The organism is Hydrogenophaga palleronii NBRC 102513 (genome assembly GCF_001571225.1).
GTDB lineage: Bacteria > Pseudomonadota > Gammaproteobacteria > Burkholderiales > Burkholderiaceae_C > Hydrogenophaga > Hydrogenophaga palleronii.
In genome coordinates this window covers 1-44030 of record NZ_BCTJ01000031.1, presented here as the reverse complement: position 1 = coordinate 44030, position 44030 = coordinate 1, and the positions used below count along the sequence as shown (strand labels likewise).

Annotated in this window: 38 protein-coding genes and 1 tRNA gene; 11 read left to right on the top strand and 28 right to left on the bottom strand. The window is 66.6% G+C overall.

Going from position 1 to position 44030, the window contains the following annotated elements; genetic code table 11:
* Positions 1–244 precede the first annotated feature (244 nt).
* The 19 genes from tolA to HPA01S_RS17855 all read right to left on the bottom strand — a co-directional run bounded on the left by tolA (position 245) and on the right by HPA01S_RS17855 (position 18619).
* Entirely contained in the window at positions 245–1144 is a 900-nt protein-coding gene (tolA, locus tag HPA01S_RS17945) for a cell envelope integrity protein TolA (protein ID WP_066272142.1), read from the bottom strand.
* Between the two features lie 21 nt (positions 1145–1165).
* Positions 1166–1609, bottom strand: a complete 444-nt coding sequence (locus HPA01S_RS17940; protein WP_066272141.1) for a biopolymer transporter ExbD — start codon at positions 1607–1609, stop codon at positions 1166–1168.
* Positions 1610–1611: 2 nt separating this feature from the next.
* Positions 1612–2310 (bottom strand): protein TolQ, encoded by a 699-nt coding sequence (gene tolQ / locus HPA01S_RS17935; protein ID WP_066272140.1) that lies wholly within the window; start codon positions 2308–2310, stop codon positions 1612–1614.
* 54 nt (positions 2311–2364) lie between these two features.
* A complete protein-coding gene (gene ybgC / locus HPA01S_RS17930) occupies positions 2365–2805 on the bottom strand; it encodes a tol-pal system-associated acyl-CoA thioesterase (RefSeq protein ID WP_174525306.1) in 441 nt (146 codons plus the stop codon).
* Entirely contained in the window at positions 2802–4022 is a 1221-nt protein-coding gene (locus tag HPA01S_RS17925) for a pyridoxal phosphate-dependent aminotransferase (RefSeq protein WP_066272139.1), read from the bottom strand. Before HPA01S_RS17925 ends, ybgC begins: the two co-directional genes overlap by 4 nt.
* On the bottom strand, positions 4019–4540 hold the full coding sequence (nusB, locus tag HPA01S_RS17920; RefSeq protein WP_066272138.1) for a transcription antitermination factor NusB: 522 nt from the start codon (positions 4538–4540) through the stop codon (positions 4019–4021). Before nusB ends, HPA01S_RS17925 begins: the two co-directional genes overlap by 4 nt.
* Positions 4541–4547: 7 nt before the next feature.
* On the bottom strand, positions 4548–5012 hold the full coding sequence (gene ribH, locus HPA01S_RS17915; RefSeq protein WP_066272137.1) for a 6,7-dimethyl-8-ribityllumazine synthase: 465 nt from the start codon (positions 5010–5012) through the stop codon (positions 4548–4550).
* 47 nt (positions 5013–5059) lie between these two features.
* Entirely contained in the window at positions 5060–6190 is a 1131-nt protein-coding gene (gene ribBA, locus HPA01S_RS17910) for a bifunctional 3,4-dihydroxy-2-butanone-4-phosphate synthase/GTP cyclohydrolase II (RefSeq protein WP_066272136.1), read from the bottom strand.
* Positions 6187–6834 (bottom strand): riboflavin synthase, encoded by a 648-nt coding sequence (locus HPA01S_RS17905; protein ID WP_066272135.1) that lies wholly within the window; start codon positions 6832–6834, stop codon positions 6187–6189. Before HPA01S_RS17905 ends, ribBA begins: the two co-directional genes overlap by 4 nt.
* 90 nt (positions 6835–6924) lie before the next feature.
* Positions 6925–8070 (bottom strand): bifunctional diaminohydroxyphosphoribosylaminopyrimidine deaminase/5-amino-6-(5-phosphoribosylamino)uracil reductase RibD, encoded by a 1146-nt coding sequence (ribD, locus tag HPA01S_RS17900; protein WP_066272134.1) that lies wholly within the window; start codon positions 8068–8070, stop codon positions 6925–6927.
* Between the two features lie 56 nt (positions 8071–8126).
* On the bottom strand, positions 8127–8588 hold the full coding sequence (locus tag HPA01S_RS17895; protein ID WP_066272133.1) for a type IV pilin protein: 462 nt from the start codon (positions 8586–8588) through the stop codon (positions 8127–8129).
* Between the two features lie 34 nt (positions 8589–8622).
* Positions 8623–12747 carry a pilus assembly protein gene (locus HPA01S_RS22805; protein ID WP_084360796.1) on the bottom strand — a complete coding sequence of 1375 codons (4125 nt, stop codon included), beginning with the start codon at positions 12745–12747 and terminating at the stop codon, positions 8623–8625.
* Between the two features lie 36 nt (positions 12748–12783).
* Positions 12784–13422 (bottom strand): pilus assembly PilX family protein, encoded by a 639-nt coding sequence (locus HPA01S_RS17885; protein WP_157085084.1) that lies wholly within the window; start codon positions 13420–13422, stop codon positions 12784–12786.
* A gap of 1 nt (position 13423) precedes the next feature.
* Complete coding sequence (locus HPA01S_RS23475; protein WP_066272130.1) at positions 13424–14440, bottom strand: PilW family protein; 1017 nt, start codon at positions 14438–14440, stop codon at positions 13424–13426.
* Complete coding sequence (gene pilV / locus HPA01S_RS17875) at positions 14437–15039, bottom strand: type IV pilus modification protein PilV (RefSeq protein WP_084360795.1); 603 nt, start codon at positions 15037–15039, stop codon at positions 14437–14439. Before pilV ends, HPA01S_RS23475 begins: the two co-directional genes overlap by 4 nt.
* A 2-nt stretch (positions 15040–15041) precedes the next feature.
* Complete coding sequence (locus HPA01S_RS17870; protein ID WP_157085085.1) at positions 15042–15593, bottom strand: GspH/FimT family pseudopilin; 552 nt, start codon at positions 15591–15593, stop codon at positions 15042–15044.
* 162 nt (positions 15594–15755) lie between these two features.
* The gene (gene nrdR / locus HPA01S_RS17865) at positions 15756–16205 is read right to left on the bottom strand and encodes a transcriptional regulator NrdR (RefSeq protein ID WP_066272127.1); all 450 of its coding nucleotides are present in this window, start codon (positions 16203–16205) and stop codon (positions 15756–15758) included.
* A gap of 22 nt (positions 16206–16227) precedes the next feature.
* The gene (gene glyA / locus HPA01S_RS17860) at positions 16228–17472 is read right to left on the bottom strand and encodes a serine hydroxymethyltransferase (RefSeq protein ID WP_066272126.1); all 1245 of its coding nucleotides are present in this window, start codon (positions 17470–17472) and stop codon (positions 16228–16230) included.
* A 250-nt stretch (positions 17473–17722) separates the two neighbouring features.
* Positions 17723–18619: a lytic transglycosylase domain-containing protein gene (locus tag HPA01S_RS17855; RefSeq protein ID WP_084360794.1), complete on the bottom strand. Its 897-nt coding sequence runs from the start codon at positions 18617–18619 to the stop codon at positions 17723–17725.
* Between the two features lie 752 nt (positions 18620–19371).
* Between HPA01S_RS17855 and HPA01S_RS17850 the strand changes: the two genes are divergently transcribed.
* Positions 19372–23016 carry a DUF748 domain-containing protein gene (locus HPA01S_RS17850; protein WP_306307133.1) on the top strand — a complete coding sequence of 1215 codons (3645 nt, stop codon included), beginning with the start codon at positions 19372–19374 and terminating at the stop codon, positions 23014–23016.
* A gap of 112 nt (positions 23017–23128) precedes the next feature.
* Positions 23129–25861, top strand: a complete 2733-nt coding sequence (locus tag HPA01S_RS17845; protein WP_066272124.1) for a DUF349 domain-containing protein — start codon at positions 23129–23131, stop codon at positions 25859–25861.
* Between the two features lie 55 nt (positions 25862–25916).
* Here HPA01S_RS17845 and HPA01S_RS17840 read toward each other — a convergent pair whose 3' ends face one another.
* The 6 genes from HPA01S_RS17840 to HPA01S_RS17815 all read right to left on the bottom strand — a co-directional run bounded on the left by HPA01S_RS17840 (position 25917) and on the right by HPA01S_RS17815 (position 31488).
* On the bottom strand, positions 25917–26792 hold the full coding sequence (locus HPA01S_RS17840; protein WP_174525305.1) for a M90 family metallopeptidase: 876 nt from the start codon (positions 26790–26792) through the stop codon (positions 25917–25919).
* A 23-nt stretch (positions 26793–26815) separates the two neighbouring features.
* A complete protein-coding gene (locus HPA01S_RS17835; RefSeq protein WP_066272145.1) occupies positions 26816–27649 on the bottom strand; it encodes a UDP-2,3-diacylglucosamine diphosphatase in 834 nt (277 codons plus the stop codon).
* Between the two features lie 32 nt (positions 27650–27681).
* Positions 27682–28188 carry a peptidylprolyl isomerase gene (locus tag HPA01S_RS17830; RefSeq protein ID WP_066272123.1) on the bottom strand — a complete coding sequence of 169 codons (507 nt, stop codon included), beginning with the start codon at positions 28186–28188 and terminating at the stop codon, positions 27682–27684.
* Positions 28189–28190: 2 nt separating this feature from the next.
* On the bottom strand, positions 28191–28901 hold the full coding sequence (locus HPA01S_RS17825) for a peptidylprolyl isomerase (protein WP_066272122.1): 711 nt from the start codon (positions 28899–28901) through the stop codon (positions 28191–28193).
* A complete protein-coding gene (locus tag HPA01S_RS17820) occupies positions 28901–30301 on the bottom strand; it encodes a L,D-transpeptidase family protein (protein ID WP_245638696.1) in 1401 nt (466 codons plus the stop codon). The genes HPA01S_RS17825 and HPA01S_RS17820 overlap by 1 nt, the downstream gene beginning before the upstream one ends.
* A 107-nt stretch (positions 30302–30408) precedes the next feature.
* Positions 30409–31488 (bottom strand): nuclear transport factor 2 family protein, encoded by a 1080-nt coding sequence (locus HPA01S_RS17815; RefSeq protein ID WP_157085083.1) that lies wholly within the window; start codon positions 31486–31488, stop codon positions 30409–30411.
* Between the two features lie 247 nt (positions 31489–31735).
* Between HPA01S_RS17815 and cysS the strand changes: the two genes are divergently transcribed.
* The 8 genes from cysS to HPA01S_RS17775 all read left to right on the top strand — a co-directional run bounded on the left by cysS (position 31736) and on the right by HPA01S_RS17775 (position 40150).
* Complete coding sequence (gene cysS, locus HPA01S_RS17810) at positions 31736–33118, top strand: cysteine--tRNA ligase (protein ID WP_066272121.1); 1383 nt, start codon at positions 31736–31738, stop codon at positions 33116–33118.
* Positions 33118–33765, top strand: a complete 648-nt coding sequence (locus tag HPA01S_RS17805; RefSeq protein ID WP_066272120.1) for a DNA-3-methyladenine glycosylase family protein — start codon at positions 33118–33120, stop codon at positions 33763–33765. Before cysS ends, HPA01S_RS17805 begins: the two co-directional genes overlap by 1 nt.
* A 52-nt stretch (positions 33766–33817) precedes the next feature.
* A complete protein-coding gene (locus HPA01S_RS17800; protein ID WP_066272119.1) occupies positions 33818–34804 on the top strand; it encodes an acetyl-CoA carboxylase carboxyltransferase subunit alpha in 987 nt (328 codons plus the stop codon).
* A 1-nt stretch (position 34805) separates the two neighbouring features.
* Complete coding sequence (gene tilS, locus HPA01S_RS17795; RefSeq protein WP_066272118.1) at positions 34806–35792, top strand: tRNA lysidine(34) synthetase TilS; 987 nt, start codon at positions 34806–34808, stop codon at positions 35790–35792.
* A 90-nt stretch (positions 35793–35882) separates the two neighbouring features.
* Positions 35883–37163, top strand: coding sequence for an aspartate kinase (locus tag HPA01S_RS17790; RefSeq protein WP_066272117.1), 1281 nt, complete (start codon positions 35883–35885; stop codon positions 37161–37163).
* 52 nt (positions 37164–37215) lie between these two features.
* Positions 37216–37308, top strand: a tRNA-Ser gene (locus HPA01S_RS17785).
* A 123-nt stretch (positions 37309–37431) separates the two neighbouring features.
* A complete protein-coding gene (locus HPA01S_RS17780; protein ID WP_084360792.1) occupies positions 37432–39183 on the top strand; it encodes a tetratricopeptide repeat protein in 1752 nt (583 codons plus the stop codon).
* A 52-nt stretch (positions 39184–39235) separates the two neighbouring features.
* Positions 39236–40150 (top strand): DMT family transporter, encoded by a 915-nt coding sequence (locus HPA01S_RS17775; protein ID WP_066272115.1) that lies wholly within the window; start codon positions 39236–39238, stop codon positions 40148–40150.
* A 156-nt stretch (positions 40151–40306) separates the two neighbouring features.
* Here HPA01S_RS17775 and HPA01S_RS17770 read toward each other — a convergent pair whose 3' ends face one another.
* From HPA01S_RS17770 to HPA01S_RS17760, 3 genes are read right to left on the bottom strand one after another with little or no spacing between them, the layout of a single operon-like run.
* Positions 40307–40768 carry an RNA-binding S4 domain-containing protein gene (locus HPA01S_RS17770; RefSeq protein WP_066272114.1) on the bottom strand — a complete coding sequence of 154 codons (462 nt, stop codon included), beginning with the start codon at positions 40766–40768 and terminating at the stop codon, positions 40307–40309.
* Positions 40765–42234 carry a sensor histidine kinase gene (locus tag HPA01S_RS17765; RefSeq protein WP_066272113.1) on the bottom strand — a complete coding sequence of 490 codons (1470 nt, stop codon included), beginning with the start codon at positions 42232–42234 and terminating at the stop codon, positions 40765–40767. The genes HPA01S_RS17770 and HPA01S_RS17765 overlap by 4 nt, the downstream gene beginning before the upstream one ends.
* A gap of 11 nt (positions 42235–42245) precedes the next feature.
* Positions 42246–42929 (bottom strand): response regulator transcription factor, encoded by a 684-nt coding sequence (locus tag HPA01S_RS17760; protein ID WP_066272112.1) that lies wholly within the window; start codon positions 42927–42929, stop codon positions 42246–42248.
* A 126-nt stretch (positions 42930–43055) separates the two neighbouring features.
* Here HPA01S_RS17760 and HPA01S_RS17755 point away from each other — a divergent pair, with 126 nt between their 5' ends.
* Complete coding sequence (locus tag HPA01S_RS17755; RefSeq protein WP_066272111.1) at positions 43056–44015, top strand: tripartite tricarboxylate transporter substrate binding protein; 960 nt, start codon at positions 43056–43058, stop codon at positions 44013–44015.
* Positions 44016–44030 lie beyond the last annotated feature (15 nt).

Below are 44030 nucleotides of genomic sequence, written 5' to 3'. Positions count from 1 at the left end.
GCCTGTGGCGCTGGGAGGGGGGACGACAGCTTGGGCCGGCAGAGCCGTCCCTTGCTGTCCCTGCACAAAGGCACGCGATGCGGCGCGTGTCTTGTGTCCTTACCCGGAGCGCGTGCCGAAGCCCAGAGATGCCGTGGAACCGGCTTGGCCGGGCCGCAGGCAATCGTCCCCCTTCCAAGCGCCGCAGGCGCGCCAGAGAGGGAGGGGGGAAGCCGCGTCAGCGGCGCATGGGGGTGATCGAGACCTAATCCAGCGGCCGCAGGCCGATCACCAGCGGCGAAGGGATGGTGCCGTTGGTGTCTTTCGGCAGGGTGGCGGTGCGGTCGATGGCGCGCAGCACGGCTTCGTCCCAATCGGGGTTGCCGCTGCTCTTGACCAGGCGGCGTGAGATGATCGTGCCATCGGGCGAGGTGCGCACTTCCACCTCGGCACGTGGGTTGCCCGGGGCCACGTCGGTGAACACCACATTGGGTTTGATGCGCGCGGCCACCTTGCCGGCATAGCCTGGCGTCGGTCCACTGGACTGCTGGGCCGTGCCGGTGCTCTGCGGGCCGCCGCTGGCGCCGGCCTGGCCCATCATGCGTTTCATCTGGTCTTCGCGGATCTGCGCCAGCCGTTTTTCTTCGGCCGCGTCCTTGCGCTGCTGCTCGCGCTTTTCCTCCGCCAGCTTCTGCTGGCGCGCTTTATCGGCGGCGGCTTTTTCTGCTGCGGCCTTCTTCTCGGCTGCGGCCTTTTCGGCGGCCTTGGTGGCTGCGAGTTTTTTGGCTTCTTCCTCGCGTTCCTTCTTTTCCGCCTCGGCCTTCTTCTTGGCCTGGGCGGTGGCGATCTCGGCCTGCGTCGGCCCGGGTGGGGGCGGTGCGGGCGTGGGCGCTGGGGCCGGCTTCGGTGCGGGTGCCGGGGCCGGTGTGGGGGCAGGCGCCGGTGGTGGAGGCGGGGGCTGCACGGCACGTGGCGCGGCCTGCTGCGGCAGGCGCGACCAGAGTTCGGCTTCCACGGTCACCGGTTCACCGTCGCTCTTCCACTGCACGCCCATGGTGAGCGCGATCACCAGCAGGCCGTGCGCGAACAAGGCCAGGCCCAGGGGCCCGAGCCAGCGCCCGTTGCGCGGTGGGGCGAGGTCGAGGTGGTCGGCGGTGGACTGCATGGTGAGAGGAGAGGCAGCGTGTCAGCGTGAGGTTTGCACGGACAGGCCGACGCGCGCAATGCCGTTGCGCTGCAAGGTGTCCATCACACGAACAACGGCCTCGTACTTCACGTTCTTGTCGGCGCTGATGACCACCGGCACGCCGCCTTCGGGCTGGCTGCCGCGGCTGGCCTGCAACTGCTGCACGCGCGCCACCAGCTGGCCCATGGCGACCGGTTGCGGCTCGGCGCTGGACGAGCCTTCGCGCAGCGAGAGCTGCTCGTCCTTGTCGATCACCACGGCAACGAAGCGGTCGGGTTGGCGGCCGGCCTGGCCGACGCTGGGCAGCGCGATCTGGCTCGGCGTGATGAGGGGCGCGGTGACCATGAAGATGATCAGCAGCACCAGCATCACGTCGATGAAGGGCACCATGTTGATCTCGTTGATGGTGCGGCGGCCGCGGCCGCGTGAGGAGACGGCGGGCATGTTCAGTGTCCCGATGCGGTCTGCGTCTGCACACCGAGGTTGCGCTGCAGGATGTTGGAGAACTCTTCCATGAAGGTCTCCATGGCATTGGCCACGCGGTCGATGTCGTGCGAGAAGCGGTTGTAGAACACCACCGCCGGGATGGCTGCAAACAGGCCGATGGCGGTGGCTACCAGCGCCTCGGCAATGCCGGGCGCCACCGTGGCGAGCGTCACCTGGGCCAGCGCGGCCAGGCCGGTGAAGGCGTGCATGATGCCCCAGACGGTGCCGAACAGGCCCACATAAGGCGAGACCGAACCGACCGAGCCGAGGAACGAGAGGTTGGTTTCCAGGACGTCGAACTCGCGCTGGAAGCTCGCGCGCATGGCGCGGCGTGCGCCGTCGAGCAGGGCGCCGCTGTCGCTGATGCGGCGCTCGCGCAGCTTCTGGTACTCGCGCATGCCGCTGGCGAAGATGCGTTCCATCGGGCCGCCGTGTTTGGCGCTCTGGGCGGCGGCGGCGTAGAGGTCGTTGAGGTTGGTGCCGGACCAGAACTCGCGCTCGAATTCTTCGTTGAGGGCACGCACGCGCTTCAGGGCAAACACCTTGCGGAAGATGGCGGCCCAGCTGATCACCGAGACCACGAGCAGCAGCACCACCACGGCCTGGACCACCCAGCTCGCGTTGAGCATCAATTGAACGATGGAGAGATCATGGGTCATGGCGGTTCGGAGGCCTCTGGACGGGAAAAAGTTTCGAAGGGCCAGCCCGCAGGCTCAGCCGGGCAGCGTGAGCGCGGTCAGGATGGCGGGTGGAATGCGCTGCGGTCGCAGGCTGGCGGCATCCACCCAGCCGATGCGGATGGTGCCACTGCACAGCAGGGCGGGAGCTTGGTCTGGCTGCCCGGTCTGCAGGAGCGCGCTCTGCTCGATTGTCAGGGACGCCCGGCCCGCTTCCAGCACACGCGCTGTAACCAGAAGCAAATCATCCAGGCGCGCCGGGCGCTGGTAGTGCAGCTGGGTGGCGGTGACGACGAACATGCCGCCGACCTCGTCGCGCAGGCGTTGCTGCTCGATGCCCAGGGCACGCAGCCATTCGGTGCGCGCGCGCTCGAAGAACTTGAGGTAGTTGGCGTAGAAGACGATGCCACCGGCATCGGTGTCTTCCCAGTACACGCGCACCGGCCAGTTGAAGGCGGTTTGCAGGCTCTCGCTCACAGCGCCTGCTCCAGCCGGGCCACGGCCTCTTGCAATTGGGCCATTGAGTTGGCGGTGGAGAAACGCAGGTATCGGCCGGGGTCGGCCAGGCCGAAGTCGCGCCCCGGCGTGGTGGCGAGCTGGCAGCGCTGCATCAGTTCAAACGCCAGCGACCAGCTGCCGCCCTGGTCGGGCCGGCTGGTCTGGGGTGGAATGCCCCAGCGTTCGCACAGGTTGCTGACGTCGGCCCAGGCGTAGAAGGCGCCGTCGGGTTGCACCGGCACGTTGAGGCCGAGGCGGTTGAGCGCGGGAATGAAGAAGTCGCGCCGCGCCTTGAACTCGCTGCGGCGGCGCTCGTACTCGGCCAGGCTGTCGGGCGCGAAGCAGGCGAGGGCGGCGTGCTGCGCAATCGTGCTCGCGCAGATGAACAGGTTTTGCGCCAGCCGCTCTACCGCCGGCACCAGCGCGGGCGGCAGCACCAGCCAGCCCAGACGCCAGCCGGTCATGTTGAAGTACTTGGAGAAGCTGTTGATGCTGATGACCTCGTCACCCAGGCCGTCTGGCAGACCCAGGGCGCTGTGGCCGTAGGCTTCTTCGTAGCTCAGGCCGAGGTAGATCTCGTCCACCAGGGTGATGCCGCCGCGGCTGCGCACCAGGCGGGTGATGCGCTCGAGTTCGTCGCGCGCAATGCTGGTGCCGGTGGGGTTGGAGGGCGACGCCAGCAGCACGCCGCGCGTGGCCGGGCCCCAGGCCGCTTCCACCTGGGCGGCGCTGAGCTGGAAGCGTTGCTCCGGGCCGGACGGGATCAGCACCGCGCGGCCTTCGGCGGCCTGCACGAACTGGCGGTTGCAGGGGTAGCTCGGGTCGGGCATGAGCACCTCGTCGCCGGCATCGATCAGCGCCAGGCAGGCGAGCTGCAGCGCGGCCGAAGCGCCTGCGGTGACCACGATGCGCTCGGGTGCGATCTGCAGGCCGAAACGGCTGGCGTACCAGCCGCTGATGGCTTCGCGCAGGGCGGGCAGGCCGGTGGCCGGGGTGTACTGGCTCAGGCCGTCCTGAATGGCGCGTTTGGCGGCCGAGCGCACCAGCGGTGGCGCGGTGAAATCGGGCTCGCCGATGTTGAGGTAGATCATGGGCCGGTCGTCGGGGCCGGCCGCCGCGGCCATGGCGGAGGCGGCCTTGGCCAGCTCCATCACGTAGAACGGCTCGACGCGCTGGGCGCGCTGGGCGATCCTCATGGGGCCGGCTTGCGCGTGCGCTGGGCCGGTGACGCGGCCACCTCGGCCGGGCGCAGCTGGGCGGCGAGCTGGTGCAGCACGCCGTTCACGTACTTGTGGCCATCGGTGCCACCGAAAGACTTGGCGAGTTCGATGCACTCGTTGAGCACCACGCGCCAGGGCACGTCGAGGCAGTGCTGGAATTCGTAGGCGCCGATCCAGAGCACGCCGTGCTCGATGGGCGAGAGCTCGGCCATCGGGCGGTCCAGGCGGGGCGTGATCAGCGCGTCGAGCGCCGCGGCTTCGGCGATGCAGCCGTGCAGCAGGGCGTCGAAGTGGGCGCTGTCGGCCTTGTGGAAACCGGCCAGGTCGCGCGTGAAGGTGTCGATGTCGATAGGGGCGTTGCGGCCCACCAGGTGCTGGTAGATCGCCTGCAGCGCGAATTCGCGCGCGCGGGTGCGGGCCGACTTGTCGGCGGCCTTGCGTCCGGTGCTGCCGCTTTTGGCGCCAGCCGGGGTGGTGGTGTCTGTGGATGCCATGTTCAGTTCAGCCGATCTCTTGCAGCAGGTTGGCCATTTCGACGGCAACGCGGGCGGCGTCGCGCCCTTTTTCGTCCTGGCGGGCCACGGCCTGCTCCAGGTTTTCGGTGGTGATGATGGCGTTCGCAATCGGGATCTGGTAGTCCAGCGACAGGCGCGTGACGCCCGCGCCCGACTCGTTGGCCACCAGCTCGAAGTGGTAGGTTTCGCCGCGGATGATGCAGCCCAGGGCGATCAGCGCGTCGAAGTCGTCGCGCTCGGCCATGGCCTGCAGGGCCACCGGCACTTCCAGGGCACCGGGCACCTTCACGTGCGCGATGTTCTTGTCCTGCACGCCCAGGGCCTGCAGCTCGGCCATGCAGGCCTTGAACAGGGCATCGGTGATGCCTTCGTTGAAGCGCGCCTGCACGATGCCGATGCTGAGTTTTTTGCCGTCGAGCACGCTGGGGGTGCCTTTGTCTGCGCCGAACATGGGGTGGGTCCGTTTTCTTGAGGGGATGGGAGTGGGGTAGGGCTGGCTCAGGCGTTGCGACTGAGGTAACCGGTGATCTCGAGGCCGTAGCCGGTCATGCTCGGCATGCGGCGCGGGTTGCCCATGAGCTGCATGCGCTGCACGCCGACGTCGCGCAGGATCTGTGCGCCCACGCCGTAGGTGCGCAGGTCCATGCGGCCGCGTTCGGGCGCCTGGGCCGAGCGTGCCGTGCCTTCGAACTGGGCCAGCAACTGGGCCGCGCTTTCGCCGCAGTTGAGCAGCACGGCCACGCCGGCACCAGCCTGCGAGATGTGGCGCAGGCTGGCCTCCAGGCTCCAGGAGTGCATGGAGCGGCCGACTTCGAGCGCATCCAGCACGGACAGCGGCTCGTGCACGCGCACGGCCACGCTGTCCTCGGGCTTCCACTGGCCTTTCACCAGGGCCAGGTGCAGGGCTCCGCTGGGCTGATCGCTGAAGGCGGTGGCCTGGAATTCGCCGAAGGCGGTGTTCAGGGTGCGGGTGCCGAGCTTTTTCACCAGGCATTCGGTGCGGCTGCGGTGCTCGATCAGGTCGGCGATGGTGCCGATCTTCAAACCGTGTTCGGCGGCGAACACCTGCAGGTCGGGCAGGCGGGCCATGGTGCCGTCGTCCTTCATGATCTCGCAGATCACGGCGGCGGGGCTGCAGCCGGCCATGGCGGCGAGGTCACAACCGGCTTCGGTGTGGCCGGCGCGCATGAGCACGCCACCTTCAACGGCTTGCAAGGGGAAGATGTGGCCGGGTTGCACCAGGTCACCGGCCTGCGCATTGGGCGCCACCGCCACTTGCACCGTGCGGGCGCGGTCGGCGGCCGAGATGCCGGTGGTCACGCCTTCGGCGGCTTCGATCGAGACGGTGAACGCGGTGCTCATCTTGGTGCCGTTGCGCGGCACCATGGGCGGCAGGCGCAGGCGCTCGCAGCGCTCGCGCGTGAGCGTGAGGCAGATCAGGCCGCGGCCGAAACGCGCCATGAAGTTGATGGCTTCGGGGGTGACGTGGTCGGCGGCCAGCACCAGGTCGCCCTCGTTTTCACGGTCTTCTTCGTCGACCAGGATCACGATGCGGCCGGCGCGCATGTCGGCCACGATGTCTTCGACCGGGGAGATGGCCACCGGGGCCAGTTTTTCTGGGGCGTTCATGCAGATTCCTTGGGGAGGGTACGGCCCGCGCTGCTGAGCATGCGCTCCACATAACGCGCGACCGTGTCGATTTCGAGGTTGACCGCGCTGCCATCGGCGAGCGCGCCCAGTGCGGTGTTTTCCACCGTGTGGGGAATGAGGTTGATGCTGAACTCGCAGCCGGCGGCGCTGTCGTGCACCTCGTTCACCGTGAGGCTGACGCCGTTGACGGTGATCGAACCCTTGTAGGCCAGGTACTTGCCGAGCTCGGAGGGAGCCATCACGCGCAGCTCCCAGCTCTCGCCAACCTGGGCAAAGCGCGTGACACGGCCCACACCGTCAACATGGCCGGACACGATGTGGCCGCCCAGTCGGTCGTGCGCGCGCAGCGCCTTTTCCAGGTTGATGCGCTGGCCGGTCTGTGCCAGGCCCGTGGTGCGGGTCAGCGATTCGGCCGAGATGTCGATGGTGAAGCGGTGCTGGGGCAGGTCCAGCGAGGTGACGGTCATGCAGGCGCCGTTGAGCGCGATGCTGTCGCCCAGGCCTACGTCGTCGAGATATCCCGGCGGCGCCTCAAGGGTGAGTCGCTTGCCGTGGTCCAAAGAGCTGCCCAGGTCGTGGAGGGCGGCGATGCGCCCCACGCCAGTGATGATGCCGGTAAACATGGGCGTATTTTCGCAGGGTTTCTGGGCGCGCTGCTTTCGGGCGCAACGCAAACCGTTTGAGCCCTCCGCGCGAAGCGGCGGGCAGGTGCTTCAGGCGCGCAGAAAAGCGTCCCGGCCCTGCACCCGGGCCAGCACGCGCAGGTCTTCGCCCAGTGTGCTCACCGACTCGAACCGCAGTGGAATGCCGTCCGCCAGGCGCTCCAGCGGGCCGAGGCTGGACAGGCCGGCGCCCGAGCCGAGCAGGCGCGGGGCCAGGTACAGCAGCAACTCGTCGACCAAGCCCTCACGCAGGAAGGAGCCGTTGAGCTTGTGGCCGGCTTCCAGATGCAGCTCGTTCACCTCACGCTGCGCCAGATCCTGCAGCAGCGCGGACAGGTCCACCTTGCCCGAGGGGCCGGGCAGGTGCACCACGGTGGCGCCGCGCGCCTGTAGAGCTTGTTCCTTGGCCGGGTCATGGGTGGCACAGTAGATCAGGATCTGCCGCGACAGGCCCTGGGCTGGGGGCGAGAACAGGCGCGCGTCGGGCGGGGTTTGCAGACGGCTGTCGACGATTACCAGGTGTGGCTGGCGCGGTGTGGCCACCTCGCGCACGTCCAGCATGGGGTCGTCTTCCAGCACGGTGCCAATGCCGGTCAGCACCGCACAGGCACGCGCACGCCAGGCATGTCCGTCGGCGCGGGCGGCTTCGCCGGTGATCCATTGGCTGGCGCCGTTGTCCAGCGCCGTGGTGCCGTCTAGCGAAGACGCCGCCTTCATGCGCACCCAGGGCGTGCGGCGGATCATGCGGCTGAAGAAACCCATGTTGAGCTCGCGCGAGGCGAGGGCATGTTCGCTGTCCGCCGGCAATACATCGACCACGACGCCGGCATCGCGCAACCGCTGAATGCCCTGGCCGGCCACGCGTGGATTGGGGTCCACCGTGGCAATCACCACCCGGGCGACACCCGCCGCGATGAGGGCGTCGCAGCAGGGCGGGGTGCGGCCGTGGTGGGAGCAAGGCTCCAGCGTGACGTAGGCAGTGGCACCTTGCACGGCATGCCCACGCGCCTGCGCATCGCGCAGCGCCATCACCTCGGCGTGCGGGCCACCGGCTTGCTGGGTATGGCCGACACCGAGTTCACGGCCGTCGGGGGCGACGATGACGCAGCCGACGCGGGGGTTGGGGTTGGAGAGGCGTAGCGCTTGTGCCGCGAGTTCGGATGCGCGCTGGATCAGCGTTGTGTCGATCAAAGACATCAAATCGGGTGTGAGAGGCAGCGTTGCATCAGTCTTCGAAGCGCAGAGCGCAGCAATCAAGAACCCTTGAAGCAGTCGGCCAGCGTACTGCCGGAGGTGTTGCTGGCAATGGAGCGAGCGCCAGTGTGGGTGACCGACAGGTTGCCACAGCGGTCCGTCGCCATCGCATTGGCTCGGGTTGCCCGTAGCGTGTAAGAGGTGGCCGCGGTGGCGGTGGCCACCACAGCATTGTTTTCGATCAGGGCAATTGTGTAGGCGGCAGCACCCTCACGCGGAGATTGAGCCAGGCCGGCAGGCAAGGACGCGCCAGTAAATGTGTCGCGTGCGCTGTAGTAGCGCTTCATGTACTGGTCGGCCTCGCTCAATGCGCGCTGCACGTCGGCACGCCGAGAGGCCCGTACGTACTCTGTGTAGGAGGGAATTGCAATCGCTGCAAGGATGCCGACGATGGCCACCACGATCATGAGCTCGATCAGGGTGAACCCGCGTTGTCCACGCGGCGGCTGGATGTGGGACATGGGGCAAACACAGGTGGACATGGTAGATGCTTGCTCAGTTGGCCGGAGGACGGCTGAGTTGGTACTGGTTGCGGCTCCAGCCGGCAATATCGCACGCTTGGCCTGCGCGCACGCCGCCGGTTTCGGTGCCCAGCAGGATGACGCTGCGAGGCGTGCAAGGTTGTTCTGTCGAGTCGGATTCGCCACTGGAGGTGTCCGTTGCGTAGCGGTTGCGCACGTCGGCGGTCCGCTCGTTCGAAGCCAGGATGTCGGCGACCGCCATGCCCCGCGCATAGCCACCAGCGTTCAACAACACCACCGACGCATTGTCCAGCCTGCCGTCGCCGTCGATGTCGAAGCCGCGCGTGGAGGCGCCGTCGACCGCGTTCAACGCATAGATGTAGTTAGCGGGGAGGTTCGATGCGGAGCACATCTCCGCGTCCGGAGTGCTGGGCACGTTGAGCACGGTGGTGTTGATGAGCACGCTCTTGCCCAGGTTGCGGATCTGGTCGATGGAACGTTCCCCCGCATAGGTGTGACCCAATGCCATGCGCCAACCGCGATGCACCGTCCAGTTGGGTGCGTTCCGGGTGGCTTGGTAAAAGGTATTGCTGCCGGCCGTCACCGAGTCGGTTTGCACCACGCTCTGCTCCAGCAACTGTGTCGGCATTATGGTGGTGAAAGGGGACGCATCTGCGGCCCCGATGGCCGTGGGATCCCAGACGCCATAGATGGATTCATTGTTCGTTGGTGAGGCAATCAGGTCGGAGTCCTGCAGCAGGATGCCGGTGGCCACCACCACAATGTTGCCGCCACTGGGGTGCGCCTGCCAAGCGGGAGAGCCGTAGATCGGGCGGTTGTTCGCCGTGGTGAACAGGGGCCGGTTGTACGACACGGCCCAGGTCGTGGGAGCGCCCTTGAGATCGAAGCGCCACAGGTGGCCATTTGCATCACCGGCGTAAGCCGCGACGATGCGCTTGTCTCTGTTGCGAACCAGCGTGACGCCGCTCAGGCCACGGCCTGCAGAAAAACCGGTTGGCAATGGAATGTTGCGGATCTTCGCACCAGTGATGGCATTGAGGACCACAAGACCGGCTCTGCTGCCGTCGGTCTGCCCGTTGTAGTGACCGTTGTTGACCACAGCGATCCAGTCACCGCTGGCGGTCTGGCCGCTGCGCACCGGGTTGGTGATGTAGCCCATATCGACCCGCCCCCCGTTGCCATCCGGAGCACTGTCGTTGATCAGGTCGGGGCCGGTCTCCCAACGGAAGTCTTCCTGCCCAGGTCTCCGGTTTGGGGGGGATGTTTGATTCAGTGGTGATCGCACGGCGTACAGCAAACGCTCGCCTCGACCACCCGTGCCGATGGCCAGGTGATTCCAGCGCGTGCCGTCGTAGATGTCGTGCTCGCTCAAGGGGCCGTCGAGTGTGTACTCGAAGTTGTAGGCCGCGTCCGCGTAATTCAGCATGCGCCGCAGGCTGCGGCGTGGCATGTAGGCCGCCAACTCGTCTCCAGTGCTTGCGTTCAATGCATGCATCATGCCGGCGTTGGTGGCCACAAACAGCGAGGTGGGCAGTGTGCGCTTGGCAGTGGCGTAAGCCAGGTAGGAGCTTCTGCCATCGACCGTGCTGGAGAGGTCATACGCAAAGTCGCGCTCACCCCCCATGTAAATGGAGGGTGGGTTCACCATAGCGCCCAGTTTGCTCGTCCGCTGGCGGAACAGCACGTTGTTGGCGTCCACCACCGGGTCCACGCCGCGCAGGTAGTCGATGAAGCGGTTGTCCGTTGGCAGGCGAGAGGGATTGGGCCCAGCCCGCAGTGCGGTCTGGATGTCGCCCGCCAGATCGCGCAAGCGGCCGCTGAAGTTCACGGGGGTGTTGGTGCCCGACATGCTGAACACATTCCTGGCGGCAGGGGCCGGCATGCGGTCCGATGCTGTCCACTGAATCGCGTTGGGGTTAATGTTGCCAGCGGAGTCCACCACGTTGCCCCGGGCATCCAGCCGCTGTGCCGCAACATCGCCGGAGTTGTCCAGCGTGCGGTAATTCACCACGTACTTCAGACTGCCCTCGATGGTGGTGAGGTTGGCATCTGCGCTGACGGCGACACCCGCGTCACGGCCTGAGGCGGTCAGGATCTCCGAAATGATGGTGTCAAAGATCGAGCGCACGTCATCGGCGGTTGTGGCGCTGAAGCCCCTGCCGCCACCGGTGTAGCCTGCCTGTACAAAGTCGTCTACTCGTTGGGCTTCTGTGGACGTGGTGCTGAGGTCACCGGTAGGCCACGTGGGCTTGATGGTGGTGCTGGCGGCGTAGCCGTTGGTTGCGTATTGTCTTTGATAATTTCGAATCTGCTCAAAGGTCAGCCCGGATGTGGCTCCTTGCTGCTCGCCAGAGGGCTTGATGAGGTAGCCCACCGTGTAGGTTGTCATGTTCTGCCAGAAGGCAGGCTGTCCGGCACGGGTCTGAATGTTGTTTTCAAGATTGCCCCGGAAGTCGATGTGCCAGAAGTATCTGGCAGCCAAATCCGCCAAGCCGCCTGTGCCGGTGCTCGGAAAAGGCGTGTACGACTTCAACGCGTTGCTGTCCCCTGTTCGCCGGTAGTTGAAGGTTCCTCCCCCGCTTCGCGTGAAGCTTGGGCCGTTGATATTGTCGTGATCACTTCCAACGTTGGTCGATGAAGTATTGGTCCATGCTCCGTCCGAAAAAAGCAGGTTGAATGAGCGACGGCAGCTCATTTCAGGGTTCGTGGAAGAGGCTAATACCGCAGGATTACTGGCCCATGGATTTTCCCTTGCGCCGGACGCGCTCAATTGGTAGTAGGTGGCCACCTTGTCCAACGCATTGTGTAGTGGTGTGCCACCATACGGCGCGTGGCTGCGTTCCGCTGTCGGCGACTTTGTATTGAACGCGGCGTCGGTGGCATTGTTGGAGTGACCATTGTTGGTGCCATCTTGGTCGTACAGCCAGCTATAGACACGCTGGGCATCTGCGTTTGGGGTTGTTGCGGTGCTCAGTTGGTGTTGACGAACTCCACGCAGCAGGCCCAGGTTGTCCTGTGTGACGCCCGGAGTCTGGTTGATCGCGTCGACAGTGGCGCCGTTTCGACGGTTGATCGACAGATAACCCAGGCGCAAATTGCCGTTGTACTCCCTGTTGGCGATGGCTTGACCGATCGCGGTGGCCACCGCTGGCGCCCGGAAAGCGTAGTACCGATACCAGTTCATGATGTTCACCACCTCTTCTGCGTTGGTGCAGGTGTTGGCGACGAGGGAGCGAACACAGTCGGTGCGGCGGTGGTCGCCGGGCAAAGTCACTAGGAGAGGCTCCCCCGGCCTGATGGAGGTTGCTGTTGACGTGCCACAGCCGATCTGAAGCCCATCGAGGGTGATCACGTCGGAGCAGGTGTAATAGGTGAACGGGGGCGAGAGAGCGCTGGCGGAGGTGTGTGTCCGGTGCACAGGAATCCGCCACTGGTATCCGATGTTGTAGATGCTCGTCCAACCATCATTCTGTGAAGGAATGAAGTTTGTGTCATACATAGTGTGGCGCGTACGTACATTGTTGCCGTTGCGATAGACGGTGTATCCGAATGCGTCACTGTTCACGTTTGATATCCACTGCGTGCCATCGGAGGAGCTTGTCACCAACCCGCTGGCATTTACGCGCTGAGCGCTTGGTAGAGGATTCCCGTCGGCACCCACTCGTGGTGCATACGTCGTGCGTGGGTTGTAGTAGAGCGGGTTCACGTCAGCAGACCGTTGAGCGGCCGCCGCTCCGCGAAGGTATCTTCGGGGGGAGAGTGCGACCGACCTTCCCGTCCCTGAAGTAAAAACGTTTCTGTTGTTGTAGTAGTAGCAGGTGTTGTTGTTTCTGTAGTCGGCAATACCGCCCTGAACATAGCTTCCCGTGAGCAAGCTCCATTCAGAATTGGGGCATCTCCGCAGCTCAACTTCGTCGTTGCTATCCGACAAGACTCCGTAGGTGTCATGGAAACTGAAGGCCATGGAGCCCGAGTTGTCCAGTGTGATCATGAGGTTGGGTTTTGCGCCGGACTGGCTGGCCAACAACGGCGTCTGACTGGGTTGGGCAACTGCGGGCACGTTGCTCAACAGGCCCAGCAGCAAAAGTGTGCCGAAAAGTGCGCGCTTGGCGGACAGGGTCGGTGCTGTTTCAGACATGGTTGGCCTCACTGTCAATCAGTTCTGTGTGGGAAATCAGTTGTTGCCGCCACCAGTGGATGCGGTCGGGACGCCCGGAGACAGGACGGACTGCAGCCAGATCTCCGATCCCTGGGTCAATTGGTTGTTGGCATCGACCGCCGCGTCATTGGACAAGCCCCGCGATGTGACGAGGAAACGGTCGTTCGTCATTCTCTGTATCACGCAGGTCGGGAAGTTGGCAGTCGTGACCTGCACTTCAGTCTGGACCGTGCTGTCGAAGGTGGGCGTGTAGGTAATCAGGTTGGCGGCCCCGCTGGCCCAGTTGGATCGGGTGTTCCATGCGCCTGCGGCGAGGTTGTCCGGGTCGAGTTCGGCTGACACGATTCTTGACTCCAGCGAACCGTACAACACGCCTTCGTCGCTGGTGATGTCGATCACCACAGCCTCACAGTAGCGCAGTGCCGCCTCGGCGGACTGGCGAGCCACTTGCGTGGTACGCATGTTGTTGGAGAACTGCTCGTGGGTGGCGGCGTTGCGGGCCGCGAGCAGGCCGGCCAGGGAGATGATCACCAGCATGATCAAGGCCATCGGTAGCACGACACCGTGCTCGCGTCGAACATTCTTTGTGAACGGCTTTTGCATGCCCATCATGTCGGGCTGTACTGCCTGGCGGTGGTGCGGACGGGTTCTCATGTCACTGTTCCCCGGACAAATGGGCCCAGGGGTTGCGTACCGAGCCGTCGGCGGCCAAGCCGTAGTTGGCTGGTACTGCTGGGCGCATGTTCCGCAACTGCACTGTAGTGTGGTACGCCCGGCGCAGGAAGCCATCCTCGTTGCCATCCTGTCGCACGCCGTTGCAATCCACATAGCTGCCGAGCTCCGCGCGTGACCCGCCGGAGCTCGGCACAGGTCGACTGGTGCGAGCCAACAAGCATATGTGCACGCCCGCCACACGGGACCAATTGGACAGGGTGGCGCCTAACACGGCATTGCTGGCATCCACATAGCTGGTGATCTGATGGGGCATGGGGTCGTCTGTCACCGGCATCGCCGTGATGGCATAGCGGATCTGCATGTCTTCAATGTTGGGAATCAGCGCTGTTGCTGCGTCGAACCCGGTGCCGCCGCTGCCATCCATTCCCCTGCAGAACAGGGTGGGGATGTTGTCGTTGGCGGTGTCCGCCGCCACGTAATATCGGTTGTCTGCGAGTGGAATCGTGATGCCTCCGCCGATGTCCCATGCGGTGATGGCTGTAAAGCTACAGTTGGTAGGCCGGCCGGCCGCAGTGGCCTGGGTGTTCAGCGCAGACGCTTCGTATCTGATCGCAATTGCGTCCGAGCCAGTGGTGGTGGTGCCGCAGGCCATGCCGTCAAACCTTGTGGTGGCCGTGTTGTCGGAGAAGCCTCCATCACACCCCCGTACGCCCAATCCTTGAAAGTTGCGGGCACCTGTGGCGTTAAAGCCAGAGTAGCCCGCAAGGCGGATCTGCTGTTGCAGCATTTCCAGCGCCAGGCTGGCGTCTTCGTTCATTTGCGACTCGAGAGTGCTGCCGCGTGAACTGTTGGAGGTTGCCACGTAGATGGCGCCGACTGCGCCCATGAGGAACAGGCCAATGGTCATGGCCACCAGCAGTTCCACAATGCTCATGCCGCGCTGGTGACGCACGGGAGACCGGGTGCGCAGTGCGACGGGGAGCGCAAACCGTTTCATAGTCCGACCTTGAAATACATGCAGCTGTAGATGGCCCTGTCTGCTTCACTCAGGTTGTTCGGGCAGGAGAACTGGCCGGCGGTGAACAAGGCGTCCCCCACGGAGGTTGTGGGTTCCTGCCAGAGCAGCCACACATCCAGGTTGCGGGCGCTGCCAGTGGGGTTGCTCACGACGATGGCGCGGCCCTGGGGAAGGCGGTCGGCCACGGTGCGCTGGAACAGCATGCGGTCATAGCCCGCCACGTTTTGCGCAGCCGTTGCAGGGACCGCTTCGTCGGCCGTCATGGCAGCTTGGGCTGTGGCCACGTCGGCCGTCGCCGGAACGGCATCTGCCAATGCGACGGAATAGCTTCCCAGATCGTAGCCATACACATTCAGGCGCGCCCGGTCCGCGTAGTCGTTGACCAGAGTCAAGCCCGTCAAACGGAGTTGAGCCGTTTTGTTGTATCCAAAGGTCGCCGCTGATATCCCACCGATACCCAGCAATCCCAGCGAAATAATGAGCAGCGCGACCAGGACCTCGACCATGCTGGCGCCGATTTGTGGCGTGACAGGACGAGAGCGGACGTTCGGAGACGAGCAACTGGATCGGGTCTTCATGTTCAGCTTTCCCGAGCGATGGCTCTGACGTACGCACGGCCGATGCGGTTCACTGCCACTTCATTCATCTGGATGGCGATGCTGCCTGTCGGGATAACCTGCAGGGTGGTGGCGTTGGATGCCATCAAGCCGTTGGGCATAAAGACCAACTGGCGGACATTGCCGGACGACAACATGCTGGTGAGTCCGGTGGACGCACCCCGTGACGCGATGACGGTTTCTCCGTTGTTTATCGAGCCATTGCCATTCGAGTCCACGAACACGAGCCAGCCATTGCGCCATTCGTTGCTGTTTGCGCACGAGGTGCCGTTGGAGCTGCTGCACATGACCACGCGGCGTGAGGTCTTGATGGCCTCCGAACGCGCCAATTGCACATGCGCCGTGAATGCCTTGGTCGCGCTGTCACGCTGCCACCCACGCAACTGGTTGGTGAAGCTCGGGATGGCCAACATCAGCAGGATCGTCGCGATCAAGAGCGTCACCATGAGCTCCACCAGGGTGAAGCCTCGTTGGTGGCCGGCGCTGGCGGCATGGCGGCGGGGTGGGGTGTGCATCAAAAGGGGGTACTCCGAGGCCAAATGTAACGACCCCCCCTTTTGTTCACCAGCGGGTGTCTGACGTGCGGCACGTTTGTGGCTATCGAGGGCGAGAGTCCACGAATTTCGTGCGGTTTTACCGCTGAAAATGTATCCAGGGAGTGCGACTCGGAGCCTCGATCAGCGCTGAACTTCGTCCACCAGCGCCCGGAAATCGTCGATGTCCTCGAAGCTGCGGTACACGCTGGCAAAGCGGATGTAGGCCACCTTGTCCAGCTTTTTGAGTTCCCGCATCACCATCTCACCCAGGCGAGTGGCGGGCACCTCGCGCACACCCAGGTTGAGCAGTTTTTCCTCGATGCGCTCAATGGCGGCGTCCACCTGCTCGGTGCTGACCGGGCGTTTGCGCAACGCCAGCACGAAGGACGCCCGGAGTTTGCCCGGCACGTAGTCGACCCGGCGGCCGTCTTTTTTGACCACCGCCGGAAAGCTGACTTCTGGTCGTTCGTAGGTGGTGAAGCGTTTTTCGCAGTGGCCGCACTGGCGGCGGCGCCGGATGAAGTCCGCGTCTTCCGAGACGCGGGTTTCCACGACCTGGGTTTCAAGGTGGCCGCAGAATGGGCACTTCATTGCTGGACGCCGCCTGTTTGCATTACTTGTAGACCGGGAAACGCGCCGTCAGGGCATTGACCTTGGCGCGCACGGCCTCGATGTTGGCCGGGTCGCGTGGGTTGTCCAGCACGTCGGCGATCAGGTGGGCAGTGGCACGCGCCTCTTCGTCCTTGAATCCGCGCGTGGTCATCGCGGGTGTGCCGATGCGCACACCGCTGGTCACCATCGGCTTTTCCGGGTCGTTGGGAATGGCGTTCTTGTTGATCGTCATGTGCGCGCTGCCCAGCACCGCCTCGGCTTCCTTGCCGGTGATGCCCTTGGCCCGCAGGTCCACCAGCATCACGTGGCTCTCGGTGCGGCCGCTGACGATGCGCAGGCCGCGCTCGGTCAGCGTCTGGGCCACGATCTGGGCGTTCTTCAGCACCTGCTGCTGGTAAACCTTGAACTCGGGCGTCAGCGCTTCCTTGAGTGCCACCGCCTTGGCCGCGATCACGTGCATCAGCGGGCCGCCTTGCAGGCCGGGGAAGATCGCGCTGTTGATGGCCTTCTCGTGTTCGGCCTTCATCAGGATGATGCCGCCACGTGGGCCGCGCAGGCTCTTGTGGGTGGTGGAGGTGACCACGTCGGCGTGTGGCACCGGGTTGGGGTAGACGCCGGCAGCAATCAGGCCGGCGTAGTGCGCCATGTCCACCATGAAGATGGCGCCCACGTCCTTGGCCACCTTGGCAAAACGGGCGAAGTCGATGCGCAGGCTGTAGGCGGAAGCACCGGCAATGATCAGCTTGGGCTTGGTTTCATGGGCTTTGCGCTCCATGGCGTCGTAGTCGAGCTCTTCCTGGTCGTTCAGGCCGTAGGACACGACGTTGAACCACTTGCCGCTCATGTTGAGCGCCATGCCGTGGGTGAGGTGGCCGCCTTCGGCCAGGCTCATGCCCATGATGGTGTCGCCGGGTTTGAGGAAGGCGAGGAAGACGGCTTCGTTGGCAGAAGCACCGCAGTGGGCCTGCACGTTGGCGGCTTCGGCGCCAAAGAGTTGCTTGACGCGGTCCAGCGCGAGCTGCTCGGCCACGTCAACGTACTCGCAGCCACCGTAGTAGCGCTTGCCGGGGTAGCCCTCGGCGTACTTGTTGGTGAGCTGGGTGCCCTGGGCCCACATCACCGCGGGCGAGGCGTAGTTCTCGCTGGCGATGAGTTCAATGTGGTGTTCCTGGCGTGCGTTTTCGGCCTGGATGGCGGCGAACAGTTCGGGGTCGGTCTGTTCGACAAGTTGATTGCGGTCGTACATGGCAGTCCTTCAAGACGTGAAACCTTGCGCGGTGACAAGGGCTGCCCAGGCGAACGGCTGAACACCCTGGCCGTTTCAGCCCGGGTGGCACGCTTCCCAGTGGTTGTCCCTGTGTGTTCCCGATCACAGATCGGCAGGGGGTCCACGTCAGCGGCTTTCTCCGACAGAAGACATCGGAGGCGCGCGCCTATCGCCAGTTGCGTACCCGGCTAGTTTAGCCGAGCCGCGGAAGATCCCGGATGTGCCGGATTCAGGATTGGGTGACGGGCTCGCCGGCCTGTTTGGCAGCGGCTTCCGCTTCCGCGTCGTGGCCGGTCGGTGCCGCTGGACGTGCAGCAGGGGCAGCGTCAGCCGGCGCAACGACTTGCGTCGCACGTGGTTGCGGCACATAGCGCTGCATCGGCTTGCCCAGCGCCACGCTCTGGATGCGCAGGTGTTCGGCCATCACGCGGTTGATGTACCAGCTTCCGTCGGAGGTCACGGCGCCAACGTAGAGGCGAAGGCCGCCTTCCACCGAGCCGGCGCGCTTGACGGCGTCCTGCAGGACGCGTGCACCGACGCGCAGGTTGGACACGGGGTCGAAGGCAGCGAGCTGGCCGCCGAAGTCGTTGTACTTGTCGGTGTGCACACGCGTGAGAACCTGCATCAGGCCTTGCGCGCCGACGGGGCTCTGCGCGAACGGGTTGAAGCGCGACTCGACGGCCATCACGGCCAGGATCAGGGTCGGGTCTAGCTTGGCCCGCTCGCCCACGGCAAAGGCCTCAGCCACCAGCACGCTCAAGGGCTCGGGTGCCACGCGGTACTTGTTGCTGAGCCAGAACGTCACGTTGGCTTGCTGCTTCGGCAGATTGCTCGGCTGCGCCGCGGTGACGCGGTCGATGGCGGTGGGCTCGGCGGCGTAGACATCGTCCGCGGTAGCGGCTTCCTGCCGCTGCAGCAGCCAACCCAGGAGCTGGCCTTCGGCGTCGGCGCGCAGGTCGGCGCGCGCGCTCAGGGTGATCAGGGCCACGGCCAGCAGCGTGCCCAGCAGGGCAAGGCCGTTGTGCGTGATGTCGAAAAAGCCCTGGTAGGTGTCGCGCACGGCGGCCTTGAGGGATGCCACGGCACCTGAGGTGCTCTGGTGTGGCCGGGAGTTGTTCTCGGTCATGAAGTCGATCCTTTCTGCGCTGACCTGGCTTGTGGGCCGGGTCGGCTGGATTGGTTGCCGTTGGCGGCCTGCCGGGTGCAGGCGGTCGCATTGGCCGTTTCGGCGGTAGTCTGGATGCCCGGTTGGGCAAAGCTGGCGCATCCTATGTAGTTATTAATATCAAGTCAATGTTTAGATATTGATTTGAAACTACTTTTTAATCTATAAAAATGTGAATGAAAGTAAATGGACCGGGATTGCTAGCGTGCCTCCCCGTGTGGACTGGGCTCGCGCGCTGTGCCGGTTTGAAGTGCCGTTTGTCGGCTGGCAGGCGCCTTTCACACTCCAAAATGCGTTTGCGGGCTCGCCAAATGGCGGTTTACCTTGCGATTGAAAATCTGCATGGAAATACGGATGGCCTCGTCTTGCCGCTGCGAGGTGGTCGGGGTAACCTGCAGTCGTCTGTTTGAAAACAGACAAAAACTGGCACCGCGGCGAACCGTACGCCAGTCCCAACGGGAGCAATCTCTTGCTTCCAGGCTGGAGAGACATCCAACTCCCTCCGCCAAAACCGACGGCACGAGCATTTAGCCCGCCGTCAACCCCGGCAAGCTGTGCTTGTCGGGGTTTCTTGTTTCTGGGGCCTGGGTGTGATGTCCTTATATATATGCAGGACTCGCCATGGCACTCGCGAGGTGGTGTTTCCTGGGTTCGACGACACTCGTGGGAATGCGCCGGCCAACCTCTGCACGATGAACACCATTTTTGTTTCCTTGAGTCAAAACCGCTGGGCGCGTCGCCTGTTGTGGGCCGTGTTGGCGCTGTTGCTGTTGTGGGGACTGAGCTGGCTTGCGGTACCACCCCTGCTCAAGTGGCAACTGGAGAAGCAGGCCTCGGCCGCGCTGGGCCGCAAGGTCACGGTGGAGCGGGTGGACTTCCGGCCCTGGTCGCTCGAGCTGACGGTGGAGGGGCTGCGGGTGGCCACGGCAGACGGCGAGGGGGAGCAGTTTTCGCTGGCCCGCCTGTATGCGGACGCCGAACTGCAGTCGGTGTTCAGGCTGGCGCCGGTGGTGGATGCCCTGGTGCTGGAGCACCCGCGGCTGCAACTGCGCCATCTGGCCGAGGGGCGCTATGACATCGACGACGTGCTGCAGCGCCTGCAACCGAAGGACAACGAGCCCCCCTCCGACCCGGCGCAGTTTGCGCTGTTCAACATCAGTCTGTCGGGCGGCGAGATCACGTTTGTCGACGACAGCGTGGATGCCACCCATCAGCTCCAGGGGCTGGAGATCGGCGTGCCGTTCCTGAGCAACCTGCCGTCTCGTCGCGACATCGTGACCCAGCCTCGGGTGGCCTTTGTGCTGAATGGCAGCGCGTTTGATTCGAGCGCCAGCACCACACCCTTTGCCCAGACCCGCAACACCGATGCCAGCGTGGAGGTGCCCGAGCTGGATCTGGCGCCATACCTGCCGTACTGGCCGGCGGCCTGGCCGATCAAGCTGGAAGCGGGTGTGCTGCACACCGCCCTCAAGCTGGACTTCGAGCAGGCGGACACGCCCCGGCTCTCGCTTTCGGGCAGCGCCGCGGTGTCGGGCCTGCGCGTGGTCGAGCGCGTGGGACCGTCGGAAACCGCCGAGTTGCTGGCATGGGAGCGCCTGGGCGTCACCCTGAACCGGGTGGAACCGCTGGCGGGCCGGGTGGACCTGGCCGCCATTGAACTGAAGGCACCGAGTGTGTCTTTGTCGCGCGAGGCCGGGGGGCGACTCAACCTGCAACGAGTGGCCCAGGCCTGGGCGGCGGCTGCTTCGCCTGCGTCAACCCCGGCGACGCCCCCCGAAACAGCCTCTACCGCCGCGGCCCCGGGCTGGAACGTGAGCGTGGCGCGCCTGGACATTGATGGTGGCAGCGTGCGCTGGCGCGATGCCGCCGTGCAGCCCGCCGCCGCCTTGTCGCTGGACAATCTGCGGGTGCAAGCCCAGGCGCTGAGCTGGCCGGTGCAGGCGCCGATGCCGTTCGAGCTGTCGGCGCAGCTCGGACAGACGCCCTTGTCAGCCCAGGGCACGGCCACCGACACCGAAGCGAGCGCACAGGTCACCTTGGGCGAGCTGCCGCTGGCGCCACTGGCGCCCTATGTTGCGCAGGCCCTGGTGCCGCCGCTCGACGGGCGCCTCGCGGCCGATCTGCAACTGGACTGGCGGGCCGCCCGGGACGGGCAGGCGATGGCCCTGGCGTTGACGGCCAAACAGATCGACCTGAACGAGCTGCGCCTCGGCCCGGCGCGCCAGCCCTTGGCCAGTTGGGCCAGCCTGCAGGTGCAGGACGCGAAACTGGACCTGACGGCCAGTACCGCCGTGGTCGGCAAGCTGGTGCTGAACCGCCCGCAGGTGCGCGTCGAGCGCGACAAGGACGGTCGCTGGATGGTGGAGCGCTGGCTGAAGACTGCCAAGGATCCCAGCAGCAGCGCTGTGCCATCGCCCTGGCAAGTCACCCTGACCGACGTGCAGCTCACCGGCGGCAGCGCCACGCTGGACGACCAGTTGCCTGCGCAACCGGTGCGGCTGGCGCTCAGCCAGATGCAGCTGCAGATCAAGAACCTGCAGCCGCTGGCGTCCAGCCAGCCCGACATGCCGGTGTCGGCCCAACTGCGTTTGGCTGCGGTGGGCAACGAGCGCGCCGAGCCTGGCCGGCTGGTGCTGGACGGCACGCTGCGCCTGCCCGAGGCCCAGGGCCTGCGCACCAAGCTCAAGGTGCAGGCTGACCGTTTGCCGGTGCACGCGCTGGAGCCTTACTTCGGCGACCGCCTGAACCTGGAGCTGCTGCGCGCCGACACCAGCTTCCGCGGCACCGTGGATGCCGCCTTGCCATCCGCCGGCCTGCGGCTGTCGCTGGCCGGCAATGCCGCGCTGGACGATTTCCGCGCCAACACCGCGTCGCCCGCCGAAGAGTTGCTGGCCTGGAAGTCGCTGCAGGTGCGGGGCCTGCAACTGGCCCTGGCGCCAGGGCAGGCCACGCGCGTGTCGGTGGACGAGACCGTGCTCAGCGACTACTTTGCGCGCCTCATCATCCACGAGTCGGGGCAGATCAACCTGCAGGGCCTCATCAAGCACGATGGCGACGACGCCGCTGCCCCGCAGGCGGGCGCCGCACCCGCGCCGGCCGCAACTGCCAGCGCCACGGCACCACCTCCCGCACCGGCGGTGGCGCAGGCCGGGCCGGCGGCGGACATCCGCTTCGGGCCGATCAGCCTGGTCAATGGCCGGGTGCTGTTCTCCGACCGTTTCATCAAGCCCAACTACTCGGCCAACCTGAGCGAGCTCACCGGCAGCCTGAGCGCATTCAGCAGCGTGTCGCCGGGTGGCGCGCCGCAACTGGCCGACCTCACGCTGCGGGGCCGCGCCGAAGGCACGGCGGCGCTGGAGATCGACGGCAAGCTCAACCCGCTGGCGCAGCCGCTGGCGCTCGACATTCAGGGCCGCGTGCGCGACCTGGAGTTGCCGCCGCTCTCACCCTACACGGTGAAGTACGCCGGCTACGGCATCGAGCGCGGCAAGCTCAGCATGGACGTGACCTACAAGATAGAACCCAATGGCCAGCTCACCGCGAGCAACCAGGTGATCCTGAACCAGCTCAGCTTCGGCGACCGCGTGGCCGGCAGCGAAGCGCCCAACCTGCCGGTGAAACTGGCGGTGGCTCTGCTGGCCGACCGCAACGGCGTGATCGACATCAACCTGCCAGTCAGCGGTTCGCTCAACGACCCGCAGTTCAAGGTCGGCCCGCTCATCGTGCGCCTCATCTTCAATTTGATCGGCAAGGCGGTGACGGCGCCGTTCTCCCTGATCGCCAGCGCCTTCGCCGGTGGGGGTGAAGAAATGAGCCAGGTCGCCTTCAGCCCGGGCAGCAAGACCCTGGACGACGCGGCGCGCCAGCGGCTGGACGCGGTGGCCAAGGCGCTGGCAGACCGGCCCGCGCTGCAGATCACCGTAGTTGGCCAGAGCGACCTGGAGATCGAGCGCAGCGGCTACCAGCGTGCCCGCCTCGACGAGCGGGTGTTGGCGGAAAAGCGCCGCGCCCTGTCGCGCGAAGGTGTGGCCATCAGCGACACGCTCAGCGTCTCGCCGGCCGAGTACCCGGCGCTGCTGAAAGAGGTCTACAAGCGGGCCGACATGCCCAAACCGCGCAACCTGGTCGGGCTGGCCAAGGACATTCCGCAGGCCGAGATGGAGGCGCTGTTGCTGGCGTCCATCCCGGTCACGGCCGATGCCATCCGCGAACTGGCGGTGGCGCGTGGCGTGGCGGTGAAGGACTATCTGGCGAGCCGGCAGCTGCCCGAAGAACGCATGTTCCTGGGCGCACCCCTGCTCGCGAGCGCGGGTGAGAAATGGCGTCCGCAGGCCGAACTCAAGCTGGCGCCGCGCTGAGCGGCGGCCACTGTGGGCCGGCACACGGCGCCGGCCCGCCAACTGCGGCGACAATACGCCTTTGTCGCGCCGCCGTGGCGCTGGCACCCGAATCGATCAAGCCCTCTTTTTCATGTCGTTGTTTTCCCTGCGCAAAGACCCGTCTTCGTCCAAAGCTGCCCCATCTGCCGTGAACACGCCCACCCCCTCCAAACCGGCCAGCTCCAATGCCGCCCACCCCCTGGACGCCGTCACCGGCGGTGCGTTCTCTGCACCCACTTCGGGTGAGCGCGCCGCGCGCATCCGCGAGTGGCTGGCCACCGAGCCCGCGCTGGAGCAGATGAACGAAGTCTTCAAGGAGCTCTCGCACCGCGACCGTGGCGCCGCCAAGCCCCTGAAGGAAAAACTCGACGAGGTGAAGCGCCAGAAGTCGCAGGAGCAGATGTCGGTGGAGTGGGCGCAGAAGGCCCAGGCCCTGGTCGACCAATCGCGCCTGAACCTGGCCGACGCCCTGGCCTGGCAGCGCGACGCCGCTCGTGCTGGCGCACCGCTCTCGCGTGAACCGCTGGCCACCTTGCGCCAGGCGCTGGCCGAGCGCGTGAAAGCCATCGAAGACCTGCAACACCGGGTGCAGGTCGAACGCGAAGCCGCGGTGCTGATGGCGCAGCGCATCGAAGTGCTGTCCACCAAACCCTGGCGCGACGCGCAACAGATCGCCGAGACCCTGCGTAGCGACGTGGCGCAGTGGCAGCAGCAGGCCAGTGCGCTGGCGCAAGACCCGCAATGGCCCAGCGTGGACGTGAAGTTCCCGCCCATGCTCGACGCCTCACGCCAGCAACTGCAGCTGGTGTGGGAAGCCTTTGAAGCCGCGCTGGCGCAGACCGTCGCCGCCGAAGCCAACCCGCAGGCGCCGCTGCCCGCGGTGCCGGTGTGGGCCGACGAGCTGCGCGTGGCCCGCGGCCAGGACGTGGCCGCCCCGGCAGAAAAAACCGCGCAGGACAGCCAGGCGCAGCAGGAGCGGCGCGCCCGCGTTGCCGCCGATCTGGAACAGGCCCTGGGTGTGCTCGAACGCGAACTGGCCGAAGGCCACGGCAAGGCCACGCCCAAGGCCGCGGCCGACGTGCGCGGCCTGCTCAAGAGCCACGGCCGCCTGATCCCGGCCGCGCTCGACGCACGGGCCCAGGCCGCACTCGGCCAGGCCGGTGAACTCGAAGGCTGGCAGCGCTGGCGCGCCGACCAGCTGCGCGAAGAACTCGTGGCCAAGGCCGAGGCCCTGCTGCAGGCGCCCGAAGGCCAGCGCCTGGGTGGCCGCAAGATGCAGGAAACCCTGCGCGCGTTGCGCGACCAGTGGAAAACCACCGACCAGGGCGGCCAGCCCAACCACGCGCTGTGGAAGCGTTTTGACGAAGCCTGTACCGAGGCCCACAAGGTGGTCGAGGCCTGGCTGGTGCAGGTGCGCCAGCAGAGCGAGGCGCACAAGGCGCAGCGCGTGGCCATCATCGAAGAACTCAAGGCCTGGACCGATGCCCACGCCCAGAGCACCGACTGGAAAACCCAGGTGCGTGAACTGCATTCCTTCTCGGAGCGCTGGCGCGAAGCCGGCCACCTGAGCGAAAAGGCCTTTGCCGACATCCAGCCGGTCTGGAAAGACGCCATGCACAAGGCGCACGGCCCGCTCGAAGTCGCCCAGGCCGAGAGCACGGCGCGCCGCAAGGCCCTGATCGAAGAAGCCACTGCGCTGGGTGCTGCGCCCATGCTGCGCATCGACGCCGTCAAGGCGCTGCAGCAACGCTGGCAGGCCGAGGCCCATGCGGTGCCGCTGGAGCGCAAGCACGAACAAAAACTCTGGGAGGCTTTCCGCCAGCCCATCGACGAAGCCTTTGCACGCAAGAGCACGGAACGCGAGAAGGCCAACAGCGCATTGAACGCACACGACCAGCGCGTGCTGGACGCCTCGCGTGCGCTCGAAGCGGCCAGCGCCAGCGGCGACGCGCAGCGCATCCGCACGGCCATGAACGACTTGGAGCTGGCCCTGGCCGGCCAGGCGGCCGCGCCTGCGCCCGCAGCGGCGCCAGCACCGGCCGCAGAAGCACCGGCGGCAGATGCCACGCCGCCCGACGCCACCACCGAAGCCGGCAGCAGCGATGAAGCCGCCACCGGCGAGGCAATGGCCGAAGCCGAAGCACCGGCCAAGCCCGCGGCGCCCGCCGCGCCACCGAAGAAGATCGTGGCCGTGCGCGGCGACGACCGACCGGGCATGAAAAAGGCCGAACCCGCCGGCCGGGACGCGCGCCGCCCCGATGGCCGCCGCGACGGCCCGGGCGGACGGCCCGACGCGCGTGGTGGCCGCGATGCCCGTGGCCCGGGTGCCAACCCCTGGGGCCGGGAAGAGCGCGAACCGCGCGGCCCGCGCCTGGGTGATGCGGCTTTCCGCGCACAGCGCCAGGCCATCGAAGCCGCCCAGACCAGCTTGCGCAAGCTCGCGGCCCAGGCCCATGGTGAGGTGCTCACGCAACTCATGAGCGCCTGGGAGCAGCGCGACGCCGAGCAGATGCCGACCGCGCAAGCGCTTGGTGCGCGCGTGAGCGCGGGCAACCGCAGTGGATGGTCGGCCGCGGTGTCGAAACCGGCCGCCGCGCTGGCCGGCGAAACCCTGCTGCGCCTGGAAATGGCGGCCGAGGTGCCGACGCCCGCCGAACACCTGAGCGAACGCCGCATGCTGCAACTGCAGTTGCTGACGCGCCGCCACGCCGCCGCACCGGCCGACACCTGGATCGACGACACCGCCGCGGTGCTGGGCTCGGCGTTCGACGCCGCCGCCGCGCGCCGGCTGCAGAACGTGTTGAAGGTCTTGCTCAAGCGCTGAGCAAAGCCAGGCACCTGGCGGGGCTTCCCACCCGGCTGGCGTGGCCCCGCCCCGCTCAGTGCTCCGCGCTGGCGGGGGGCGGTTCCTGCCCCGGCCTGAAGAAGCCGTCGTAGAGCGGGATCAGCGCCGGAAACTCCAACGCAAAACGGTTCCGGTTGACGAAGAAGGCTTCGCAGGTGACGGCGAAGAATTCGGCCGGGTCTTGCGCCGCGTAGTCGTCCAGCCAGGGCGGCTCGCCACCGAAGCGTTCGGCCATGGACACCGCTTCGCGGAAATCGTCGTAGCTGGTCTGCATGGTGCGTTGCCACAGGGCGCGCGCTTCAGTGCGGTGGCGCGTGCTCATGAAGCCGTCGGGCAGCGGCGGAGCGCCTCCCGGGGCGTCGCCCAGTTGCAGCTCCTGCATGTCCATCTTGTGCACGAACTCGTGGATCACCACGTTGTGGCCTTGCTGCGCCCATTCGCCCGCGTGTGCCACGTCGTCCCAGCTCAGCATCAGCGGCCCGCGGTCCATGGCTTCGCCGGCCAGCACCTCGTCGTACTGGTGCACCACGCCCGCGCCGTCGGTGCGCTTGCGTTTGGCGACCACGGCTCCGGGCTGCACCACGATGCCGACGAAGTCGCCATACCAGTCGAGCAGGCGGCGCGGGTCGGCCACGGCTTCACCCGAGACACCGTGCATGTGCAACAACGGCAGGCAGGCCTGGGCCGCGATCGCCACGGCCATGGCGTCGGTCACTTCCAGGCCATTGGCGCCATGGAATTCCTTCTCCAGCAGGAAGTGGGTGCACAGCAGGCGCAGCCGCTGTTGTTCGGCCTGTTCGAGCGCGGCCAGAAACGGGTGGGCGGTGAGCGTGCGCTGCCACAGCGCTTCGGGGATGGTGGTGGGGCGGCGCAGGGAGCGGGGCAGCCAGCGTTGGATCAGGTCGAGCATGGGGGACAGGTGGGGCCTGCGCGTCAAACCAAAAGGGTCAGGCGGCGCGCGCCCTGGGCCGTGATCCGCAGCACCTCGGCGCGTGGTGGCTGTGCGCCGGCGTCCCAGTCGCTGAGCACCAGCCGCTGCAGGCCGTCGCCCAGGTCGTGTTGTGCGGGGCGGTGGGTGTGGCCGTGCACCAGGGTGTCGGCCTGCGTCTGGTGCAACCAGGCACGTGCGGCCTCGGTGTCGACATCGGCCCAGAGGCTGGGGTCGTGGCCGGTGCTGCGCTTGCGCGCTTCGCTCTGCGCGCGCAGATCGCGCGCGATGGCCTCGCGCTGCGCCAGCGGCTGGGCCAGAAAGGCCTGTTGCCAGGCGGGTTCACGCACCATGGCGCGAAAGCGCAGGTAGTCGGTGTCGGCCAGGCAGAGTTCGTCGCCGTGGCTGAGCAGCCAGCGCCGGCCCTGGAAGGCCAGCACGGTGGGATCGGCCAGGCCCGACATGCCGCAGGCCTGCAGGCCGGCCGGGCCGAATAAAAAGTCCCGGTTGCCGGGCAGGAAATACACCGGCGCCAGCGCGCTGTAGGCACGCAAGGCGGCGGCGCAGGCGCGCCAGAAGGCGTGGTCGCCCGAGGCGCCAGTGGAGGCCGCAGCGCTTTCGTTGTTCAGCAGGTCGTCACCGACCCAGACCTCGAACAGGTCGCCGAGGATGAACAGGGCGTCGGCGCGCAAGGTTGCAGGCTGCTGCAGGTAACGCAGCCAGGCCTGGAAGGTGTCGGGTTCGCTGGCCTGCAGGTGCAGGTCGGAAATGACATCGACCGCTTGCCAGCTCGCGGGTGCGGTCAGCTCGGCGAAGCGGTCGGTGGGTGTGGCGGGCATGGAGGGCAGGGGCAGCAGGCTGCCCCCGTCGATCACAGCGCGACGGCTTTTTCGATCACGACGTCGTCCTTCGGCACGTCGTCGTGGAAGCCCTTGCGGCCGGTCGGCACGCCTTCGATCTTCTTCACGATATCGGCGCCCGAGACCACCTTGCCGAACACCGCATAACCCCAGCCCTGTGCGCTCGGTGCGGTGTGGTTGAGGAAGCCGTTGTTGGAGACGTTGATGAAGAACTGGGCGGTGGCCGAGTGCGGGTCGCTGGTGCGCGCCATGGCCACGGTGTAGGTGTCGTTCTTCAGGCCATTGTTGGCTTCGTTGGCGATGGCATCGGCGGTGGGCTTTTGCGTCATGCCGGGTTCGAAGCCGCCGCCTTGCACCATGAAGCCGGGGATCACGCGGTGGAACACCGTGTTGTTGTAGTGGCCCTTGTTGACGTAGGCGAGGAAGTTGGCGGTGGACAGGGGCGCTTTTTCAGCGTCGAGTTCCAGCGTGATGACGCCGTGTCCGGCAATGTGCAGTTCGACTTGGGGGTTGGCCATGGTCATTTCTCCAGGGTGGCTTTGAGGATGGTGATGGGGGTTTTGGGCACGTCGGTCGGGAAAGGACCGCCGGCGCCGGTGGGAGTGGCTTTGATCTTGTTCACCACGTCCATGCCGGCAACCACTTTGCCGAACACGGTGTAGCCGTAGAGCTCGCCGGCGTTGAGCAGGCTGGCGCGTGGCACGTCCTTGTAGGTCTTGCCACGGTACTCGAACTGCGGCACCGGGTCGCCGGGCGGGATCGGGGTGGGATCGAGAAAGGCGTTGTCTGCGACGTTGATGAAAAACTGCGAGGAGGCCGATTGCGGGTCGTTGGTGCGCGCCATGGCGACCGTGCCGACCACGTTGCGCGGACCACCGGCGGCCAGCGCGGCCTGGCCTTCGTGCGGCACCGGCGGGCGCGTGGGCTTTTGTTTGTAGCTGGCGTCGAAGCCACCACCCTGCACCATGAAGTTGCTGATGACGCGGTGGAAGACCGTGCCGTCGTAGTGCTTGTCTTCCACGTACTGCAGGAAGTTGGCGACCGTCTTGGGCGCCTTGTCGGGGTAGAGCTCGATCACGATGTCACCGGCCGAGGTGTTGAGCTTGACGCGTGGTGCGGCGCCGGCCTGGGCCTGGGCGGCCATCGGCAGCAGCATCGCGCCGGCGCTGGCCAGCGCCATCAGGCCGATCGCTGCGCGGCGGCGCAGGGGAGTGCGTTGGGATGTCGTCATCAGATCGTTCCTTCAAAAAAGATGGTCCAGCGGTCTTGTTCGCGCACCCAGTACTGGCGCTTGGTCACGCCGCGGCTCTGGCCGGCGGCGACTTCACCGAAGGTGACCACCATGGTGTCGTCCTGATCGTGCCAGCGCAGCACGGACAGGTCTTTCATGGCCAGCTCACGACCGCCGTTGGCCCGCAGTTCGTTCTCGACGCGTGGCCACCATTGGGCCAGATCGCGGCCCTGGTTCTGGAAGCGGCTGGAATAGAAGCCCTTCAGTTCGTCCAGCCGGCCTTCGCTGCGGGTGCGCCGCCAGGCGTCGAGCACGGCTTCGAACTGCTCGCGCTCGCTTGCCAAGGCCGTGGGTTGCACCCACTGCAGGGATTCGGCGATGACCACTGGCGTGGTGCGGATCTGCACCGTGGCCAGCAGGCGTTGCAGGTCGGGGTTGGAGAGCACCACGCAGCCGTCGGAGGCCTGCGGTGCGCGCACGAACTGCTCGGTCGGCGTGCCGTGCAGCCAGATGCCGCTGCCGGTCTTGCCGCGCTGCAGGTCGAGTGCGTTGGGGTAGTTGATCGGCAGGGCGCCCACGCCGTACAGGTCGGGCAGGTCGGCCGGGTTGAGTGTGCTGGTGATGTAGTAAACGCCCAGCGGCGTGCGCTTGTCGCCTTCGACCGTTTTCTCGATGCCCGAGATGCCGACCGAGATGTAGTAGTCGCCCAGCAGCTTGAGGCGTGGCGTGCGGTCCACGCCGCCGGAGGAGCGTGCCGGGTTCAGGTTTTCGAACAGGTAGAGCCGCGAGCGCGAGGCGTCGATGGCGATGGCGTGGCGGCTCTGCGCCGACAGCGTGAGGAACTGCGTCGGCACGCTGCCTTCGGGCGGGCGTTCGGTGAGGGCCTGCAGGCGGCGGCGCGATTCTTCGCGCAGGATGCCGAGCTGCTCCGAATTGGCCTGGCTGGAGTCGGTCACGTCGCCGAGCCGGCGCAGCGGCCGGGTCTGCAGGCTCAGCAGGTCGCCCAGCACCAGTTGCGCGAGCTGGAAGTTGGGGTGGTCACGTACCAGCGCTTCGGCCTGCGCCAGCGCCTCGCGGTGGCGCGCCTGGCTGATGAGCTGGTAGATCTGGATCAGCCGTGCCTCGGCCTGGCCCATCAGGGGCCTGGCCTGTTGCAGGCGTTCGTCCGTCAGGTGCACCACGCTGAGGCCGGAAGAGGGCGGTGCGCCGGTCAGGCTGAGCGCCACGTCCTGTACCTTGGCCAGGGCGCTGTCGATCAGCGAAGGCGTGGGGACGGCGGGTGTTGCAGGCTGCGGCGAGAGCGACAGTGTTTCCACCACCTGCCTGGGCGCCGCCTTGTCGCCACTGCGCAGCAGCGACACCCCATACAGCAGCGCCACGGCGGCGACAGCGGCTGCCACCACCGTGCGCCCCGACGGTCTGCGGCGGGCCGGGCTGTGGCTGCGTGAGCCCATCAGCTCGGACGCGAGGCCGGCGTGGCCCCGTTGCGCAAACCGCCTGCTGCCCATCAAGAGCCCGTGGATTCCCGAACGATCAGCCAGCGGTTGCCGCTCTTGACCAGATCGAGGGTTTTGCGGCTGGTGACGTTCAGGGTGTCGGAGGTGTAGTCCTGGCGGAAGCGTGCGGTGGCACGGTCGCCATTGGTGGTGATGTTCAGGTCGCTGACGTTCACGCCGATGCGCGAGCGTGGTTCGATGCGCGAGCGGCGTTCGGCTTCCCAGGCGGCACGCGCCTGGCCGCCCGGCGGCTTGAAGGCCGGGCCGTAGGCGCCCAGGTAGCCGGACATGTTCTTCGACGACCAGGCCTTGGCCCATGCGGTCACGGCGGTTTCGACGTCGCGCTGGGCGGTGTCGGTCGGTGCCGGTGCCGGCGCTGCGGCGACCGCAGGGGCCGGCGCGGCCGAGGGCGTTGGGGCCGGAGCTGCAGCAGGCGCCGGGGCGGGTGCAGGTGCGGGCGGCGCCGCTGCCACGGCAGGAGCAGGTGCACGGGCTGATGCCGGTGCGCTGCGCGTGTCGCCGGCGAACAGGTTGCGGATCAGGCTGAGCTTGGGTGCCACGGCCGGGTTGCTGCCATCGAGCTGCAGCGCCTTGCTGTAGGCCTGGCTGGCCAGCTTGGCGTAGACGTCACCCAGGTTCTCGTGTGCGGTGGCGTAGCTCGGGTTGGTGCGGATCGCCATTTCGAGGGCGGCGCGCGCCTTGTCGAACTGGCTCTGGCTTGCGTACAGCACGGCCAGGTTGTTGTAGGGCTCGGGCAGTTCCGGGTAGTCCTCGGTGAGCTTGGCGAAGGTGGCGATGGCGTCGGTGGCCTTGCCGCTTTCGGTCTGGATCACGCCCTTGAGGAAACGCATCTGCGGGTCACGCGGTTTGCCCGTGAGGTACTGGTCGGCCTTGAGCATGGCCTCGTTGTACTGGCCGGAGCGCACCAGGCGGTTGACCTCGCCGTATTCATCGGCCTGTGCCCAGGACAGCGAGCCGCCCATGCCCACGGCGATCAGCACGGCGCAGCTCAGTTGTCGCAGGCGTTGGCCGGCGCGGTGGGCTGCGAAGGGGGTGCCAACGGCGGGCTGTGATTTCTCGGGGTGGGACATGGGACCTCGAAAGCGAGCCTGGGCATCCATCCGGATGGGCCAGTGAAACGTTGATCGACAGCGCGCGTGAACGCGCCAACGGGCTGGATATACTGGCGGATTGTATCTGAGGGGTCCAGTTCCATGGCCGCGCCAGACCACATGGAACACCCGCAGGAGCCGCTGTGACGGGGGTGTCTGCGGGGTCTGCCGACGTCGCCCGCTGGTGCCCCACGTCCGTTCCGATTTCTGCGCCCGCTGCCGCTTCATGACCCTGAAAATCCACAACACCCTGACGCGTCAGCTGGAGACGTTCCAGACCATCGAGCCCGGCCACGTGCGCATGTACGTCTGCGGCATGACGATCTACGACCTGTGCCACATCGGTCACGCACGCATGATGATGGCCTTCGACGTGGTGCAGCGCTGGCTCAAGGTCAGCGGCTACCGCGTCACCTACGTGCGCAACATCACCGACATCGACGACAAGATCATCAAGCGCGCGCTGGAGCGTGGCATCACGCTGCGTGCCCTGACCGACGAGATGACCGCCGCCATGCACCAGGACATCGGCGCGCTCGGCATCGAGCCACCCAGCCTGGAGCCGCGCGCCACCGAGTACGTGCCGCAGATGCTGTCGCTGATCGGCACCCTGCAGCAAAAGGGCCTGGCCTACCAGGCCGAGAACGGCGACGTGAACTACGCGGTGCGCAAGTTCCCCGGTTACGGCAAGCTCTCGGGCAAGTCGCTCGACGACCTGCGCGCCGGTGAGCGCGTGGTGGTGGACAGCGACAAGCACGACCCGCTGGACTTCGTGCTCTGGAAATCGGCCAAGGCCGACGAGCCCGCCGAAGCCCAATGGCCCAGTGCCTACGGCGCCGGTCGGCCGGGCTGGCACATCGAGTGCTCGGCCATGAGCTGCAGCACGCTGGGTGAGAGCTTCGACATCCACGGTGGTGGTGCCGACCTGCAGTTCCCGCACCACGAGAACGAGATCGCGCAGAGCGAGGGCGCCACCGGCAAACCGCTGGCGAACTTCTGGGTCCACAACGGCTTCGTGCGCGTGGACAACGAGAAGATGTCCAAGAGCCTGGGCAACTTCTTCACCATCCGCGAAGTGCTGGCCAAGTACGACCCTGAGACGGTGCGCTTCTTCATCGTGCGCGCCCATTACCGCAGCGCACTGAATTACAGCGATGCCCATCTGGACGATGCACGCGGCGCGCTCAAGCGCCTGTACACCGCGCTCTCGCTGGTGCCACCCGCACCGCTGCAGCAGATCGACTGGGAGCAGCCGCACGCCAGACGTTTTCGTGCCGCGATGGACGAGGACTTCGGCACGCCCGAAGCCATCGCCGTGCTGTTCGAGCTGGCCAGCGAAGTCAACCGCAGCAAGGATGCGGCGGCTGCCGGCCTGCTGCGTGCGCTTGGCGGCACGCTCGGCCTGCTGCAGGACGATCCCATGGCCTACCTGCAAGGCGGTGCCGAAGGTGGTCTGGACGAGGCCAGCATCCTCGACCTGATCGCACAACGCGTGGCGGCGAAGCAGGGCAAGGACTTTGCTGCGGCCGACCGCATCCGCCAGGACCTGCTGGCACAAGGCGTGGTGCTCAAGGACGGCCCCTCCGGCACCACCTGGGAGCGCAATTGATGGTCGCCGCGGCGCTGCCCCCCGTGCCCAATGCGCCCGACTATTGGGCGGAAGCATGCCGTCACCTGATGAAGCGCGACCGGGTGATGAAAAAACTCATTCCAGCGCATGCCGGTGTCTGCCTGCAGTCGCGCGGTGACGCCTTCGTCACCCTGGCGCGCAGCATCGTCGGCCAGCAGATCTCGGTGAAGGCGGCGCAGTCGGTGTGGGATCGTTTCGAAAAGCTGCCAAAGAAGATGGTGCCGGCGCAGGTGCTCAAGCTCAAGGTGGACGACATGCGCGCGGCCGGGCTCTCGGCGCGCAAGGTCGAATATCTGGTGGATCTGGCACTGCATTTCGCCAACGACCAAGTGCACGTGAAGAGCTGGTCGCAGATGGACGACGAGGCCATCATTGCGGAGCTGGTGGCGATCCGCGGCATCGGCCGATGGACGGCAGAGATGTTCCTGATCTTCCATTTGATGCGGCCAAACGTACTACCGCTGGACGACGTTGGTTTGCAAGCCGGTATCAGCCGTGCATACTTTTCGGGCGAACCGGTGAGCCGCAGCGAGATCCGCGAAGTGGCCAACTCCTGGGCGCCTTTCTGCAGCGTGGCGACTTGGTATATTTGGCGCTCGCTCGACCCGCTGCCGGTCAGTTATTGAGCGGCCCCGTTCCACGGGGATGTCCTCGCAAACAAGACCAAAGGAGTACACCTTGGCCAAAAAGAATTTTCTGGATTTTGAGCAACCCATTGCCGAGCTCGAAACCAAGATCGAAGAACTGCGTTATGTGCAGACGGAATCCGCGGTGGATATCTCGGAAGAGATCGAACAGCTGGCAGGGAAGAGCCTGCAGCTGACTAAGGACATCTACAGCAGCCTCACGCCGTGGCAGATCACCAAGATCGCGCGCCACGCGGACCGGCCCTACACGCTGGACTACGTGCGCGAAATCTTCACGCACTTCCAGGAGCTGCATGGAGACCGCCACTTTGCCGACGACCTGAGCATCGTTGGTGGTCTGGCGCGCTTCAATGGCCAGCCCTGCATGGTGCTGGGCCAGCAAAAAGGGCGAGACACCAAGGAACGTGGCCTGCGCAACTTCGGCATGACCAAGCCGGAGGGTTACCGCAAGGCCCTGCGGCTGATGAAGCTGGCCGAAAAGTTCAAGCTGCCGGTGTTCACCTTCGTCGACACGCCCGGTGCCTACCCCGGTATCGACGCCGAAGAACGTGGCCAGTCCGAAGCCATCGGCCGCAACATCTTCGAAATGGCCCAGCTCGAGGTGCCCATCATCTCCACCATCATCGGTGAAGGTGGTTCGGGCGGTGCGCTGGCCATCGCGGTGGCCGACCAGGTGCTGATGCTGCAGTACTCGGTGTACTCGGTGATCAGCCCGGAGGGCTGTGCTTCCATTCTCTGGAAGACCAGCGATCGCGCCAGCGAAGCCGCCGACGCGCTGGGCATCACGGCCCACCGCCTCAAGGCCCTGGGCCTGGTCGACAAGATCGTTAACGAGCCGGTCGGTGGTGCACACCGCGACCACAAGCAGATGGCGGCCTTCCTCAAGCGTGGCCTGGCCGACGCCTGGCGCCAGGTGGCCGACCTCAAGGTCAAGGAGCTGGTGGACCGGCGCTATGCGCGCCTGAACAGCTATGGCCGCTTCACCGACACCAAGGCCGACAGCAAGGACAAGCGCTGAGGTGAGCACCCCGCTCGCACCCGCCAACCCCTGTGAACAGGCGTTGGCCGCATGGTGCGGGCGTTGCGGCGGCTTCGATGCGCCGGTCACCGCGCCGGTGGCCATTGCCTTCAGCGGCGGTGCCGACTCCACGGCGCTGCTGCTGGCCGCGCAGCAGCGCTGGCCCGGCCGGGTGGTGGCGCTGCACGTGCACCACGGACTGCAGGCCGCTGCCGACGGCTTCTCTGCACATGCCCGCGCCTTCTGCGCCACGCTGGGCGTGCGCTTTGAAGAGGCCCGTGTCAACGCCACCCACGCTCCGCGCCAGAGCCCCGAAGACGCCGCGCGGCAGGCGCGTTACCGCGCGCTGGCGCAGCTGGCGCAGCAACTGGGCGCGGCCGGCGTGCTGCTTGGCCAGCATGCCGACGACCAGGCCGAAACCGTGCTGCTCGCGCTCAGCCGCGGCGCCGGGCTGCCCGGCCTGGCCGCCATGCCCGAACGTTTCGAGCGCCACGGCACGCTGTTCGGCCGCCCGCTGCTGGCGCTGCCGTCGGCCGACTTGCGCGCCTGGTTGCTGGCCGCCGGCCATGCCTTCGTGGACGACCCGAGCAACGATGACCAGCGCTTCACGCGCAACCGCATCCGCGCGCTGTTGCTGCCGGCCTGGGAGGCGAGCTTTCCCGGCTTTCGGCCCATGCTGGCGCGCAGCGCCGCGCACGCTGCCCAGGCGCAGCGCCTGCTCGACGAGCTGGCCACCATCGACCTCGCTGCCACCGGCACGCCGCCCGCGCTGGCCGCGTTGCAATGCCTCTCGCGCGAGCGCCAGGCCAATGCGCTGCGCCACTGGTTGCGTGGCACGGCGGGGGCGGCGGCCAGCGCCGCGCAGCTGGACGCCCTGCTGGACCAGGTCGCCGCCTGCACCACGCGTGGCCACCGCATCCACCTCAAGGTGGCCAGCGGTTTCGTGACGCGCGACGGTGAGCGCCTGCGCTACGCCGCGCCGATATAATTCGCGGTTGCCTTTCGGGCCTCTGAGGCCCTGGCACGTCGCGCAGAGCCGGTTTGCGCGGCCGCAACCAACCCAATCCAAACCCTCCCGATGGCCTTGATAGTTCACAAGTACGGCGGCACCTCCATGGGGTCGACCGAGCGCATTCGCAACGTGGCCAAACGCGTGGCCAAATGGCACCGCGCCGGCAACCAGATCGTGGTCGTGCCCAGCGCCATGAGCGGTGAAACCAACCGCCTGCTCGGCCTGGCCAAGGAACTGGCCCCGAGCAGCACCGACAGCGCCTACACCCGCGAGCTCGACATGCTGGCCTCCACCGGCGAGCAGGCCTCGTCGGCATTGCTCGCGATCGCCCTGCAGGCCGAAGGCGTGGGCGCGGTGAGCTATGCCGGCTGGCAGGTGCCGATCAAGACCAACAGCGCATTCACCAAGGCGCGCATCGAATCGATCGACGACGTGCGCATCCGCGGGGATCTCGACGCTGGCAAGGTGGTCATCGTCACCGGCTTCCAGGGCGTGGACCCGCAAGGCCACATCACCACGCTCGGCCGCGGCGGCAGCGACACCTCGGCGGTGGCCGTGGCGGCTGCGCTCAAGGCGGCCGAATGCCTGATCTACACCGACGTCGACGGCGTGTACACCACCGACCCGCGTGTCGTGCCTGAAGCCCGGCGCCTGCTGCGCGTGAGCTTTGAAGAGATGCTGGAAATGGCCAGCATGGGCAGCAAGGTGCTGCAGATCCGCTCGGTGGAATTCGCCGGCAAGTACAAGGTGCCCATGCGCGTGCTCTCCAGCTTCACGCCCTGGGACATCGACCTGAATGAAGAAGCCGCCTCCGGCACCCTGATCACTTTTGAGGAAGACGAAGACATGGAACAAGCCGTCGTTTCCGGCATTGCCTTCAACCGCGACGAAGCCAAGATTTCGGTGCTCGGCGTGCCCGACACCCCCGGCATCGCCTACCAGATCCTGGGCGCGGTGGCCGATGCCAACATCGAGGTCGATGTGATCATCCAGAACCTGAGCCGGGATGGCAAAACCGACTTCAGCTTCACGGTGCATCGCAACGAGTTCCAGCGCACGCTGGACCTGCTCAAGAGCAAGGTCGTGCCCTTGTTGGGCGCTGACGAGGTGGTGGGCGATACGCGCATCTGCAAGGTCAGCATCGTCGGCATCGGCATGCGCAGCCACGTGGGTGTGGCCAGCCGCATGTTCAAGTGCCTGAGCGTGGAGGGCATCAACATCCAGATGATCTCCACCTCGGAGATCAAGACCTCGGTCGTGATCGACGAAAAGTACATGGAGCTGGCGGTGCGTTCGCTGCACCGCGAGTTCGATCTGGACCAGGCCGCCGACACCATCGTCGCCTGAGTGCATTTGAGGGCGGAAGTGCCTCGAAGTTGAGGCATAATACGCAGCTTCCGGAGTGATGACCGAGTGGCCGAAGGTGCTCCCCTGCTAAGGGAGTATGGGGTGTAGAGCCTCATCGAGGGTTCGAATCCCTCTCACTCCGCCAGTATTGCCAGGCACCCAACGCGGGCCCTGAACACCAAGCCCCACCGCCGATGGCAGTGGGGCTTTTTTGTTTTTGTGTTCCGCTGTGCCCGGCGGGGACTGTTATGCCGTCAAGGACTCTGCGATGAACACTTCTCTCGCGACCGCCGACCAGATGCGACTGGCGGTGCACTTCCATTCACAGGGCATGCTCGACAACGCGCGCACCTTGTACGAAGGGATGCTGCGCCAACAACCCGCAGATTTCACGGTGCGTTACCACCTCGGCCTGCTGGAGTCGCAAGCCGGGCAGATCGAACGTGCGGCGGTGCACTTCGGTGCCGCGGTGCAGGCGCAGCCGCAGAACACCGACGCGCAGAACAACCTGGCCTTCACCTTGCAGCAGCTGGGGCGCGAGAGCGAGGCGCTGGCGGCGTACCAGCAGGCGTTTGCATTGAGGCCAGACGATGCCGATATCGCGATCAACCTGGGCTTGCTGCACAAGAAGCGGCAGGAGCCCGACGAGGCGCTGCGCTGTTTTGAGCAGGCCCTGCAGGCGCAACCGTTGCACGTGGCCTTGCTCGCCAACCGCGGCAACGTGCTGCAGCGCCTGGGCCGCACGGCCGACGCACTGGATAGCTACGAACGCGCGCTGCAGGTGGAGCCGCAGAACGCGGTGGTGCTGTGCAACCTCGCCAATGCGTTGTGCGAGCAGGCGCGATACGCCGATGCGCTGGCCGCGGCCGAGCGCGCCATCGCGGCGCGGGCGCAGCATGCCCCGGCCTGGGTGGAGCGTGGCAACGCGCTCAAGCTGCTGGACCGCACCGCCGAAGCCATTGCGAGTTTCGAGAAAGCCCTGCAGCTGGAGCCCGCCATGGTGCAGGCCCACACCAACCTCGCGGCCACGGTGCTCAGCGACAGCGTGGACACGGCGCGAGTCATCGAAGCCGGGCACCAGAGCCTGGCCGTGTACCTGCAGAGCACGTACCGCGCACCCGCCTTGCAGCGCACCGCTTTCACACTGACGGGCTTCAGGCTGCGGCACGACGTGCAGCAGGCCGAGTGGCTGCAGGCCCACGGCCATGCCGTGCCTGGCCTGGGTGCGTTCCTGAAGACCGCGCAAGCCCTGCTGCCGCAAACGAACGCGGGCGAGGTGCCGGGCAGTGTGCGCGTCTCGCCGGGCGAGTTCGCGCGCATGCAGGAGTTTCTGTGCACGCCATGGATGCATCCCATGCCCGCCATGCTGCCCGATGTGCTGAACCCGGCCAATGACTGGCCGGCGCTGGAAGAGGCCTACCTGGCGGGCACGCCCGAGATCCTGACCATCGACCATTTCCTTGCCGAGCCGGCGCTGAAGGCCTTTCAGGATTTCGCCCACGGCTCGCGCGTGTGGCACGGCGAGTACGCCAACAGCTACCTCGGCGCATTTGCCAACCGCGGCTTCAACAGCCCCCTGCACCTGCAGCTCGCGCGTGAACTCAGGCAGCGCATGCCGCGCGTGTTCAAGGACTACCTGCTCACGCAGCTGTGGGGCTTCAAGTACGAGCCCACCATGACGCGTGGCATCAACGTGCACGCCGATTTCGCCAAGGTCAACCTGAATTTCTGGATCGCGCCCAGCGAGAACAACCTCGACCCCGAGAGCGGCGGCCTCAAGGTCTACGACGTGCCGGCCCCGGCGGACTGGACCTTCGAGCAGTACAACACCGACAGCACGCGCATCTACGACTTTCTGCGCACGCACCAGGCGGGCTGTGTCACCGTGCCGCACCGCTGCAACCGCGCCGTGCTGTTCAACTCGGCGCTGTTCCACGAGACCGACACCATCCGCTTCGTCGACCGGTATGACGCGCGCCGCGTCAACATGACTTACCTGTTCGGCCAGCAGTTGCGCTGACGGCACCCTGGGTGCGATAGCGTATGGACACAGCGTCCGCGACAATCGCGGCATGACTTCCACCGCTGCACCCAGCGCCGGCCTGAGCCGCGCCGCTTTTGCCACCCTGTTGCTCATCGCCTTCATGATGGGCGCCAACCACGTGGCCGCGCGCCTGGCTTTCGACCACGGTGTGAGCGTGGCCACCGCGGTGGCATTTCGCAGCACCGTCACGGCCCTGGTGGTCGCCGCCATCCTGCTGGCCTACCGGGTGCCGATGCAGTTGCAGGCGCGGCACCGCAAGGCCTTGCCCATGATCGGCCTGCTGGTGGGCGTGCAGAGCCTGTGCCTGTACGCCTCGGTGGCGCGCTTGCCGGTGGCGCTGGCGCTGCTGGCGTTCAACACCTATCCGCTGTGGACGGCGTTGTGGGCACGTGTGTTCTACGGCCAGCGGCCGCAGCCGCGGGTGCTGCGTGCCATGCCGGTGATGCTGCTGGGCCTGGCGCTGGCGCTGGATGTATCTGGTGCGGCATCCGGCCTGGGGGCCTCGGGCCACTGGGCGCAGATTGGTGTGGGTGTGGGCTTCGCGCTGGCGGCTGCCGCCACCTTTGGCCTGGCGCTGGTGCTCACGCAACACGAGACGGGTGATCTCGATGGCCGGCTGCGCACCGCCACCACCATGGGCATCGTGGCCGTGATGGCGATGGTGGCCGCCGGCGCACAAGGCGGTCTGTCGCTGCCCACCGCGCCCATCGGCTGGTGGGGCCTGCTGGGCCTGACCTTTCTCTACGGCACGGCTTTCACCATCATGTTCACCGTGTTGCCCAAGCTCGGCGTGGTGGGCAACTCGGCCATCATGAACATCGAACCGATCTTCGCGCTGGTGCTGGCCTGGGCGATCCTCGGGCAGTCCATTGCGCCGGTGCAGGTGGCCGGTGGCCTGCTGGTGGTGGCCACGGTGATGTGGCTGGGCTTGAGGAGGGGGTGAACTCCCCCCTGCGCCGCTGCGCGGCTTCCCCCCTCTGTTGCGCGCCTTCGGCGCTTCGAGGGGGGACGGCACTGGTGGCCTGGCGGAGCTCGTTCCACGGTGCCTCTTGATGCGGACACTTCGCGCGTTGCCGGCCCGGTTCCCACGTTGCCGCTTCTAGTCCGGATCGTCGAGGGACGCGCTCCAGCGCTGATTCCATTCGTCGCGCGGTGCCGCGCCGCGCAGGTCTTCGATCTGGCGCCGGTCGCGTTTGGTGGGCCGCCCCATGGGCTGGCTGTGCGCGGGTTCGGGGGCGAGCCGGCGCTGTTCGGCGGCCTCGCTGCGGCGCAGGAGCGAGGCGGCGGTTTCTTCGTAGAGCAGGGCGGCCACGGGGGCCGGGCCGCGCACACCGCTCAGGGCCTTCACGACCAGGGTGCGCGTGTCGGGGCCGATGCGCAGTTCCAGCGTGTCGCCGGGTTTCGGCTCGCGTGAGGCTTTGACCGGCAGGCCGTTCAGGCGCACATGGCCCTTGTCGATGGCTTCGCTGCTCAGGCTGCGGGTCTTGTAGAAACGCGCGGCCCACAGCCATTTGTCGAGGCGGACCTTGTTGCCCTGGGAATCGTTGGCGGTGTGGCTCATGGTGGGGCTTGTGGTGGGCTGAGGGGCAGGCGCACGGTGGCGTCCAGGCCGAGTACCTGGCCGCGTTCGATGCGGTTGTCGAGGTCGATGCTGCCGTCGAGCGACAGCACGATCTCGCGGCAGATTGCCAGGCCCAGGCCCAGGCCGGAGCCGGTGGCGCTGGGTGCTTGGCGGTGGTCGATGGCAAAGGGCTGGAACAGGCGCTGGCGCAGCGCGGTCGAGATGCCGGGCCCGCTGTCGGCGATGGTGAGTGCGGCGGTGTGCCGGTCAGTCACCAGCATCACCGACAGCCGCGAGCCGACGGGCGAGTTCTTGATCGCGTTGTGCAGCAGGTTGCGGCTGAGCTCGCGCAGCGCCCATTCGTGCGCCTGTACCGGTGCGCTCTGGGTGTCGAGCGAAAAATCGAGCGAGCGTTCGGCGATCAGGGCCGACAGGTCGAGCGCCACCGCGCGCACCACTTCGTCCCAGTCGTTCACCGGCGCGCTCATCTCCTGCCGCAGCTGTTCGACCTTGGCCAGTGCCAGCATCTGGTTGGCGAGTTCGGTGGCGCGTTCCACCGTATGGCCGATCTCTTCCAGCGCCTGCGGAGGCGGCATGTCGCCACGCCGTGCCGACTGCACCTGGGTCTTGAGCACCGCCAGCGGCGTGCGCAGCTGGTGCGAGGTGTCGCGCACAAAACGCTTCTGGTGCTCCAGCAGGTCCGACAGGCGCTGCATGTGCTGGTTGGTGGCGTCGAGCAGGGGCAGCAGTTCGCGTGGCGCACCGTCGGTGGACAGCGGCGAGAGGTCGTTCTCGCTGCGCATGCCCAGCGCGTGGCTGAGCGCGCGCACCGGGCGCGTGGCGCGCTGCACCACGAACAGCACCACCAGCGCGATCACGATCACCAGGATGGCTTGGCGCCACAGCGTGTCGATCAGGATCTGGCGCGCCAGGGTCTGGCGCAGCTCCAGCGTCTCGGCCACCTGGATGGTGGCCAGGCCGTGTTCGTAGACGCCCGACACCGGTTGCAGCAGCACCGCCATGCGCACCGGTGCGCCGCGGTAGGTGTCGTCGTAGAAGTGCACCAGGGCGGCGTAGAGGTTGCGGCCGCCGGTGTCTTCGCGCGCGGGTGGCATGTCTTCAAAGCCCGAAACCATCTCGCCCTGCAGGCCGCTCACGCGGTAGTAGAGGCGGCTGCGGTTGTCGGCCTCGAAGGCTTCCAGGGCCGAATAGAGCAGGGTGGCTTCGATGCGCACGTCGTCGCCCGAGCCGGTCACGCGCAGTTGTTCGCCGAGCGATTTGGCGGTGGCCAGCAGCGTGCGGTCGTAGGCGGCATCGGCCGCCGCCAGCGCCTGGCGGTACAGCACCACGGTGTTGATCAGCACGAAGCCGAACACCGGCAGCAGGATGCCGACCAGCAGCGTGCGCCGCAGCGAAACGCCGCGCGGCCGTGTCGGGCGCGATGGACGCTGGAGTTGCTTCGCCATCGCGTATGCCCTCAGGTGTCGGCCTTGAGCAGGTAGCCCAGGCCGCGCAGCGTCACCAGCTGCGCGCCGGTGTGGGCGATCTTCTTGCGCAGGCGGTAGGCCACCACCTCGATGGCCTCTGGCTGCACCTGGCTCTCGCCAGGAAACACGAGCTCGAACAGGCGCTCCTTGGCGATGGCGTAACCCGGTTTGCCGAGCAGGGCGGTGAGCAGCGCGAGTTCGCGCGGCGCCAGTTCCATGGCCTGGCCGTTGAGGTACACCGCGCCGCTGTCCTTGTCCACCTGCATGCCGCACCAGGCGGGGCCGGGCCCGCCGTTCCAGGTGGGTTCGGTGGGGCTCGAGCGGCGCACGAGGGCGCGCACGCGGGCTTCCAGCTCGTCGAGGTCGAACGGTTTGGGCATGTAGTCGTCGGCGCCGGTGTTGAGGCCGAGGATGCGGTCGCCCACGGCGCCGCGTGCGGTGAGCACGATCACCGGCGTGGCCAGGCCCGCCGCGCGTGCCTGCGAGAGCACCTCCAGGCCGTCGAGGCCCGGCAGGCTCAGGTCGAGCAGCACCACGTCGGGCAGGCTGGCCTGCCACAGCGCCAGCGCGCGGTTGCCGTCTTCGCAACCCACGACCTGCATGCCGCGCCGCTCGAAGCTGCGCCGCAGCGTGGCCTGCATGGTGGCGTTGTCTTCGATCAGCAGCAGCTTCATGGCGGGCGATTATCCGTGCCCGGTCCGCACCCAAGGGTTTTCACCAGTCAGAAGGACAGGCAACTGACAGTGAGGAGGAAGAAGATGGCGGTTGCCCCGATTCTTTCCAACATCAAGGAGATGGACATGCGCCGCGATACCTTCATCAAATCCCTGGCCGCCCTTGCCGCGGCAGGCGCCTTGCCCAGTGCCGCCTGGGCCAGTGCCAACATCAAGATCATGATCCCCGCCAACCCGGGTGGAGGCTGGGACGGCACCGGCCGCGCCCTGGGTGAGGCCATGCGGGATGCGGGCGTGGCCTCGTCGGTCACGTTCGACAACAAGGGCGGCGCCGCCGGTGCCATCGGCCTGGCCCAGTTCTTCAACGCCAGCAAGGGCGACCCGAACGCGCTGATGGTGATGGGTGCGGTGATGCTCGGCGGCATCATCACCGGCAAGCCGCCGGTGTCGATCACGCAGGTCACGCCCATCGCGCGGCTGACCACCGAATACAACGTGTTCGTGCTGCCCGCCAACTCGCCCTTCAAGACCATGAAGGACGTGATCGACCAGCTCAAGAAAGACCCGGGCAGCGTCAAGTGGGGCGGCGGTTCGCGCGGTGCCACCGAACACATCGCCGCGGCGCAGATCGCGCAGTCGGTGGGCGTGCCCGCCACGCAGATCAACTACGTGCCCTTCCGCGGTGGCGGTGAAGCCACGGCGGCCATCCTGGGTGGCAACGTCACCGTGGGCGGCAGCGGCTACAGCGAGTTCCAGCAGTACATCGAGAGCGGCAAGATGCGCGCGATCGCGATCACCTCCGGCCAGCGCATCAAGGGCATCGACGTGCCGACGCTGAAAGAGCAGGGCATCGATGTCGAGATCGGCAACTGGCGCGGTGTCTATGGCGCCGCCGGCATCACCCAGGCCCAGCGCGATGCGCTGACCGCCATGGTGGTCAAGGCCACGCAGAGCAAGGCCTGGGCCGCGGCCATCGAGAAGAACGCCTGGACACCGGCCCTGCTGACCGGCAAGGCGTTCGACGAATTCGTGGACAAGGACTTCGCCCTGCTGCGCGCGACCATGGTGCGCGCCGGCATGGTGTAAGGGACGCTCCCTCTG

What these genes read in the sequence shown, in the direction of transcription:
- tolA (WP_066272142.1), bottom strand. Translation starts at nt 1,144, where the DNA reads ATGCAGTCCACCGCCGACCACCTCGACCTCGCCCCACCGCGCAACGGG.
- HPA01S_RS17940 (WP_066272141.1), bottom strand. Translation starts at nt 1,609, where the DNA reads ATGCCCGCCGTCTCCTCACGCGGCCGCGGCCGCCGCACCATCAACGAG.
- tolQ (WP_066272140.1), bottom strand. Translation starts at nt 2,310, where the DNA reads ATGACCCATGATCTCTCCATCGTTCAATTGATGCTCAACGCGAGCTGG.
- HPA01S_RS17925 (WP_066272139.1), bottom strand. Translation starts at nt 4,022, where the DNA reads ATGAGGATCGCCCAGCGCGCCCAGCGCGTCGAGCCGTTCTACGTGATG.
- nusB (WP_066272138.1), bottom strand. Translation starts at nt 4,540, where the DNA reads ATGGCATCCACAGACACCACCACCCCGGCTGGCGCCAAAAGCGGCAGC.
- ribH (WP_066272137.1), bottom strand. Translation starts at nt 5,012, where the DNA reads ATGTTCGGCGCAGACAAAGGCACCCCCAGCGTGCTCGACGGCAAAAAA.
- ribBA (WP_066272136.1), bottom strand. Translation starts at nt 6,190, where the DNA reads ATGAACGCCCCAGAAAAACTGGCCCCGGTGGCCATCTCCCCGGTCGAA.
- HPA01S_RS17905 (WP_066272135.1), bottom strand. Translation starts at nt 6,834, where the DNA reads ATGTTTACCGGCATCATCACTGGCGTGGGGCGCATCGCCGCCCTCCAC.
- ribD (WP_066272134.1), bottom strand. Translation starts at nt 8,070, where the DNA reads ATGTCTTTGATCGACACAACGCTGATCCAGCGCGCATCCGAACTCGCG.
- HPA01S_RS17895 (WP_066272133.1), bottom strand. Translation starts at nt 8,588, where the DNA reads ATGTCCCACATCCAGCCGCCGCGTGGACAACGCGGGTTCACCCTGATC.
- HPA01S_RS22805 (WP_084360796.1), bottom strand. Translation starts at nt 12,747, where the DNA reads ATGTCTGAAACAGCACCGACCCTGTCCGCCAAGCGCGCACTTTTCGGC.
- HPA01S_RS17885 (WP_157085084.1), bottom strand. Translation starts at nt 13,422, where the DNA reads ATGAGAACCCGTCCGCACCACCGCCAGGCAGTACAGCCCGACATGATG.
- HPA01S_RS23475 (WP_066272130.1), bottom strand. Translation starts at nt 14,440, where the DNA reads ATGAAACGGTTTGCGCTCCCCGTCGCACTGCGCACCCGGTCTCCCGTG.
- pilV (WP_084360795.1), bottom strand. Translation starts at nt 15,039, where the DNA reads ATGAAGACCCGATCCAGTTGCTCGTCTCCGAACGTCCGCTCTCGTCCT.
- HPA01S_RS17870 (WP_157085085.1), bottom strand. Translation starts at nt 15,593, where the DNA reads ATGCACACCCCACCCCGCCGCCATGCCGCCAGCGCCGGCCACCAACGA.
- nrdR (WP_066272127.1), bottom strand. Translation starts at nt 16,205, where the DNA reads ATGAAGTGCCCATTCTGCGGCCACCTTGAAACCCAGGTCGTGGAAACC.
- glyA (WP_066272126.1), bottom strand. Translation starts at nt 17,472, where the DNA reads ATGTACGACCGCAATCAACTTGTCGAACAGACCGACCCCGAACTGTTC.
- HPA01S_RS17855 (WP_084360794.1), bottom strand. Translation starts at nt 18,619, where the DNA reads ATGACCGAGAACAACTCCCGGCCACACCAGAGCACCTCAGGTGCCGTG.
- HPA01S_RS17845 (WP_066272124.1), top strand. Translation starts at nt 23,129, where the DNA reads ATGTCGTTGTTTTCCCTGCGCAAAGACCCGTCTTCGTCCAAAGCTGCC.
- HPA01S_RS17840 (WP_174525305.1), bottom strand. Translation starts at nt 26,792, where the DNA reads ATGCTCGACCTGATCCAACGCTGGCTGCCCCGCTCCCTGCGCCGCCCC.
- HPA01S_RS17835 (WP_066272145.1), bottom strand. Translation starts at nt 27,649, where the DNA reads ATGCCCGCCACACCCACCGACCGCTTCGCCGAGCTGACCGCACCCGCG.
- HPA01S_RS17830 (WP_066272123.1), bottom strand. Translation starts at nt 28,188, where the DNA reads ATGGCCAACCCCCAAGTCGAACTGCACATTGCCGGACACGGCGTCATC.
- HPA01S_RS17825 (WP_066272122.1), bottom strand. Translation starts at nt 28,901, where the DNA reads ATGACGACATCCCAACGCACTCCCCTGCGCCGCCGCGCAGCGATCGGC.
- HPA01S_RS17815 (WP_157085083.1), bottom strand. Translation starts at nt 31,488, where the DNA reads ATGTCCCACCCCGAGAAATCACAGCCCGCCGTTGGCACCCCCTTCGCA.
- cysS (WP_066272121.1), top strand. Translation starts at nt 31,736, where the DNA reads ATGACCCTGAAAATCCACAACACCCTGACGCGTCAGCTGGAGACGTTC.
- HPA01S_RS17805 (WP_066272120.1), top strand. Translation starts at nt 33,118, where the DNA reads ATGGTCGCCGCGGCGCTGCCCCCCGTGCCCAATGCGCCCGACTATTGG.
- HPA01S_RS17790 (WP_066272117.1), top strand. Translation starts at nt 35,883, where the DNA reads ATGGCCTTGATAGTTCACAAGTACGGCGGCACCTCCATGGGGTCGACC.
- HPA01S_RS17780 (WP_084360792.1), top strand. Translation starts at nt 37,432, where the DNA reads ATGAACACTTCTCTCGCGACCGCCGACCAGATGCGACTGGCGGTGCAC.
- HPA01S_RS17775 (WP_066272115.1), top strand. Translation starts at nt 39,236, where the DNA reads ATGACTTCCACCGCTGCACCCAGCGCCGGCCTGAGCCGCGCCGCTTTT.
- HPA01S_RS17770 (WP_066272114.1), bottom strand. Translation starts at nt 40,768, where the DNA reads ATGAGCCACACCGCCAACGATTCCCAGGGCAACAAGGTCCGCCTCGAC.
- HPA01S_RS17765 (WP_066272113.1), bottom strand. Translation starts at nt 42,234, where the DNA reads ATGGCGAAGCAACTCCAGCGTCCATCGCGCCCGACACGGCCGCGCGGC.
- HPA01S_RS17760 (WP_066272112.1), bottom strand. Translation starts at nt 42,929, where the DNA reads ATGAAGCTGCTGCTGATCGAAGACAACGCCACCATGCAGGCCACGCTG.
- HPA01S_RS17755 (WP_066272111.1), top strand. Translation starts at nt 43,056, where the DNA reads ATGCGCCGCGATACCTTCATCAAATCCCTGGCCGCCCTTGCCGCGGCA.